The following is a 55262-nucleotide window of genomic DNA, read 5'->3' on the forward strand; positions in this document are numbered from 1 at the left end:
TATGTACTTCCGGTTGACCGAGTAGAGGATTTCTTTCCCCTGCCGGCGGGTTTTCACGATCCCCCCCTTTTTGAGCACGGACAGGTGATGGCTCACGGAGGGCTGTTTCATCGCAAAGTGGGCGCAGATCGCGGTCACGTTCATCTCCCGTTCCAGCAGGAGGTCGATCATCTTCATCCGGTGGAAATCCGCCAGCCCCTCAAAGAAGGCGCGCAACCGCCCTTCCATCGCGCCGCGTTCTTTGGTCATGCGCGGGAAGCCGGGGGTGTCAACCGTGGTACCACGTGCGGCCGGAGAAGCGGTCGGCATGTCTGGCGACCACGTCCTTATGGAACACCTTATAGCCCGCGATGATGGAGGCGATATCCGATTCGCGGTACATGATGTCCACGTAGACCTTCAGGTAGATATGGATCACCACCTGCGCGATCAACACATACATCACGAGATGGTGCAGCAGCCGGACGTTGTTCATGCCGCGGAAGGCCCATTCCATCGTATGGGGGAACCAGAGCATCCAGCTCCAGGTTATCGGGTTGGCCTGCTGGGAGTAGAGGGTGAAGCCGGTGGCGATTTCGAAGACGAAAAAACAGACCATCACGAAAACCGATACGCCGCCCAGCGGGTTCAGGTAGCGGTAATGGGCGTGATCCCCCACGCCGGTGGCGTAAAATTTCATGAGTTTGAGCGCCGCCATGACGTTCGACGGGGTGGGGATGAACTCCATGATGTCGTGCCGCGTGGTGGGGCTGATGGAATGGTAAAACCGCAGCAACATGGCGATGCAGAGGCCGGTGGCCGCGAAGAAGTGAACGAGGCGGACTTTCGCCATTACAAAGGTCTGCCACGCCTCCCCTTTGCCTGCCAGCAGCGCGGGGTCGCCGATGTACAGGCCGGTCACGACGAGAGTCGTGATCGAGGCGACGATCACCCAGTGCAGAAGGCATACGAAACCGGTTCGGACGTACACGAGATGGTAGTCGCTCTCTACCGCAACGGTCTCTTTTTCCGTCATAGAACCTCCCGATATTCTCTACTCAAATTATACCCCCAACCCGCCAATAAGAACAGCGCGCCGCCCCGCGGGTAGTGCATCAGTTTGAGATTGCCGCGGCCATCTTCGATGGCCTCGCAATGACAAATTGCTGTCATTGCGAGCGTTAGCGAAGCAATCTCGTGCTCCATTCAAACATTAATTTCAAACTGAACCACTACCGCCCCGCGCACGGGGTACTAGCGGCGTTTCACGTCGAGGCGATCGCGCAGGGCGTCCCCCACCAGCGTCACCGCCAGCGCCAGCAGCCCATCCAGCGGGTTGAGGGTTATTTTTTTAGGTGCTTTAGCGCGAAATTGAGTAACGCGTTATGGCCTTTTAGTTGTAGTTTCCCGCAGATATTGGCGCGATGGGTTTCTACGGTTCTTGGGCTGCAATGGAGGATCGAGGCGATCTCCTGGCTGGTCTTGTTTTCCGCCAGCAGGGCAAGAATCCCCTTTTCCGCCGCGGTTAACGGGGCGATGTTCCGTGTTTTTGCGGCGGTCATATTCTTCAGTATCCGCGCGGAAAGGATCGGGCTGATATAGGTATTTCCGTCCAGCACATACGCGAGGGCGTCCGCCAGTTCCCGCCCGGTGTTGTCTTTCAGCATATAGCCGCGGATGTCCAGCTTTATCGCGTCGTCGAGGTGTTTCTGGTCGTCGTGGGAGCTTAAAAGAACAACCTTCGTCTTCATTTTCCGCTTGCGCAGTTCGCGCGCCACGCAGATGCCCGTCAGTTCCGGCATGGAGATGTCCAGGAGGGCGATGTCGGGTTGCAGCGCCAGAATTTTTTCCAGCGCCTCCTTGCCGTTGGCGGCGTCGCCGACAATCCTGAACCGTTTTTTATCGATGATGCGGCGCAACCCCTCAAGGAATATGGGGTGATCGTCCGCCATGAAAAGCGTCGCGGTATCCGGGTTGGTCATAGTATCTCCCGCCTGGCGGACAATAAGCGGGTTATGCGCGGCACCAGGCCGTTCGCCGCCTCAGGCTTAAGGGCGGCAAGGAGGGAAATTCCGGCCATGATAGCGGCGGGGAACTTTCTTCTTTGAAAAAATAAAATTCGAAAACCCATCTTACCCGCTCCCCAAATAATCCAAATCCATTAAAAATGCGTCCGGTCAAAATCCATAAAATTTTATTTATGAATACGAATGAAGATAGTGCATAAAGAGCACCCTTGTCTATACCGCTGAAGGGTTAGATGGGGGGCGAGCGTACAGGCAAATGTTGTTACCACAATACGTTGTAGGAATAAAAATATTTTCCAGGCGCATTAAATTGAGGAAATTTTCGATGCAAAGTCATCGAAAATGCTCCGCAACTGCCTAGGTAGTATTGCTTATTAAAGTAAGTATATGTGCGTATTTACAGTTTTTCTCCGTTATTGGATTATGTCTCAAATTAAATGTGCATGGATATCAGTGATGGCGGATAGCGGAACTAATGTTCGCGGACTTTCTCGACTTGGCGGGTGTGTGTAGTGCGGCTGCCTGAATGTGGCAAGGCGTGCGAAATTTTAACAATTGGGTTGGAGGATATCAGGTGAAAAGCAGGTTATTGTATGCATTGTTTAGCGCGGTGGTTCTCTGTAGCGGTTACGCATACGCTGCGGAAGATTACGGGATACAGGCAGGCAACTCCGAACTTGCCGCTACGATACAATCGATCAGTTCGAAGTCTAGCGCAGCCGGAAGCCAGGAATCGACGATTACCATGGTTTATGCATCTTATGGCTATTTCTGGTCGAAGAACCTCCAAATAGGGGCCGGCCTTTTTATATCAGGACAAAAAGCGGGCAGTTCAGATTCCCAGAACACACAGATAAGCCCGTTCGCCAAGTATCACTTCTTTTTCGACAATCCCAAATATGTGCCATATGTCGGCGCATCCTTCCTGTCGGGCAGTGCGAAATCCGCGGGTAGCACGATGACTATTTCGGGTTATGAACTCCAAGGTGGTGTTGACGTGTTTATCGATCGAAACGTGGCCATTGCCTTCGAGTTGGGGGTTGGCAGCCAGAAGTATTCAACCTCCGGCGGGGGGAGCACTGACTACAGCTCAACGGCCATACGCATTCCGCTGAAAGTGTATTTTTAACCAAACAATTTCCTCGAATTAGTTTGGTTGTGAGGGGCGGGGGAGACCAAAAAAGTCTTCCCCGCCTTATCGGTTTAATGCGATAAACTAAATGAAATTGTTTTTAGCGTTGGGATTCCATCATGATTAATGAATATTTGCGCCGTTTCCCGGCCGCGGTGATGGGCGGGAGCAGGGCGGCGCTTCTTATCATAGCGGCGGCCATCATCTCCGTGCTTTTCGTTGCCGTGCCTGCCGGCGCGGTCAACCTTTCCGAACTGGAAGTATATAAGAGCGGCATCGAACCGAAGGGGCTCGTCTTTTCCCCGGACGGAGAGAGTCTCATCGTTTACGGAGCCAAGGGGAAGGTTACCGTATGGAATACGAGGACGAAGAAGGAGCGCTATTTCCAGACCAATGAAGGCGACATTAACGGTATCGCTGTAGACCCCGACCAGCGGCATTTAGCTGCCGCGTTAAGCTCCGGCAATGTGGTTGTATGGGATTTCGATACCGGCCAACAGGTAAATCTTCTCAAGCACAAAAAAAACGGGGTGTATGCGGTTGCGTATTCCCCCGTGGGGGATATTTTGGCATCGGGTGATTATGACGGCGTGATCTATCTGTGGAGCATCGGGAACGGCGCTTTGCTGTCCACCATAGAAGGACATAAGAAAAAGGTTCATACCTTATTGTTCAACCGCGGGGGTAATCAGGTTCTGTCCGGAAGCGAAGATAACACGATACGCATATGGGACGTGAACACGCGGAAGGAAAAGCGCGCCATTATGGAAACCGCCTCGCAGTACGGGGAACTCCGCACCATCACGTTTTCCCAGGACTACAGCCTGATTGCCCTTGGCCTCACGGTGGTGAAGCGCGATACCAGGAATCGAAGAACCGCGGCGGGCGCGCCGAGTTGGAGTTTCGTGGTGAAAGTGCGGGACGGCACCACCGGAGAGGAATTAGGCGACCTCGACAATCACCTGCAGGAGATAAACGCCATCGCCATCAGCGCCGATAACGGGTTGATGGCCTCTGTGAGCAATGACGAGACTGTTCGGTTGTGGGACGTGGCGCAAATGCGGCAGATTACCAACCTTCCGCTTGCCGAGAAGGGAAGGGCCGTTGCGTTCAGCCCGGAAACGGACCGCCTTGCCACCGCGAACATAAAAGGGGATGTAAAACTTTTCCAGATTAGCGGCCATAAAACGAAGGAAACAGCGGCAGCCGCGCCCGCCCACGGCATGATGGAGACCAAGACGGCTAAAAAGGAGCGGGTGGTCATGATGAAGCTGCGCGGCGGCATTGCCACCGAACAACTCACGGCATACAGGGCGGCATTGGTGGAGGGGCTTTCAGCCAACTATGAAGTATTGAGCGGTGACGATGTTGACAAGAAGACCATGGAAATATTTAAAAGGGAATCCGCTAAAGGCGGGGAGTGCAACACCTGTTACCAGGAATTGACGCGTGAATTCGGAGCCGGGCTTCTGGCAATCGGGACGCTGACGAAAAAAGATGATCAGACGCTTATCACCTTTCAACTGGTGAATGCCATCGAGGGCCGGGTGGCCGCTTCGGCATCGGAAACCTGCGAAAGTTGCAACGACTTTCAATTGATGAAGCGGTTGCGCCAAATCGGCCGGAAAGCGGGGCATTAGCATGAAACGCACTTTATTGACCGTGGGCATGATTTTAGCGGCCATGGGGCTTTTTTCAATGCTGGCCCCAGTTGCCGCCGCCGATAACTACCGGTGCGATTATATACCCCCGCGGGATCGTCCCGCATGGGTGGATAAAGGCTTTTACGAGCCGGGTTTGTATGCCGGTGTGGGGCAAGCTGCCCGCAAAGGGAGTATAGAGGAGCAGGTTGAGGCGGCAAAGGCAAGCGCCTACCGCGATCTATCACAAAAAATATCGGTGCAAATCAAGAGTACGTTGAAAGACCAGATGAAAAGTTCGTCCAAGAGTTTCATGGGCAGTTTCGAGCAGAATGTGGAATTAATCACGGAGACCAGCATAAAAGAAACACTGCAGGGACTTCAGGTGCGTGAGAAATGGCTTGACCAGCGAAATTGTGTGCTTTGGGTCTTGGCAACGGTGGAGGTAGAATCGGTTGAGCGCGTTAAAAAGGGAGAGCTGAATAAGAGCAAATACGGACTTTTGCAGACGTCCTACGAAAAGTTGGTGAAGGATGCGAACCTTCCCTTGCTTTCCTCGCTTGTGCAACTCAACGACCTTAATGTGCTTATGGGGGAGATAGATTTCGCCTATATTAGCAGCTCGGCGCAAACGAAGCAGAATTGGCGTGAGAAGCTGCAAAATGAAATCAATGTCCGGACGGCTTTGCGTGAACGGAACCGGGATAGTGTCATGTTGTATGTGAAGCTGAATGACGGGGTGACCCACTCGGAAAAGCAGGTCAATTTAGTGGTGTCGCATATCCAGAAAGGTTTAGGGAAAAGCGTACCCTTCTTCGATGGATGCGATGAAAGTCAGAATTGCCTGGCCCGGGCGAGGGAAAACGGTTTCAGAAAGATGGCCTATCTTGAATGGCATCAGCGTATCGGGCGGGATGCGTACGGGACACCGCACGGAACGCTTGCGCTTGATTATGTTTTGTACGATGTGCAGTCCGGCGCCATGGTGGGAAAGCCGCAACACGCCGAATCGAAGATAGTATCCTGGGAGGCGGAAACCTTGGAGTGGGATGTGGCCGCGAAAAAAATAGTTCAGGATAGGATGCTTGTTGTAGGCAATAATTAACGCGGGAAGTGCGCCGCTGATGCCATGCAAAGCATGGCATCAGCGGCTTTTATTCCTTCACGGCTTCTTTGTGTTTTTGTTTTTTTACCGGCCCGGCGGGGCCACGGGATTTTTTAGGATGCCATGGGCGGGAAAGAAAATGTGTTTGTCAAAACCTATGACCGTTAAACCAGGAACAGGAGAAATGAGATGAAACAGGTGAAGTTGTTATGTGTGGTGCTCGCCGGCATTCTTTTTAGCGCATGCGCCAGCGCGCCGCCCCCGCCGCCAAAGTCGTATTGTTCGGATGGGCGCGAATTGCCCCTTTGGATTGCGCAAGGGCCTATGGCGTTCCCCGCCGATCTGGGCAAGGTGTTTTATGGCACCGGAATGGCCAGCAACATTGGCAACCCCGCGTTGTTGCGCGAGGCGTCGGATAACCGCGCCATCAGCGAATTGGCAAAAACTTTTGAGGTCTATTCTTCTTCTCTCATGAACGATTATATGGCCCACACCTCCGCCGCCGAGAAGGCATCGGAAGAGCAGCATGTGGAAACCGTCAAAAAGACGGTGACGAAACAAACCCTGAATGGCGTGATGATAGCCGACCGGTGTCAGGATAGGCAGTCGGGTGTGTTTTATTCGCTGGCGCGGCTGGACATGGCCAACTTCAAGGATGCCATCGCCAAGAAAGCGGAGTTAACCGGAAAGATGAAGGAATATGTGCGCGCCAACGCCGAAAAGATGCTTGAAAAGCTGGAGAAGGAAGAGGCCAAGCGTTAAAAGCGGCTGTGGCGGGGAGAGGGGTATGAGGTGCGCAATCGCGGCTTTGTTCATGGCGGCCGCCCTGGCCGCCTGTGTTTCGCGGGGGCCGAAACCGGTTTTGGCTCCCGCCCCCAGCCTGGCCCCCGCCGAGGGGCGCAAACAGGGGGTGGATAAAGCGGGGGTGCCGAAATGGGTGACCGGCATCACCATCCATCCCGATAAAATCTGCGCGGTCGGCGCCTGCGATCCCTCCTTTTTGGCGAGCGCGGGAAAATCCTGCGCCGCCGACGATGCCCGCGCCGCATTGGCGAAATCGATTTCCGTGAACGTTGCCACCGTTACCGTGGAGGAAACCCGCAATGGCGTTGAAAGCCGCGATAAGGCGACGGTGGTAAACGGCATGAAAGGCTGGGAGAGCGATGTGGTGATGGACGAGTCGGTGATACAGGAATACTGGTATGATGTCGACGGGGTGGCCAGCCATATGAAAGGGGTTACCTATGCGTTGGCCTGCATTCCAAAGGAGAAACTGGCCAGGCAAGGCAAGAAATAAGTGACGTCGAACATTTAGGGGGTTGCATGCGACGAATGCTGTTGTGCGCGGTTCTGTTATTCGTGTTCCCGGTTTCGGCCTCGTTCGCCATGGAGCCGGCGGAGATATACAAAAAGGGCGCTCCTTCGGTGGTGCTGATTTTCGCAAAAGTCAAGGAAGGTTCCTTTAACGGCGGAACCGGTTTTTACATCGATAACGGCGTGGTGGTGACGAACGCCCATGTGATCGTGGACGGCGACAACCGCCCCCTTTCCGAAATCACCGTTTATCTGAAGCCGGAGCGGGTGACCGGCGATATGCAGGAAGACCTGAAAGAGCAGTGCTCGGCCTCCATCATCAAATATGACCGGCAGCTTGATATCGCCCTGTTGCGCGTTGCGCGTCCGCAAAATCCCGCCGCGCTGGATTTGGCCGATTCCGAAAAAGTGGATGTCGGCGACAAAGTGGTGGCGATAGGGCATCCCGAACAGGGTGGCTTGTGGACGCTGACCACCGGCACGGTGAGCACGCGCATCAAGAACCTTTCCAAAGTGGAAGGGAAGAACATGTTCCAAACGGACGCCAGCATCAACCACGGCAATTCCGGCGGGCCGCTGTTCGACTCGTCGGGGGCGGTGATAGGGATGAACACCAGCGCGGCCCGGACATCGAGCACCGGTTCCGCCATTACCGGCGTGAATTTTGCCATACAGTCGAACGTCATCCGGAAGTGGGTTGCGGGGAATTATGCCCCTGTCGCAAAACCGGCGGTAAAGGAAGAAGTGAAAGAAGCTCCGGCCGCGCAGAAGAAGGAAGCCCCAAAAATCGTTACCGAGAAAAAGCCGTTCAAGTGGGATGAACTGGAAGCGACGATTGCCGAGCTTCAGGATTTGATGGGCGAGATGCACGGCGCGGTACAAAAGAAATTCGGAAAATAAGGTGCGGAATGCCGCTGATGAAAGGGAGGGGCGGAAAATTTTTACTATCCGCCCCGGGCATCCCCTTTAAGGGGAAAAAAGCGGTCATTGTCTGTGTGGGGGTGGCGCTCGCATTCGTTGCGGCCCTTACCCCGCTTTCCGCCACTATTGACCGGGCGGCATACGATTTTCTGTTACGCAACACCCGGCCGACGGATGAAGCGCTCCCCCAGGTTGAGGTGATCGGAATCGATACCGAGACGCTCGACAACCTCAAGGTGCCGTTGGTGCTCTGGTACGGCTATTTTGCGAAGATCGTGGATGCGCTTGCGGCCGCCGGCGCGAAAGGGGTGGTGTTCGACCTTATCCCCGCGATCACCATAGAGCAGTTCGCCCCCCAGCCGGAGAAGGAGTTTCTGGTAGCGGTAAAGGCGGCGCGCGGCAAAGGCGTGCCGGTTTTTGTGGGATTCAAGGTGGGGGATGTGGGGGCGCAGATGCCGCATCCCAAGTTTCTCTTTACCGTTTCCGGCGTGGGGTATGTGAATCTCTTTCCCGATGATGATGGGAAGGTTCGGCGGCAGCGGCTTTACGTGATGGATGAAAACGGGAGCCATATTCCGAGCCTTGCTTTAGTGGCCTCGCTTGCCGAAGCGGGAAAACTGGAACAGGGGAAGGAATTTACCTGTGGCCGGTTGGGCGGCTGCGGCGCATCGTCAAACGGGGAGATGCTGATCGATTACCGGGTGGGCCACGGCAAGGCGCGGCTTCATTCGTTCGGCGAGGCTTTAGATGCCGCCGAACGGGGGGATGCCGCGTATTTCAAGGAGCGCTTTGCGGGGCGGGTGGCGTTCATCGGGCCGGCATCGGACAAATTCCCGGATAATCATCCCGTGCCGCTTAACCCCGCCACCGGCAAGCCGTCGTTCATGGCGGGCGTGTTGATACAGGCGCAGATCGTCCTCTCTTTCATGTCCGACCGCCACATCAAGGAGGTGCCGGCCACATCCCAAAAACTGTTGCTGGTCATGTTGGCCATCCTCACTGCGGTTATGAGTATAGTCCTGGCTCCGATGCTGACATTGGCGGGATCGGCGGCCCTCATGCTTTTGTATATGCTTGCCGCGGTTGCCGGTTTTTCCTCATATCTTGTCATCCCATTATCCCCCATGGTTTTCGGAATCATGGTGCCCGCGGTGGTTTGCGGCGGCTACCGGTATCTGGATGAGGCGAACCGCTTCAAGCTGTTGCGGCGCTATTTTGGGTCATATGTGAGCCACTCGGTGATGGAAGAGATTTTAAAAAATCCGGGGAAGATAAATTTTGAAGGGACGGAACTGACGCTCACCATCATGTTCACCGATATTCGCAACTTTACGACGTTGAGCGAAAAGCTGGATTCTAAAACCACGGTGGCGGGCCTTAACAAATACCTGGGGGCCATGACGGGGGCGATTACCGCATCGGGCGGCTATGTGAACCGCTATCTCGGAGACGGCATCCTTGCTTTGTATGGAGCGCCGAATGCGTTGCCGAATCAGGGAGCGCTGGAGGCGGTGCGCGGGGCGTTGGCGATGCGGGAGGAACTGGAGCGGCTGAATGCCGAGGGAAATCTTTTCCCCGGCGTGGAACATCTTAAAATCGGCATCGGATTGCATACGGGGACGGCGGTTGTCGGCAATGTCGGCTGTCATGAAAAAATGGATTATACGGTTATCGGCGACAGCGCCAATCTTGCTTCCCGCGTGGAAGGGCTTACCAAAAACTATGGGGTGGATATTCTGATAACGGAGAGCGTATTTGAACGGGTAACAAATGACGTTGAGGCGTCATTTGTTGATACGGTGCGCGTAAAAGGGCGCGAGGAAGAGGTTAAAGTCTATCAGGTGGTTTCATTGAAGACTCTAAAGGAGAAAGTATCATGAAGCGGTACGTTGTCGGATTTCTTATGATGTGTGCGCTGGCTGGCGCTGGTTATGCGCAGGATTTTGGAATCATCACCGATGCAAGCGGCAAGATAGCCGCCCAGCGGGCCGGTAAAAAGACGTTTCTGGAGATGGGCGCGTCCATCGCGCCCAAAGATAAGCTCCAGATTTCCAAGGGCGGCGCCGTGACCATCGTGGCGTATGCCACCTGCCAGGAATGGCTTGTTGCCGGGGCGGGCGAGGTTGCCGTGGAAAACGAAAAAATGGTGGCGGGCAAAGGCACATCCCTCAAGATGGGCAAGAAATTGCCGGTATGCTACAAGCCGGGTGAAATAAAAGGAGCCGGAAGCCATAGCATGGGCGGTATCGCTTTGTTCGCCAATGAATCAAAGGGGCCTGTTCCGCAAATGGCGGGTCCGCAGGAATTCGCATCGACATCCGGCGCCGCGGAAACCGATCCGGCGGTAAAATCGCTGAAAGACGAATATCGGCGTGGCAAGGCTTCCAACTCGACGGTGATTGCTTTAATGATGTATGAGCTGAATGGCAACCGGGTGGCCGCGGCCAAACCATATTATGACGATCTGAAAAAACGCGCGCCCCAATCGGCGGTCGTTAAGGAGATGGCTCCCCGTTTTGAGGGAGGGATGGATTGAAAATCCCCTCCAGCCGGGCGCGGCAATATGGCAATATGATGACGCACGTGGGAAAAAGTTTGACAAAATCGGGGGGAAATGGCAGAATCGCCCAATTACGTTAGCTATTATTTTGTTGGAGAAACCGTTAGGATCCCCTGCTTCCCCCAAAACCCCCTTTTAAGTGACCCTTATCCGCACTGGAAAAACCTATGGAACTGAATATCGCCGATCTCAAGAAAAAAACCGTACTGGATCTCAACGCCCTCGCCAAAGAACTGAATATTGAAGGCACCGGCGGCCTGCGCAAGCAGGAGCTGATTTTTAAAATTCTCGAAGGCCAGACCAAGACCCAGGTGGCCCAGGGTAAAGAGGGGATGATTGTCGGGGAAGGGGTGCTGGAAATTCTGCCGGACGGCTTCGGCTTTTTGCGCGCCCCCACCAGCAACTATCTCCCCGGCCCGGACGACATGTACGTTTCCCCCTCGCAGATCCGCAAGTTCGATCTGCGCACCGGCGATACCGTTACCGGCGAAATCCGCCCCCCGAAGGAAGGGGAGCGCTACTTCGCGCTGCTGAAAGTGGAAAGCATCAACGGCGAACCGCCGAACCTGGAAAAGATACGCCCGCTGTTCGATAACCTCACGCCGCTCTACCCGGAGCGCCGCCTGAGGCTGGAAGCGGACGACGGCAACCTCTCGATGCGGGTGATGGATCTGCTGACGCCCGTCGGCATGGGCCAGCGCTCCGTCATCGTGGCCCCGCCCCGCACCGGCAAAACCATGCTGATGCAGGCGATGGCCAACTCGATAGCCAAAAACCACCCCGATGTGGCGCTGATCGTGCTCCTCATCGACGAACGTCCCGAAGAAGTTACCGACATGGAGCGCTCGGTGAAAGGGGAGGTTATCGCCTCCACCTTCGACGAACCGGCCCAGCGCCATGTGCAGGTGGCCGAAATGGTCATCGAAAAAGCCAAGCGGCTGGTGGAGCACGGACGCGACGTGGTGATCCTGCTTGATTCGATCACCCGCCTTGCCCGCGCATACAACACCGTGGTGCCCCCGTCCGGCAAGGTGCTCTCCGGCGGCGTGGACAGCCACGCGCTCCAGCGGCCCAAGCGCTTTTTCGGCGCGGCGCGCAATATCGAGGAGGGGGGGAGCCTCACCATCATCGCCACCGCCCTCATCGAAACCGGCAGCCGGATGGATGACGTGATTTTCGAGGAATTCAAGGGAACCGGCAACATGGAAATACACCTTGACCGGAAATTGGCCGACCGCCGTGTTTTCCCGGCCATCGACATCACCCGCTCCGGCACCCGCAAGGAAGAGCTGCTCTTCACGCCGGAGGAATTGGGGCGCGTTTGGCTGTTGCGCAAGGTTCTCCAACCGATGGATCCGGTGGAGGCGATGGAGCTTTTGTTGGATAAAATGCGGCAGACCAAGACGAACGCGAAGTTCCTTGCGGCCATGAACGCTTAATAGTACAATTACACGCTTTAGAGTGAGGAGAAATACATGAAACAGGGAATTCACCCGGAATACGGCCCGGCCAAGATCATCTGCGGTTGCGGATCCGTGCTGGAAACCAACGCCACGGCGAAGACGATCCACCTGGACATCTGTTCGGTCTGCCACCCGTTTTACACCGGCACCCAGAAGCTGGTGGATACCGCGGGGCGCGTGGAAAAGTTCCGCCGCCGCGTTGCCAAAGCGGAACAGAAATAACGGCGATGGCGATCATCCGTCCCGTTTGCCATGCGGCAAACGGGACGGCGCGCGCCGCCGCCCCCGCCACCCATTAGCCCATTCCCGCCATGTTTGAAAAACTCAAGGAAGTCGAAAAACGTTTCGAGCAGTTAAGCGGTCTTCTTTGCCAGCCCGCCACCATCGCCAATCAGGAACTGTTCCGCAAGCTGGGCAAGGAGCAGGCCGATCTGGTGGAGATGGTCGCCGCGTACCGCGAGTACGTGAAGGCGGAAACGTCATTCAAGGAAAACGAGAAACTGGCCGCCGAGGGGGATGCCGAACTGGCGGCGATGGCGCGTGACGAAAACCGCCAGATCAAGGAGCGGATGGCGGCCCTGGAAACGCGCCTCAAAGAGCTTATCGTCCCCAAAGACCCCGCCGACCAAAAGAACCTCATCATGGAAATACGCGCCGGCACCGGCGGCGACGAGGCGGGCCTCTTCGCCGCGGAGCTTTTCAATATGTATACCCGCTTCGCCCAAAAGCGGGGGTTCAAGGTGGAAACCATGAGCGTGAGCGCCAACGACGCGGGCGGCGTGAAAGAAGTTATCGCCACCATCGAGGGGAAGGGGGCCTACGGCCTGTTCCGCTACGAATCGGGGGTGCATCGCGTGCAGCGCGTGCCGAAAACCGAAACGCAGGGGCGCATCCACACCTCCACCGTCACCGTGGCGGTGCTGCCCGAGGCGGAGGAAAAAGAGGTGCAGATAAATCCCGCGGAACTCCGCATCGACGTGTTCCGCAGCGGCGGCCCCGGCGGCCAGAGCGTGAACACCACCGACAGCGCGGTGCGTATCACCCATCTTCCCACCGGCATGGTGGTCTCGATGCAGGATGAAAAATCCCAGATCAAGAACCGCCAGAAGGCCATGCGCGTGCTCCTCTCCCGCCTGCAGGACTTTTATCAGGAGCAGGACCGCCAAAAGCAGAGCGCCCAGCGCCGCTCGCAAATCGGCAGCGGCGACCGCAGCGAAAAAATACGCACCTACAATTTTCCCCAGGGACGCGTGACCGACCACCGCATCAACGAGAACTTTTTCAACATACAGGGAATCATGATGGGGGATATGGACGATATGGCCGACACCTGCCGCAAAGCTTTTCACGCCGCGTTGCTGTCCAACGCCGCGCCGGGAACCGCCGATGATCCAGCTCATTAACGAATTCACCACCCTGCTGACGGAGGGAAAAAGGGCGCTCACCGCCGCCCGTTGCCGCACGCCGGAGCTGGACGCGGGATTGCTGCTGGCCGATTTGCTGGGGATCGAGCGTGCCAGGATGCTGCTTGATCCGCCCGCCACGCTTCCCACCGGCACCGCCGATATTTTCCGCCGCCGTATCGCCCGCCGCGCCGCCGGCGAGCCGGTCCATTACATCACCGGCAAAAAAGAGTTTTACAATCATACGTTCAGGGTGGGACCGGCCGTGCTGATTCCCCGCCCCGAAACCGAGGAGATGGTGGAGGCGGTGCTGAGGCTTTTTCCGCGCGGCGCGGCGCTTGCCGTCGCCGACGTCGGCGCCGGCAGCGGCTGCATCGCCATTTCGCTTGGGTTGGAGCGCCCCGAATGGCGCGTTACGGCCATCGACCTTTCGGCGGACGCGCTGGACATCGCGCGGGAAAACGCCGCCCGGCTGGAAGCGGCCAATATATCGTTCGTTCAATCGGATATTTTCACGGCCGTTCCCGGCCCGTTCGACATCATAGTATCCAACCCGCCGTATATCGATTATGGCGTGAAAGAAACATTGCAGGTGGAAGTGCGCAAGTTTGAGCCGCCGCTGGCGCTCTTTGCCGCCGAGCGGGGGCTTGCGGTCATCCGCGAACTGGTTGCCCAGAGCGCCGGACACCTTAAGCCCGGCGGTTCCTTCTTCTGCGAGATAGGCTACGATCAGAAGGCGGCGGTGGAAAAATTCTTCGAAGACGGCCCATGGACCGATGTCGTTTTTATCAAGGATATTTCGGGGCACGACCGTATCGTGCGCGCGGAGCGGCGTTAGCCTGGTGTTGAAAAACCGTATATGCATGTCATTCTGAGGAGCGAAGCGACGAAGAATCTCTTTCCGGAAAGGGATTCTTCGCTATGCTCAGAATGACAAGAGTGGCGGATTAGTAAGCGAAAGAAGGGGAAGAATGGACAAGATTGTTATCGAAGGGGGCCGCCGCCTTGAAGGGGATGTGACCATCGCCGGCGCGAAGAACGCGTCGTTGCCGGCCTTTGCCGCCACGCTGCTTTGTCCCGGTTCGTTCACCTTCACCAACGTGCCGGATCTCAAGGATATCGATACCATCATCGCCTTGCTCATGGATTTAGGGGCCGCCATCACCCGTCCGGAAAAAGGGGTGGTCGTTGTTGATACCGGCGGCCTGAAAAGCTATGAAGCGTCCTACGACCTCGTGCGCACCATGCGCGCATCCTGCCTGGTGATGGGGCCGCTGCTGGCCCGGATGGGCAAGGCCCGCGTGAGCCAGCCGGGCGGCTGCGCCATAGGCGAGCGCCCCATCAACCTCCATCTTAAGGGATTCGGGGCGATGGGGGCGCACACTACGCTGGATGAGGGGTATGTCAACATCAGCGCCCCCGGCGGGTTGCATGGGGCGAAAATCTATTTCGATATCGTTACCGTCACCGGCACAGCCAACGTGATGATGGCGGCGCTGGCCGCCGAGGGAACCACCATCCTGGAAAACTGCGCCAAAGAACCGGAAGTGGTTTTCCTGGCCGATCTGCTCGTCCGCATGGGGGCGGATATCAAGGGGGCCGGCACCGGCCGGATAGCCGTCACCGGCAAGCGTCCGCTCAAGGCGGTGGAGACCGCCATCATTCCAGACCGGATAGAAACCGGCACGTTCATCGCGGCGGCCGCCATCACCGGCGGCTCGCTCCGCATCAACCGGTGCAACCCGCCGGACTTCGAAGCGGTAACGCACAAGTTCGTTGAAATGGGATGCAAAATCACCGAAGGGAACGGCTGGATAGAAGTGACAGGCCCGAAACGCCCCGCCCCGGTGGACATCGAAACCGCGCCGCACCCCAGCTTTCCCACCGATATGCAGGCACAGGCGATGGCGGTGCTGACCGTCGCGGATGGCACCAGCGTGATACACGAATCGGTTTTTGAGAACCGCTACATGCATGTGGCGGAGTTGCGCCGCCTGGGGGCCGACATCCGTCTGAAGGGGGCCAACGCTTTCGTGCATGGAGTGCCATCGCTCTCCGGCGCCATTGTGATGGCTACCGATCTGCGCGCCAGCGCCTCGCTCATCGTCGCCGGCCTCGCCGCGAATGGGAAGACCGCCGTCCGGCGCGTCTACCACCTCGACCGCGGCTACGAGAGGATAGAAGAGAAGCTGAAAAAAGTCGGCGCCCGCATCTCCCGCCAGCCGGATAAATAACAGCGATTCTTACGGTCAGCGGATCAGGTTCTTGATGGTGATGATGTCATTGATGCCGGATTTAAGCGCTTCGACGCAGTCGGGGGCGAAGTGCTTATTAATGCCTTGCTCGATGATCTCCATGGCGTATTCGTGCGACATGTCTTCCTTGTACACGCGCCGCGAAGTCAGCGCGTCGTAGACGTCCGCCACCGCGACGATGCGGGCCGAAAGCGGTATCTGTTCCGCCGCCACCCGGTGGGGATAGCCGCTGCCATCCCATTTTTCGTGGTGGAAACCGGCGATCTCGGAGGCCATCTTCAGGTAATCCGGCCCCTTCAGGATCATTTCCCCCACCGATGAATGCGTTTTCATGATGTCGAACTCTTCGCTGGTCAGCTTGCCCCGCTTGAGGAGGATGCTGTCGGCTATCGCCACCTTGCCGATGTCGTGCAGCGGCGCGGCGGCGTAGAGTTCGTTGATGAACCGCTCATCAATGGTCTCCGCGTATCTTCCCGCTTTGGCGAGTTCCTGCGCGATGATGCGGCAGTACTTTTGCATCCGCAGCAGGTGCTCGCCGGTTTCGGGGTCGCGTTTTTCCGCCAGTTCCGAGAGCTTCACCATCATGGTGAGTTGGGTTTGTTTGAGGTCGTTGAGCAGCCGCGCGTTTTCGATGGCGGTGGTGGCCTGGTACGCCAGCGATTTCAGGAGTTCCGTGTCCTGCTCGGTGAAGGGCTGGCCGTCCGTCTTGTTGAAGACCGCGATGACCGCCACGATGCCGTGCTTGCTTTCGATGGGGTAGGTAATGAGGTTCCGCACCGTAAAAGGGGGGGTGAAGCCCAGTTCCGCCGCGGCGGGGTTAAAGCTGTTTTCGATTATCGGTTTGGCGCTTGCGAAGGTTTGGGCCAAAATGCTTTCCGGCGTTATGATGGTGGCGCCCGGCATGCCGCCGCGCGGGAATCCCGCCATGCCGGCGAACGAGACCCGCTTCGTCCCCCCCATCACCGCCACGATCGATTGGCCCGCTTCCAGCAGGCTGCGGCTGTAATCGGCGATGGAGCCGAATATCGATTGCATGTCGAGCGTGCTGTTGATGCGCACGCTGATGCGGTTCACCTGTTCGATCAGCGCCGATTGCCGCTGCAGGTCGGTGAACGTCGCCATCAGCTCGCTGAGCATGGTGTCCATCTCGCGCGTGGCGCGGTGCGTGGTCTCCATCTGGTCGAAATGTTTCATGGCGATGGAGGCCAGCGACGATATGGTGGAGATCGCGTGCTGGTCGACGGAAGTGAACGACCCTTCCCGCGGGTCGGTGGCGAAGATGAAGCCGGCCAGTTCCGGCTCGTTGTCCGGTTTGCGGAACAGCAGCGGCACCACCATGAACGCCCCTTTGATGACGAGGTTGGCCCCGCCGTTCCGCGCGGTGATGGTTTCCGTCACCGTTTGGAACAGCATGGAACTGCGCTGCGCGCGCGCCACCCGCTCGAAGACCGTGCCGCGGATGGCATAGGTGTGTTCCGCGTCCGGCACATCGTTGCCCTGTTCGCGCAACGCCGCCAGCCGCATCACCCCGTTTTCGGCCGTTACGGAGAACAGGCCGCACCGCCCCGCTTTTACCAGCAATTCCAGCGCCGACAGCAACAGGCGGTATGACTCTTTCCGGTCATTCGTCTGCAGCACCTGTTCGGCGAGGTTGCGGTAGGCGTTCAACTTGTCGTAATTCGCCAACAGCTCATGGGTCAGATTCATAACCTCCACGAAGTCATCCAGCTTTGCGTTTATGAGGCGTTCGGCTTCGGCCATCGCCTTTTGGTCGCCATCTTTGTGGTAGATGTTAAGCCTGACGCCGTTTTCCGCTCCCTGGCCGGCCAAGGAGGAAAGGAGCGGGTATTTGTGCGCATCCCCGTCTCCGGTATTGGAGAAAATCGTGCCTTCCCGGTCGCTTTCGATTTCCACCGATACCCCCAGCATCCTCGACACGTCGTTGAGGTACTCAATGACCAACGGGTCGGATTGCAGCTTTTTATAGGCGGTAAACATTCGATTATTCTACCCTTTTTGGTGAATACCGTGTGCGGGAACTTTTTCAGCGGGCGGTGAATTGCTTGAATGCGCGGGGGTTGGCTCCTCCCGCCAGCGGCGCGGCGTTTACTGGTATAATCGGCAAAACAGCTATCAGTCTCCGTTTTCAATGGGAACCAAATGGGCAAAAACCAGAATCTGTTCGGCGATGCCGGGGAAGAACCGCCGCCTCCGCCCGCCGTCGTTGCCGGGGCCGTGCCGTTGGCGGAGCGTATGCGCCCCGGCGATTTCGACGGATTCATCGGGCAGGCGCATGTGGTGGGGAAGGGGAAGCCGCTGCGGCGGCTCATCGAGGAAGACCGTTTCGGGCCGCTGCTTCTCTGGGGGCCTCCCGGCACCGGCAAAACCACGCTCGCGCGCATCGCCAGCAAGGTAAGCGGCAGGCTCTTCGTATCGCTCAGCGCGGTGGAGAGCGGCGTGAAGGAACTCAAGGAGGCGGTGGCCGCCGCCCGCTACAACGCCGCCAACGGCAAGAAGACAACGCTTTTCATCGACGAGATTCACCGCTACAACAAAACGCAGCAGGATCAACTTCTGCCGCATGTTGAAAGCGGCCTCATCACCCTCATCGGGGCGACCACCGAGAACCCCGCATTTGGGGTGATACCGTCTTTGCGGTCGCGCTGCACCATCGTGGAGTTGCGGCCGCTGACGCCGGATGAAGTGGCGCAAATAGTGACGCGGGCGCTGGCGGCCGAAGAGGCGCTGCAAGGGATCGGTGTGGGGGATGACGTGGTGGCCCAGATAGCGCGGCTGGGGGGCGGCGACGCGCGGCAGGCGTTGAACATCCTGGAGGCGTGCGCCAAGTCCGCCGAGGGGGGAGTGATTACCGCCGCGCTGGTGGCGGAAGTGAGCCAGCGCGCATTGCTGCGGTACGACAAGATGGGGGACGCACATTTCGACCATGCCAGCGCGTTCCAAAAATCGTTGCGCGGGTCGGATCCGGACGCCGCCATTTACTGGATGGCCCGGATGATAGAGGCGGGGGAGGATCCCCGCTTCATCGCGCGGCGGCTCATCGTCACCGCCGCCGAGGATGTGGGGAACGCCGACCCGACGGCGTTGATATTGGCCGTGGCGGCGGCGGAAGCGGTGGAGAAGATCGGCCTGCCGGAAGGGCGCATCCCGCTTGCGCAGGCGGCGCTTTATGTTGCCTGCGCGCCGAAATCGAACAGTACCGTTATTGCCATAGACGCCGCATCGGCGCATCTGGCCGCGCACGGCACCGCGCCGCAGGTGCCGCGGCACCTGCGCGATACGCATTACAGCGACGCGAAGAAGTGGGGCTACGGCAAAGGCTACCAGTATCCGCACGAACACCCGCACCACTGGGTGGCGCAAAGCTACCTGCCGGAAGGAATGGAAGATGTCCGCTTTTACACTCCCTCGCCGCACGGGCGCGAGGCGGCCTTCGAGGAACGCCTGAAAGAGATCAAGAAGAAGGAAGGGAAGCCCACATGAAGGAGATACGCGCCGAGGTTGTCATCGCGTCCACGCCGCAACGGGTGTGGCAGGTTTTTTCCGATTTCGCCGCGTACCCCATATGGAATGTTTTTCTGGTGCGCGTGACGGGGGAGGCGAAGCGGGGGGAGGAACTGGAAATTCGCGTGCAACTGCCCGGCACGAAGGCCACGCCGTACCGCGCTGCCGTTTTGAAGGCCGATGCGGAAAAAGAACTCCGCTGGAAATGGAAAGGTTTTTTAAAGGGGGAACACGTTTTTACGCTTGAGCCGATGGGGGACAACATGACCCGCTTCACGCAGAAGGTGGAGTTCGGCTTTTTGTCCGGCGCGCTCGCCGATAAAGATCTGACTGCTAAAACGGAAGAGATGTTCGGCCACATGCACCGCGCCCTAAAGGCCCGCTGCGAAGAATCGGCGGATTAGCCGCGCGGCGTTTCCCGCAACAGCGCTTCGGCCCTGTCTTTGAGGGCTGGGAGGCTTTCTTTTATCACCTTCCACTCTATTTTGGCCGCGGAGTGTTTTTGTGTGCGACAGGAGTGTCGCACCTACCGGGGAGGGGAAGGGCATCGGAGCCGTGTGGCGAAGGTTACGAGAGATGGCCCCAGATGGTGAGGCCGATGAAGCCGAGCACCGCCGCCACCCCCAGCGCCAGCGCGATCTTCCGTTTGACGTATTGGCGGGCCGGATTGGGGTCGATGATCGGTATGGCGAACAGCAAACCGACCGCCACCCCTTGCAGGCCGACGCCGATGACTTTCGGCGCCCACGCCCCGATGAACATCAGCTTCTCGGCGATCTTCAGTTCCTGATACGCGGCCAGGAAGTACCATTCCGGCTTGAGGTGCTCCGGCGTGGTGAACGGGTCGGCCATTTCGTCCAGCGACGGCGGGAAGATTGTGGCGAGCGTGATGAGGATCAGGAACACCGCGATGCAGATGATGGCCTGCTCCACGACGTGGCCGGGAAAAAACCAATGCATTTTCCCTTCGGCGACGAGCCGTTTTTTCTCCTCCATCGGGAGGTGTTTGATTTCGACTTCTTTTTTCATGTTACATCGGCCCCGAAATTCCCTGCCGCCGTATCTGCATGAAGTGGGCGATCAAAAGGGCGAAGGCGGCGGCGGGCAACGCCATCACATGCAGCGTGAAAAACCGGCTGAGCGTGACCTGCGAAACGTCCGGCCCGCCCAGCATGAGGCTCTTGGTCAACGGCCCGACCACCGGCATGGCGCCCGGCGCCTCGGTGGCGATGACGGTGGCCCAGTAGGAAAGCTGCGTCCACGGCAGCAGGTAGCCGGTGAACGAAAAACCCATCGTGAGCAGGAAGAGCGCCACGCCGGTGACCCAGTTCATTTCGCGCGGGGCTTTGTAGATGCCGCCGAAGTAAATTTTGCCCATGTGGATCATCACGGTCAGCACCATCAGGTTGGATCCCCAGGAGTGGAGGCCCCGCACCGCCCAGCCGAACGGAATGTCGTTGGTGATGGCGACCACGCTATGGTGGGCGCTTTGGGTATCCGGCACATAATAGACCATCAGCAGCAGGCCGGTCATGATCTGCATCAGGAAGATGAAGAAGGTGATGCCGCCGAAGCAGGAAAAAATCCCCAGATGCGTCGGGGCCAGCTTGGTGAAGACCTCTTCGTCCAGTATCTCTTTTATTTCAAAGCGCCGTTCCAGCATTTCAAAGCCCTTAAGCAGCAGCCGGTTGCGCAACGTGATAGGCCCCAGCTTCAACTCGTCCATTTTTAGGCCTCTTCCACGATGATGTTGCCGGCTTCTATACGCGCGTTGTAGGCGGTGAGCGGCTTGGGGGCCGGGCCGCCCAGCACGCGGCCGCTCTGATCGAATTTCGCGCCGTGACAGGGGCAGAGCATTTGTTTGATGTCTTCGTGGTATTTCACGATGCATCCCAGGTGGGTACAGACGGCGCTGAGCGCCACAAGCTCGGTTTCGGTTTTACGGATCAGCAGGGCCGGCTTGCGCTTGAACGTGAAAAACCGCGCCTCCCCCACATGTATCTCTTTGAGTGCCACGGAATAGGTCTCTTTTTTGCCTCCCCCGTTTTTGGATTCCGGCAGCAGGTAGCGCGCAAGCGGATAGAAGACGCCCGCCGCCGCGGCAAGGGCCGATCCGATCACCGCCGATCCGACGAACGCCCGGCGCGAAACCGGCGCTTCCCGCCAGCTTTTATCCGCTTCTTCCATACGGCGGGCCTAGCGCCCGAAGCTCCTCTCCGTGCGCGTCATCTCGACCCGCATTTCAGTGTTTTGCAGCAGCGCCGGCTGATACACATAGTCAACCCACGCGGTGACGGAAATCTCGCTGGGGGTTGCGCCGTAAAAGACGACCTGTTCTTTTCTTCTTTCGCCGGCGGCGATCCGGTTATCCTTGGCGATCACCGCCCCCAGCCCCCGCATAATGTCGCTGTCGCGGGTCAGTTCCCGTCCTTTTTTGTCGAAAATGATTTTTTCGTATACCACGCTCTTCTTCTGCGAGCGGTTGTCGGCCCCCGTAACTTGCACAAAGAGCACCAGCTTGCGGGTGGGGATGCCGGTGGGAAGGGAGTGCCCCGCCCCCGAATTTTCTATTTCAAGGTCCACCACGGTGCGGTCGTTAAACCGCTCCACATTGCCGATGTTCAACACCACGCCCTTGCGGAGCTGCACGATGGAGTGCCCCCCCGCCAACGAGTGGCTGAACACGCTTATGCGCTCCCCTTTCTGGTTTGTCGAGTTTTCCAGCGGCATATGGCACTGCTGGCAAACGGTGCCCTTGGCGGCCTGGGGGCTGTTTTTCCATTCGGACCAAGTGGCCATGATCTTCACGCCGTTGGCCTCGTATTCGTGACAGGCGGCGCAGAGGTCGGCGCTGCGGTGCAGATCGCTCTTCACGCTGGTGTGATACGCGGTCTTCCCGCTACCGCCGCGCGGCCCGGCCAGCATGGCGCCTACTTTGACGTCAAAGCGTTTCTTGCCGTTGGGATGCGTGGCGGTGATGCTGTGGCAGAAGTGGCAGGTGATCCCCTCGCGCGTTACCGCCTGTTTGAGACCTGTGTCGCCGTTGATGGCCGTGACCGGCGCATGGCATTCCAGGCAGATTTGTTTGGCCCCGCCGTCGCTGTCCAAAAACGCCTGCATATAGGCCGCTTGGAAAACCGGGTCGGTCACCGCCTGCGCGTGCATCGAATCCTTCCATTTGCCCAGCACTTCTTTGTGGCAGGATCCGCATTCCTCGGCGCCGGACACCACCCCGGCCTTGAGGGGCGGGGGATCGCCCGCCGCGGCCGACGGCATGACCGGCAACAGCAGCGCGCATAGCGCCGCAAAAATGGCTTTGTAATATTTTGAACTCACTTCATAATTAAAGAACAGCATGCACGACATGTCAAACCTAATAAAAAAACGTTTAATACGGCCATGAAGAAAAAAGACTATTACAAAATCCTCGGGGTGGAAAAAAACGCCCCGGCCAGCGGGATAAAAGCCGAATACCGCAAATTGGCCAAGCAGTGGCATCCGGACAAAAATCCGGGGGACAAGGCGGCCGAGGAGCGGTTCAAGGAAATCAGCGAGGCCTACGCCGTGCTGAGCGACCCCGAAAAGCGGAAGCAGTACGACATGGTTGGCAGCGAGAAATTCCACCAACAGTTCTCGCAGGAGGATATTTTCAGGGGGGGCAATCTCAACGACATTCTGCGTGAAATGGGGCTCGGGGATTTTTCCTCAGCCTTTGGCGGACGCGGCGGAGGTTTCCGCATCAACTTCGGCGAAACCGGTTTCGGGGGGTCCGGGGGCGGTTTCGCCCAAAATCTCGACGCCGAGGCGGAGCTCGCCATCACGTTTGAAGAGGCCGCCAAGGGGGTTCAGAAAGAGCTTACCATCCAGACCGGCCCGAAGCGGGAAACGGTGAAGGTTAAAATTCCCGCCGGTATCCGCGCCGGCGAGCGCCTGCGGCTGACCGGCAAAGGGACACAGGCGCGGGGGCGGCGCGGCGACCTCTACATTACCGTCTCCGTTGCCCCGCATCCCCTTTTCCGCCGCGAGGGGGATGACATCATAGTCCGCGCCGAGATTGACATCTCCACCGCCCTGCTGGGGGGATCGGCCGAGGTGAACACGCTGGATGGCATCCGGTCCGTCAAAGTGCCGGCCGGCATCCAGTTGGCGCAGAAAATCAGGGTGCGCGGCCAAGGTATCCGGCGGGCGGGCGCCGCCGCGGGCGATCTTTACGTGGAGATCGCCCTCCGTGTGCCGGCCCATCTCACCGATGAACAGAAACGGCTGGCCGGGGAATTGCGCCACGCCGGCCTATGATGGAGAAATGTTATGAAACAGGTATCCGTACTGCTCCTGCTTTTGGGATTCTGCCTCCCGGTTTTGCCGGCGCGGGCGGAGGTGATTTCCATCGACACCGCCATCACCGCCTTCGAAAAGCAGATTATGCGGGACGAAGGGATTGTCTCCCGGCCCGCCAATATCACCGCCACCAAGCTGGCCCGCCAGCAGATCAGGGATGGACTGCGCGAACTTGAGTTCGTCATCACCCACTTTGAACGCCACTTCGCCGCCATTGATCCCCAGATGATCAAGGACATGAACCGCATTTTCAAGGCGGAGGAGGCGGAGGCCGCGAATGAACGGTTTTCCCATCGCCATCTCGACAGCACCCGCAACATGGTGGCGGCGAATCTCCCCGTGAAAAAGGCGATCCTCAAGCGCGCGCGGGATATGGTGTACGGGCGCTAGTCCGCCGGAACGCCGCAATCAGCGGTTGGTGCGGCGGAATGGCGGCGTCACCACCAAACGGCCGGCATTCCGTTGTCCACCCACTCGAACGCCTCCATTTTTTCCGGATCCGCTTCGTTAAGCACATCGGCGATCGTTTCGCTGAATTCGGCTTCGCCGTCAATGAGGTCCTCGTTGCGCCACTGATCCCAGTCGCGCACCGCCGAGGGGTTGCCGTCCGTCCGCGCGTCGGGATAGCCGCTCTGTCCCATCTTCCAGAGGCTGGCGAAGAGGAGCGCTTTGCCGCCGAACATGTCGACCATGTGCCGGAATATTTCGGGGCGCAGATGCTCAACCGCCCCTTTCAGGGCTTCGTCGTAGACGGCGTCTTCCTCATCTTTTTCCATTTCCAGTTGGGCGGTGAAGCTGCCGCCGGCGATATGGGTCACCAACGTTGGAATCATTCCCACGGCATCGGCCCAATCCGCCAAGGGGGGGTATTCCCCTTCTTTCCATGCGATATAGCAAAACTCTTGGCAAATGACCGCCAGGGTTATGAGCCGCAGCAGCGTCCGGTGCTTTTCCTCCGGCGTGGCGTAATCGGCCAGCCCGCGCCGTTCCAGCGATTTCCAGACGATGCGCGCCCAGTTGCGGTCGCTGTGGTCGTCGTAGATGTTGAAGAGCGTATCTCCCGATATCTTTTTGATGTCGTCCCAAGTGAAGGTCTTTTTTTGCGTGGTCATGGAGTCTCCGTCAAACGGCGCGGCCGTTCCGGCGGGTTTCCGCGCCGCATTTGCTGAAGATGCAGCCGCAATAATCCTGCCGCCGGAAACCAAGCTGGTTGCTGATCCGCACCGATGCCTTGGCGCCTTCCTGTTTTTTCCAGTCCGCCGCGTCGAACAGCAGGTCATTGTGCATGGCGGCGGCTTTGTTGCCAAGCCGGTTGATCATCTTCACATCCTTGCGCGACGATGTGGAGAGCACCGCCCCGAAGCGGCCGATGCCAAGCGCGGCGGCCAGCCGGGCCGTGGCGTCAAGCCGCCCGTCAATGCAGAATTCGCACCGTCGCCCCTTTTCCGGTTCGTCTTGCCATGGGGCGGCTCCAGCCAGCCACTCCTCCGGGCGGTAATCGTCCACGATGAGCGGCAGCGCTTCAAGCGCCGCCAGCCGCCGCACTTCGCCCAGGCGGTTTTGGTATTCCCCTTCCGGGTGGATGTTCGGATTGTAAAAGTAGAGCGTCACTTCATATTGTTCCCGAAGCGTCCGCAGGGGATGCGGCGAACAGGGGGCGCAACAGACGTGCAGCAGGTATTTTTCTTTGGCATCCATCCGGGGAATTATAAACGAGGAGACGGCCCAAGAAAAGGCGGTTTTCCCGCTTTATTCCGTGAATAAAGCGGGTTATGCGGCCTGTCCGGCGGAGTCTTTATCCCCGCCGCTTTTCTCATTGATCGCGGCGGAGCCATCTTTCTTGTTCGTGAGGGCATCCAAAAACGCCTGCTGATAGTCCAGCATCGTCTTTTGCGCCGAGGCCATCATGCTTTGGAGATAGGACGAAAAAGCATCGTCGAACTTTTTCACCGCTTCATCGCGGAACTTCTGGAAATCGATGCCGTCTCCGTTGGGCGGCGGGGGCGGTGGTGTGCCTGACGCGCCGGGCTGTATCTGTCCCGGCGCGGCGCCCGCGGTATCGGGGCCGCCCGCGATGGCCCCCTGCACCATATGGATGAAATCGCTCACCGAGCTTTTCAGCATCTGTTTTGCGCCGTCGAACGCCGCGCCGTCCACGCCCGTGGTTTTTGCCAGCTCGTTGAAGAGGTTATCGGCGCTTTGGGTGAAATTTTGCAAATCCTTTTCATTGAGCGAGGAGAGTTTGCTGGCGGCCCCCACAAATTGGTTCAGCATGTCGGCCCCCAGCGATCCCATTTTTTGCGCCGTGGCGTCCAACTGGGTGATGAATGACATGTCGAAATGGTAATCGGCCTGGAACCGTTTTTCCACGCTGGTCCGCAGTTCCTGATAGCCGTTGGCCGATTGGCGCGACACGGTGCCGCTGTAGCTTTCGGCCAGCGCGAAGTGCAAGTCCATCTGCAAGCGGCCCGCCAGCAAACCCCCCGCTTGGGATGGGCTGGCCGGCGCGGCCGCGGGGGCCGGAGTGAATGCGTTTTGCGCATCCCCGGCCCCGTTAGCAGCGGAACTTGAGGTATCGAGAACCGCCGGGGCTGGCTGGCGTTGAGCCGCCAATCCCGCAATGCCGTCAATTTTCATTAAAAACTCTCTCCAGTTGAATGTATCGGAAGGGGAAAATATTTCCTTGAGAGTTTTTATGCCGGGAGGCGGGCCGGGTTATAATACGCCGATGATACGCGGCATTTTGACAACGCTTGTGGCAATAACTCTTTCAGTTACATTGGTTTATGCTTCGCCCAAGACCGTTGAGACATTCACGTCCACCGGCGAGGGGGATGTTGAGATTGTAAGGTCCGACTATATCGATGCGCGGATCAGCGCGAAAAACATGGCCACCCAGCAAGCCTTGTGGAAGGTTATCGGGCAGCTTCTCTCCGCCCAGGAGATGTCGGAGCGCTTCGACCATATCCAGTCCGCCATCGCTGCCAAGTCGGCGGATTTTGTGCAGAAATACAAATTCGCCGAAGAAACAATTTCGCCGGACAACAAGACCTACCATGTCGCGCTGGAAGTGGTCTTTTTCGCCGACCAGGTGCGCGGCGCGCTGGAGAACCTCGGCACCGCCGTGGCGCAGCGCAAGCGGGTGGTGATCGTGATCGACGAGCGGGCGATGGATGGGGCCTCCGACACGAATTTCCTGATGACCGGCAGCATGACGGAAGACCGTTTGCGGCAGGCGGCGGGGGACGCCGGCTACAAGGGGATGGCCCGCGCCGAAGTGCGCGCGCTGGGGAATGACCCGCAGGCGGTCAAGGCGGTGGAGGGGGATGCCGATGCCGTGCGCTGGATGGCCACGCAGCTTAAGGCCGATTATGTAATTACCGGAACCGCGCGGGCCACCGCCGGCACCGGCATGTTGGGCACCATACGGCTGAACGTCTACGCCGCCGACGGCAGCCCGGTCTGGTCCAAGGAGATCACCGAAAGCGCGCCCGGCGGCGGCGGTCCCGAACGGTTCAGGGTAATCCGCCTTTGCGCCGACAAAGCCGCCGTGATGGTCTCGGAACTCCTCGCCACCCGCAAATAAAATGCGCTAAAGCGTATCCCGCCAACGGAGGGGGGGAGTATCAGTCTTCGTGATTGGAGCGGAGGGCGGCGATTTCGGCGGCGAGGTTTTCCACCCGGAGGCGGAGGAGGAAGAGGGCCGCGAACAGCGCGCCGAAGGCGAGCAGGCAGACGCGCAGCGTGTTCAGCATTTCGGGCGGCATGCCGGGCTCGGCCATCGACTTGATAACCACGGGGTGCATGATGCTGCCCCACATTTTTATGGCGAAGTGGACGACCGGCACGTCGAGGAACCCGACGATGCCGAAGACCGCCGCGTAGCGCGCGCGGGTCATCTGGTTATCTATCGTGCTCCGCAGGATAAGGTAGCCGGCGTAGATGATGAGCAGTATCAGCGCGGTGGTAAGCCGCGGCTCCCATATCCACCACGCGCCCCAGCGCTGCTTGCCCCATATCATGCCGGTGATGAGCATGAGGCCGCAGAAGAGCACGCCCAGTTCCGCGCCCACCTTCGCCACCCGGTCGAAGAGCATCTCCTTTTTCCAAAGGAAAAGGAAGCTGCCCGCGAAGGTGACGAAGAAGCCGAGGTAGGCCATGATGGCGGTCGGCACGTGGAAATAGACGATGCGGTAGACGGCGGTCTCCCCCATCGCTTCCGGCGACCAGACGAGGGCGAGGTACGCCCCCGCGATGATGAGCGCCGCCGCCGCGCCAATGCCGCCATACCGCACCAGGGCGGTATCAGTCAGCTTTAGCGCTTTTTCTAAGAGCTTCAAGTTCTTCGCCCAGTCTGGCGGTCTTCCGGTCGATCAGGAAGACATAGCCGAACAGCGCCAGCCAGATGATTCCGTAAGCGGCAAATAGGTAGTTCATAGTTCGTCCATGATATATTCAAAAACCAGCGCCGACACAACAAAAAATATCACGTCATAGGCGGCCAGCAGTTTCAGGCGGCCCATATAGGTCTCCGGATCGCCGTCCGTCAGCAGCGCGGCGGTGGCGCTGGCGGCGAAAATCAACAGCGGCACCAGCAACGGCAGCAGCAACACCGGCAGCAGGATTTCCCGCGCTTTCAGGTTCACCGACATGGCGGCGATCAGCGTGCCGAGCGTCATGAAGCCGATGTCCCCCAAAAGGAAGACCGTGGTTTGCAGCGTGAAGTGCTCCATCACGTTGAGGTTGTACAGCACGATGAAGACCGGGATGGTCATTATCTGGATGACGGCGAGGAAGAAGAGGTTTCCCAAAAATTTGGCGATGAAGATGGCGGTGCGGTCGACGGGTGAGAGGCCCAGCCCCTGGATGCAGTCGTTCTCCTTTTCGATGAGGAACGAGCGGCCCAGGCCGAGCGTGCCGGCGAAGAGGAAGGCTATCCAGAGGATGCCGGACGCCAGCTCCGGCGTGTTTTGCGGGTTGATCTTGAAGGCGAAGTTGAAGATGACGATCACCAGCAGGGCGAACATGAAGGTGTGGCCGAGGAACTCGCGCGAGCGGAATTCCGTTTTCATATCCTTGAGCAGGATGGCGTGGGCGGTGCGCAGTATCTCGTTCATGCGCCCACCTTTTCAAGATAGATTTTCAGGAACGTGTCCGCACTCATGCCGTTCACCGGCTCGTCATGAACCTTGCGCCCCCCCTTGAGTATCATGGCGCGGGTGGCGGCGGCGATGCCCAGTGGGATGTCGTGCGTTATCATCAGCACCGTTTTTTTGCGGCGGTGCAGGCCGGAGAGGAGCTTTTGGAACATCACGGCGCTGTGGTGATCCAGCCCGGTGAACGGCTCGTCGAGGAAGATGAAGGCGGGGTCGGCCACCAGCGCGCGGGCGATGGAAAGGCGCTGTATCATGCCGCGGCTGAAATTGCGGACGAGGTCGTTTTTCCGGGTATCCAGTTCCACGCTTTCCAGCAGTTCCGCCGCGCGCGCCTCCCTGTTTTCCATGCCGTACATCTCGGCGTAAAAAACGAGGTTCTCGAACGCGGTGAGGTTGTCGTAGAGGTAGCTCTTGTGGCTGATGACGCCGATCCGCTTGCGCACTTCGGGGTGGTGCGCGTCCGACTCGCCCACGGTGGCGCCGCCGGAGGTGGGGCGGGTGATGCCGCAGAGAATTTTCAGCAGCGTGGTTTTCCCCGCGCCGTTGGGGCCGAAAATGGTTAAAAAGTCCCCTTCGTTGACGGCGAGGTCCACGCCGCGCAGCGCGACGAAGTCGCCATATTTTTTCCCCACCTTCCGGCAGAGTATTTGTTGTTCCGTCATCGGCTTATTATCCCTTATCCTTTTGCCGGATGGAGAGGATTTCGCGCAGGAAAAAAAGGGCTTCGTTGGCGGCCCGTTCCCGTATTGTTTCGCGCGATCCGGCCAAATTCAGGCGGCGCACCTTCACCCAGCCCTTGGCGGCTATCGCCACATAGACGAGGCCTATCGGTTTTTCTTTCGTGCCGCCGTCCGGCCCGGCGACGCCGGTGACGGCAAGGACGTAATCGGCCCCCAGCCGGTTGCGTACCCCTTCGGCCATCGCCTCGGCGCATTCGGAACTCACCGCGCCATGTTCTTTGATGATTGCGGCGGGAACGCCGAGCATTTTTTCCTTCACCCGATTTGCGTAGCTGATAATCCCGCCAATGAAATAATCGCTGCTGCCGGGAGTGGCGGTGATTTTTTTTCCGATGCCGCCGCCGGTGCAGCTCTCCGCCACGGCGAGCGTTTTTTTCCATTTGCGCAGAAGTTTTCCAACGGCGCTTTCGATGGTCTCGCCGTCCATGCCCCATACGTTGCCCTTGATGGCGGGGTAGATCAGTGCCACGGCCTCTTTCAGCAGGGCTTGCGCGTTGGCGGGGGTATTGCCCCGCGCCAGCAGGCGGATATCCACCCCGCCGTTGCCCGGCAAAAAGGCGATGTCGGCCACTTTCCGGGCTTCTTTCAATTCTTTCATTTGCGCCATCAGTCCCACTTCCCCCACGCCCGCCGTATGGAAGGTTTTTTCGGCGATGTGCGCACCGCCGTGGGGGATGAATTTTGCCGCTTCGTGTTCCAGCATGTAAAGCGTTTCGTGCGGAACGCCCGGCAGGGCCAGCACCCTTTTTTGAAAGAACAGGCCGGGGGCCGCCCCCATCATGTTGCGCACCGCGACGGCGGCGGCGGGGATGTCGGCATAGTCCCGGTTGATTTTGGGCATCGGCTTTCCCATGCGCGTGAAAAACGATTGCACCTGGCGCAGCACGGCGGGGTTGAATTTCACGCCGCACTTGAAGAGGCGGCGGAGCGCTTCCTTGGTGAGGTCGTCGTGCGTGGGGCCGAGGCCGCCGGTCACCACCACGATGTCGGCGCGGCGCATGGCGGCGCGGACGGATGCGATGATGGCGGGGAGGGCGTCCCCCGCGGATGATTTACCGGCGATGCGGTAGCCGCGCCGGAGGAGGAAGCGGGCGATGGCGGCGGCGTTGGTATCCACCACGAGGCCGGTCATGAGTTCGTCGCCAACCGTCACGATGGCGGCGGTTTTGATGTTGCGGGGAGCCTGTTTCATCGGCCGGGAACGCGGGGGCGGGAGCTCAGCGCTCCTGAACGTACGAAATCCGGTCGCCCGCCTTCACTTCCGATTTGGAATTGATGACCACGGCGGTGGCTGTTTCTTCCTTTACCAGGATCACCATCACCCGTCCGATGTCTTTCAGGATGCCGTGGGTTTCTTCGGCGTTGTCGGCGCGGGACTCGAGTATCTGGAACAGGTCGGATTCCTTGACCCCCTGCTTGCGCCCCACGTTGAGGTAGACAACGTCGTTTTCGCTGATGCCCCCCTTGCCGTAACGCACGTGCATGATTTTTCCGTCGATGGTTTTTTCCTCCAGCGGGCGGTCGGGATCCATCTTGGGGGGCAGCACTTCGTAACGCGGCACCAGCGCGTCGCCGGCGAAAATCATGTTAAACGCCTTGTCCACCCGGGCCAAGGCCGTTCCTTCCTTCACCTCTTTTATGGAGATGAGGCCGGTCATGACCACGAGGTAGCCGGCGTCATCGCCGGTATCGGGATCCACCACCGTTTCGGAACGGTGATAGACATAGAACTGATCGCCTTTCTTCACGGCGGCCTTGCTCCCCTTGTTGATGTAAATATTGTCGCCGGGGGAGGCGGTCCGTTTGCCGGTCTGCTGGAAATCGATGACCGCGCCGAAGGGATGATCGTAGGCCGTGAGGTAGCCGGAAGTAAGCAGCATATCCGTGGTGACGACGGGGCGTTCTTTTTCATAGAAAAGGCCGCGCGGTATGTCGCGTTTCTGCACTTCCCCCGCGAGCGGCGGTTGTGTTTTTACGGGTTCGATCTCGGCGCCGGCGGTTTCCGCGCGGGCGGCGCCGGCCAGTATGGCGGTTAACGCCAGCGAGATTAACAGGTTGTGACGCATGGAACAATTATACACCGCATGATGGGGGATTTTGCAAACCGTTTTCCGGCGGCGGCGGATTGGGGTATAATCGGTTCGATGCGGAAAATCAGGGTATTCGAACTGGCCAAGGCCAAAGACCTTTCCATTAACCAAACCGTGGAACTGCTGGCCCGGAAAGGGGTCGCCAATGCCACCGCCATTACCTTTGTGGATGCCGACGCGTTGGGCGATCTGCCGGATGCCCCCGCGCGGGAAAGCGCGGCCAGTCCCGCTCCGCCGGAGGCCGCGGCGGCGGCGGAAGAGGCGCGCAACGCATCGGCGGCGCTGGCCCAGCGCCTGCTGCGGCGGGAGCAGGGACTCGATCCGGCCGCCGGCCGCCGCGATGGAAGCGGGGGGAACATGACCGCGCTGCTGGCGGTGGTGTTGAGCATCGTCACGCTGACGCTGACCGCGTTTGTTTTTATGAATGAACGCGACGACCGGGCCGAACTGCGGCAGACCGTGGCCGATGTCGCCGCCATCAAGGCCTCTTCGGCTAAAGTGGAGGAAATCGTCGTTAACAACCGGGCGCAGATCATGGAAATGCGCGACCAGATATCCGGCATGGAAAAGCGGATATACGAATTCAAGCGGAGCTCGCTGCTGGCCCAGATCAAAAGCCAGGGGGTGGTGTTGCGGGCCTTATCGGAGAATCTGAAGGAGCCGCTGAAAGGGAAAGCTTTGTCGCTGTCCACCAACCTTTCCCAATTTTGATCCCCCGGTGGCGGTTGTCATCCTGAGCACAGCGAAGGATCTCTTTCCCTTTCTTTCCCCGGAAAGGGGTTCTTCGCCTGCGGCTCAGAATGACAAAACTTCGCTCCTCAGAATGACAACATGCGCGATCATTTTCAAAAGATCGCCGGTTTCAGATTATGCACGGCACCGCCGTGAACAATCCGGGCAAAAGCTGTTACAATACCGTTTCTTTTAAAACGTAGTTTCGAACCGTTCAACTAGAGGATTGTCATGGGATTCAATTGCGGAATTATCGGGCTGCCCAACGTGGGGAAGTCGACCTTGTTTAACGCCATCACTTCGGCCGGCGCGGCCGCCAGCAACTTCGCCTTCTGCACCGTCGATCCCAACGTGGGGCGCGTCGACGTGCCCGACGGGCGGATAGAAAAGCTGAGTGAATTCGTCAAGCCGGAGCGGGTGGTTTACACGCAGATGGAGTTCGTCGATATCGCCGGCCTCGTGGAGGGAGCCAGCAAGGGGGAAGGGCTGGGGAACCGCTTCCTGAGCCACATCCGCAACGTGGACGCCATCGCCCATGTGGTGCGCTGTTTCTCATCGGCGGACATCATGCATGTGATCGGCGCGGTGGACCCGATACGCGACATCGAGGTGATCGAAAGCGAACTGATGCTGGCCGACCTGGAGGGGGTGGAGAAGAAAATCCTCTCCCTGCGCAAGACCGCCAAGGCGGGGAAGAAAGAAGACGCCGAACTGCTGGCGAAGCTGGAGCCGATAGCCGATGGCCTGCAACGGGGGATCATGGCGTCGGAGACCGGCGGATTCGCGGTGCAAACCGAGATGCCGCTGCTCACCGCCAAGCCGCTCATGTTCGTGGCGAATATCGGCGACCCGTCCGAAGAGGACGGCCCGCTGGTGCAAAAGGTGCGCGAATACGCGCACAAGCGCGGGGCCGGATTCCTCACCATCTGCGCGCAGGTGGAGGCGGAGATAGCCGAACTTGCCCCGGCCGAGCGCGCCGCCTACCGCGCCGAACTGGGGCTGAAATCCAGCAGCCTCGATAACATGATCCGCGAAGGGTACAAGCTGCTCAACCTCATCACCTATTTCACCGCCGGGGTGAAAGAGGTGCGCGCCTGGACGGTGCATCAGGGGGCGAAGGCCCCGGAGGCCGCCGGGGTGATACACACCGATTTCATCAAGCACTTCATCCGCGCCGAAGTGATCGCGTACGACGATTACGTGGCCTGCGGCGGCGAGGCGGGGGCGAAGGAAAAAGGGAAGATGCGCGTGGAAGGAAAAGAATACGTGGTGCATGACGGCGACGTGATCTACTTCCGCGTCAGCGCCTGACGCCGAATACCCGCACAATCAGCGGCAGGTGCGAATTCATTCGCACATTGGCGCGGACGCGCCAACCCGCTTGTGCTCCGCGCAAGTGTACAGGCTAAAGTTCGTACCCGCCTGAAGAAACATTTTCAAAGCTCTTTTTATCCCTGCTTAACGGCGGCAATCGCCGTGCGGGTTTCCGTCTGATATAATGGCATCCTGTAATGCGGTAAAATTGGAGGCCGATAATGGGAAGAGACGATATTTTAGCCGTTTTGCGCGATTTTAAAAATAATTTCGCCGGGAAATACGGCATTGTCGAGCTTGGCGTTTTCGGCTCGGTGGCCCGCGATGAAGCCAGGGATGACAGCGATCTGGACATCTGTATAAAAACAAAAACCCCCGATGCCTATGCGATGGTGCATATCAAAGAGGAAATTGAAAAGCGGGTGCATAAACATGTCGATATTGTCCGGGTCAGGGAGAAAATGAACCCCTATCTCAAAGAGCGGATAGAAAAAGAAGGGGTTTATGTTTGACAGGGGCCTGATCCTGGCCATTCTCATGCAGATAAACGAGGCTCTGGAGAAAATTCAAGCCCGCACCGTTCATGTAAATGCCGCAAGCGATTTTACCGAAAAAGCTTTAAAAATAAAATAATTGTTTTTGAGGGAAGACGAGAACGGGGCCGGGTCTTGATTTAAAGTATTTGGCGGCCCCTTCCAAAATATCCCTGAAACAAAGACGTTGGTATCGATAACCGCTTTCATTTCGCGGAGCGGCGTGACTTTCTTATGGCGGCTTTAATGGCTGATTCTTTCAACCCGGCCTTTTTGGCGCGGGAAGCCGCTTCCTGAATCAGCGCATCGAACCGACCTAAAGAGGGTTGTGTGATGGTTTTATAGTAGCTGCGCACGACGCCTTGCTTGTCGAACGTGACTTGCAGTATCTTCACTTTCGCGCCCGCCATGTCGGGCAGTTTCCCCTAAAAAGGATTAACGCCCCCGGTGGCCTGTCCGCCAATGCGATGGCAAACTCAAACCGCCGGGGGCATTAATTCCGGCCGGCTATTCCGCCAAGGTGAACTGCGCCCTGCGGTTTAATCTCCATGCTTCGCGGTTATGGCCGGGATCCACCGGACGCTCTTCGCCGTAGCTGATGGTGCCAAGTTGTTTTTCATCAACCCCCAGGGAGACCCAATACTTCTTGACCGCGTTGGCGCGGCGGTCACCGAGCGCTATGTTGTATTCCACCGATCCACGTTCGTCGCAGTGGCCTTCAATGACGATCCGTGCGCCGCTGCTTTTCAAAATTTCGGCCTCCTTGGTAAGCCCATCCCGGTATTCGGGAAGGATGTCGTATTTATCGAAATTGAAGTGGACGATCTCGAACGTTGAAAGGTCGATTCCCTTATGCGTCTCGACAGGCAATGGTTCGGGCGTTTTTGCGGCAGGGGCGGCGGGAGCCGGCATGGCTTCCTCGGCGGCACTGGTCTTAGCTGTCTCTTCGGCCGAAATGACCGGAGCGGGGGGAGGGGCTTTTTCTTCCGGGGCGGCCGCTGGGGGCGGGGGGGCCTCCTTAGGAGCCTCTTGGGATTTTTGCTCCACGCTCTTGGCCGGTTCCGGGCCTTCAGCGGTTTTCGCTTTGCTGGCACAGGCCGACACCAACGCCACCATGCCAATCGCCAACAAAATTGTAATAAACCGGGATTTTTTCATGGACGCCTCCTAAAGATGATGTAATACAAATATTATCATATTACTCCCTCTTCCTTATTTTGCGTGCAATATTTTTCGCCGATGGTCAACCTTAGGTGAGCCTGTACCTATGAACTCCCTAAAAAAGGCACATGGAGATTTCATGCCGATGCTATTAGGCAAGCCCTGCGGTTGCGGGAGTTAAAGAAAGCCGCCGGGATTAAGAAGAACCGCCCGGCGGCGTCCGGATTTATGTGCCGGTTATTTCTTTTTTGTCTTGGAGCTTTTCGGTTTCATCGCGCTCTTGGGTCCGCATTTGGATTTGCAGGCCATTAGTTAAATCACCGCCTTCCCCTTTTTCGTTTCAGTTTAAACAACAGTGCGCCACACGGGGCAACCTTTGGGTATATTAAACCCAATTGCGCCGGATGAAAATGCGGTTTTTACGGATCAAGGCAAAATTGTGGCGGAGTTTTAAATCAGGGAACAAAGAAAGAGATCGATTCGCTTCGCTCACGATGACAAGAAGGGGGAAGAGGAAGGTCAAATTCAAGCGCCGGTGTTAGAATCATGAAAATATGAAGGACGAATCAAGATGAAACCTGGCGACTCTCCGGGCGGCATCGCATCCATCGCCATTTCCCCGGTGATGGCCGCGCTGGGGGCCGCGCTTCTTTTCGGCGGGAGCACCCCTTTCGCCAAGCAGGTGCTGGCCGATACGCCGCCGGTTCTTATGGCCGGACTGCTCTTCCTTGGCAGCGGCGGCGGCTTGTTGGCGGTAATGCTCATCCGCGACCGGGGGTGGCGCAACTTCCGCCTGCCGGTGAAACACTGGTTCTGGTATCTCCTCTCCATCGGCTTTGGCGGCGTGCTCGCGCCCGTGCTGCTGATGGAGGGGCTCACGCGCACGGGGGCCGCGGCGGCTTCGCTGATGCTGAACATCGAGGCGGTGTTCACGGTGCTGCTGGCGTGGTTCGCGTTCAGGGAAAACGCGGGGCGGCGCGTGATGCTGGGCATGGCGCTGATTGTGGCGGGAGGGCTTGCCCTCGCGTGGCCATCCGGCGGTATCGGGTGGGAAGGGATGGCCGGAACGCTCGCCATCGCCGCCGCCTGCCTCTGCTGGGCCATAGACAACAACCTGACCAGAAAAGTTTCCGAAGCCGATGCGCTGTTTGTGGCGTGCGGCAAAGGGTTGGCGGCGGGGACGATTAACACCGCGCTGGCCGTGACGGCCGGGGCGGCGATCCCCGGCTTACGCGTGATTGGTTCCGCGATGTTGATCGGCCTTTTCGGCTACGGCATCAGCCTTGCCTTGTTCGTTGTGGCGTTGCGCGGGCTGGGTACGGCGCGGACGGGAGCGTATTTCGCAACCGCTCCGTTCATCGGCGCGGCCCTGTCGATAGCGGCGTTCGGCGATACGGTATCCGGCGGGTTCTGGATCGCGTCGGCGCTCATGGGCGCGGGGGTGTGGCTTCACCTCACCGAGCTGCATGAACACGAGCATTCGCACGCGCCGCTGGAACACACGCACCGCCACCGGCACGACGGACACCACTCCCATCCGCACGATTTTGCCTGGGACGGCACAGAGCCGCACACGCACCCGCACGCCCACGGGGAGATCACCCACGCGCATCCCCATTTCCCGGACATCCATCACCGCCATCCGCATTGAAACACCGCCGACGGCTTGGATGCGGCGGGAAGCCGCGTTATAATAGATATGATGAAGTATTTTATTGCCGTTCTCTGCGCCGCGCTGCTCTATGGCGGCGCCGCCGCCGCGCAGGAGGTGCCGGCGGGGACAAATACCACGCCCGGCTTCCTGATTTTTCCTTCGTGGTACGAGGTGGTGGAGATCATCAATCAGGGCAAAGCCAAAGAGGCCGCCCCCGCAACCGTTCTCCCGCCCGCCTCCGCGGCCGCATCCACCCCCGCGCTGCCCCAGGGAAAGCTGCGTCCGTATCTCGGCGTTAACAACATATCGCCGGAGGCCTATCTTATTCCCGGCAACCTGCTGGATGTAAGCGGCGGGCTTTCCTACTACGTATCCCGCACCGGCAAGGCCGGCAGCGTGGGGATGATTTTCGCCGTGAAAGACCGGGTATCGAACCGGCTGATGGGCTATTCGTTCGAGCCGGCGAACCTGACGACGTACATCAGTCTCAGCATCAATTATTGATGTTGAGCCACGCGGCGAACGCCGCCCCTTCGCGCACCGCCGCGCGCAGCGTCAGCAGGTGAAACCGCCGCCGCTGTTTTTCCGGCATCCGCGCCGCGTCTTTTTGCGTGGTGAGCAGCAGCCCGCCGGTAACGGCCTCCAGTTCGGCATCGGTGAAGCGGTGATGATCGGCGAAGATGTGGTGGCGCGCAACGTCCGCTCCAAAAGCTTTGACGGTTTTTTCAAACTGTTCCGGCTTGGCTATGCCGCTGACCAGCGTCACCGCCGCGCCGCCGAGGATTATATCCGCCGCCAGCGTTTCGCCGGACGGGGCGACGACGGATTCGGCGGCGATGGCGCATTCGAATACCGGCGTATCCGGCCGTAGCAGAGGGGCAAGGCGCAGCCGGATGCCGGCCACCGTATCTTTATCCGCCATGTTGGCGCGGGTTATCAGCACGGCGTCCGCGCGCCGCGCCGAGGAAAGCGGCTCGCGCAGACGTCCGGCCGGCAGCAGCTTTTCGCCGCCAAAGGGGTCGAGCGCGTCCACCAGCAATATGTTTTTGCCGCGCGCCGCCGCAAGGTGCGAAAAGGCGTCGTCGAGGATCGCCGTCTTCGCGCCGAAGAGGCCGCGCGCGGCGCGGATGCCCTCCACCCGGCGCGGCGCGCAGATCACCGGCACGGCGGGCAGCGCGGCGGCGCAGACCAGCGCTTCGTCCGCCGCGTCGGGATAGGGGGCGACGTTCCCTTTGCCGTCGTTTACCACCTGCACCGGCTCGGCGCTGGCGCGGCCATACCCGCGGCTGACGATGGCCGGTTTTTCCAGCATCGACGCCAGCATGATGGCCACCGGCGTTTTGCCGGTGCCGCCCACGGTGAGGTTGCCGATGCCGACGACGCGCACCCCCTCCACTTTTTCCGAGGTGAGCAGCCCCGCGCCGTACAGCGCAAGGCGCGCCCGCACCCCCGCGCCGTAGAGCCACGACAGCGGCGTGAAAAGCGCGCCCGCCAGCCCGCGGTCCGTCGGCTCGATGCGGCTCATTCCTCCTCCATACCGAGGTATTGGCGCACGGCGGGGGAGACGTAAATGTTTTCCAAATCCTCGTCTTTCAGCGTGTCGGCCATTATCGCCGCCTGCGTTCGCGGCGAAAGCCGCTTGTCCAGTATCAGCATGCGCCGCCCCTCCACTTCGCACAGGCCGCTGCGGATGTTGTGCTCGTCGTCCGCGAGATTGCGGAGCTCTATCTCGATGCCGCAGTGCGCCAGGGTTTCTTCCAGCGCGGCGCGGAGCGTATCGGCGTCCATGCCTTACGATTCTACCCCGGATTATTCATAGGTGGCACGGCCAATCCTGCCGTGCGCGGCGGGGGGCGTTGGTACCACAGGTTTTAACCTGTGGCTGCCGCGCAAGCGGCAGAAACGCCACGGCCTGAAAGGCCGCGCAACAGGTTGAAACCTGTTGTACCAATTCCAATGCGGGATGCGTTACTTCTTCAATGCGCGGTAGCGGGTGAACACTTCGTCTTTGGTGAAGACCGACTCCACTTTCAGCCCCTCGGCTTCCAGCCGTTCGCGCCCCCCCTCCTGCCGGTCGACGAGGGCGATGACGGCGAGGATGCTGAGGCCGAATTCGCGCGCGCTCTTGATGGCCTCCAGCGCGGAACCGCCGGTGGTGATGACGTCTTCAAGGATCAGCACCTGATCCCCTCTTTGCAAATCCCCTTCGATGGGGCTTTTGGTGCCGTGTTCTTTCACCTGCTTGCGGACGACGAACGCCTTCATCGGCAGGCCGCGGCGGAAGCTTTCGCCCGCGGTGGCCACGGCTATCGGGTCGGCCCCCAGCGTGAGGCCGCCCACCGCGTCGGGCGCGTATTTTTCGGCCAGCGCGAAGAAGGCCTTGCCCACGAGGTCTATCCCCTCAGGATCGTAGGTGGTTTTTTTGCAGTTGACGTAAAAACTGCTCATCTTGCCGCTGGCCAGCTTGAACGTCGGCTCCTGCGAATAGAGGAACGATTTTTCGGTGAGGAGCGTCAGCAGGCGGTCGCGCGGATCGGTCATGGTCAGCCCTTTATCGGATTAGCTTTTAAGGATGCTTCCATCGCGTTCACCAGTTCGGTGATGCGCGCGGTTTTCATTTTCAGCGATGCGCGGTTCACCACCAGCCGCGCGGTGACCGGCATGATGGTTTCCACTTCCACCAGGCCGTTGGCCCGCAGCGTGTCGCCGGTGGATACCAGGTCGACGATCCGCTCGGCCAGGCCGACCAGCGGCGCGATCTCGATGCTGCCGTAGAGCTTTATCATTTCCACGTGGATGCCCTTGTTCTGGAAATGGCGTTGCGCGATGTTCACGAATTTCGTCGCCACGCGGATGGTGGTCCAGCGGCTGGGGTCGTCGTTCTCCTTGAGCGATTTCGGCTCGGCCACCACGAGGCGGCAGAAGCCGAAACCGAGGTCGAGCATTTCGTAAATCGGCTTGTCCTGCTCTTCCAGTTGGTCCTTGCCGCTGACGCCGATGTCGGCCGCGCCGTTTTCCACGTAGACCGGGATGTCTGTGTCGCGCACGGTGATGGCGCGCGCGTTGGAGTTGGGGTCTTCAAAGATGAGGCGGCGGTCGTCGTTCAGCGCGGCGGTGAAATCGACGCCGACGCGCTTGAACAGTTCGATGGTCGGCTTCATGTTCCGCCCGCGCGGAATGGCGACGGTGATTTTTTGCTCTGTCATATAGACGGCACGATACCACTTGCGCCACATAGAGGGCAAATAGTGGCTCTACAAATTCAGCAATCCTAAAAGTTCCTCTTTTCCGATTACCTTGACGTTGTGTTTATGGGCGTCGTCGAGCTTGGAGCCGGGATCAGAACCGGCGACGAGGTAGTCGGTTTTTTTCGAGACGCTGCCGGATACCTTGCCCCCTGCGCGCTGGATAAGCTCTTTCGCCTCGTTGCGGCTCATCCCTTCCAGCGTGCCGGTGATGACGAACGTTTTGCCCGCCAGCGTTTGCGCGGCGGGTGTCCCACGCGAGCCTTCCATGCTGACGCCGTATTTTTTCAGTTTTTCGATCAGCTTGATATTTTCGTTATCCTTGAAAAACAGGATAAGGCTTTGCGCTATCTCCGGCCCTATCTCGTGGATGGATGTGAGCTTTTCTTCGTCCGCCGCCATCAGCGTGTCCACATCGGCGAACGCGCGGGCCATCAAAAAGGCGGCGCGTTCCCCCACATGGCGGATGCCGAGGCCGACCAGCAGTTTTTCCAGTCCGCGCCTCTTCGCCGCCTCTATCGATCTGCGGAGGTTCTCGGCGCTCTTTTCCCCCATCTTTTCTATCTCGGCCACCGCCGCGTAATCGAGGTTGAAGATGTCGGCGAGGTCTTTCAGCATCCCTTTTTGCACCATCGCCTCGATGCGGCTGGGGCCGAGGCCGTCTATATCCATGCTGTCGCGCCGGGCGAAGTGGATGATTGCCTCAAGCTGCTGCGCCGGGCAGCGGCGGTTGAGGCAACGCACCGCCGCCTCTCCCTCCGCGCGCGCCACCTCACCGCCGCAGGCGGGACACTTCTTCGGCATGGCCCACGGCTTGCTCCCCGCCGGGCGTTTTTCCGGCAGCACCTTCATCACCTGCGGGATGATGTCGCCCGCTTTTTGGATGATGACGCTGTCCCCCACGCGCACGTCTTTTTGCTTAACGTTGTCCTCGTTGTGCAGCGTGGCGCGGCTGATGGTGCTGCCCGCCAAAAAGACCGGGGTCAGGTCGGCCACCGGCGTCAGCGTGCCGGTGCGCCCCACCTGCACCACGATGTTTTGCACCACCGTTTCGGCCTGCTCGGCGGCGTACTTGTAGGCGATGGCCCACCGGGGGAATTTGCTGGTGGCCCCCAGCTCGCGCTGGTTGGGGAAACTGTTCACCTTCACCACCAGCCCGTCGGTATCGAAGGGGAGTTTCTTTCGTTTCTCCTCCCACGCCGCGATCTCTTCCAGTACGCCATCGATGGATTGCTGTTTTTTATAAGCATCGTTCACTGGGAAGCCGAGAGCTTTAAGTTTTTCCATCATCTCAAATTGGCTATGCAGAACCTTGTCGCGTATCGCGTTGCCGCTTTTGTCGAAAATGTAGAGCGCGTAGCAGAAGAAGCGGAGCTTGCGGCCTTTGGTGACGTTCGCGTCCAGCAGCCGCACGCTTCCGGCGGCGGCGTTGCGCGGGTTGGCGAACGGCTCTTCCCCCGCCCCCTGCCGTTCTTCGTTCAATTTAAGGAAGTCGGCGCGCCGCAGGTATATCTCGCCGCGCACCTCGCAGCGCACCCACGCGGCGGGGGTTTTGATGGCGTGCGGGATTTCCGCGATGGTCTTGACGTTGGCCGTTACGTCTTCGCCGGTTTTGCCGTCGCCGCGGGTGACGCCCAGCTTCAGCTTTCCTCCTTCATATATGAGGTTGACCCCAAGGCCGTCTATTTTCAACTCGGTCAGGTATTCGGCGTGGTCGCGGGCAAGCCCCTTCTTCACCCGCTTGTCGAATTCGCGCAGATCTTCGGGATTGTAGCTGTTGTCGAGCGAGAGCATCGGCGGGTTGTGGCTGTACGCGGCGAAGCCTTCCCGCACGCCGCCGCCCACTTTTTGCGTGGGGCTGTCCGCCGTGCGGAAGAGGGGGTATTCGTCCTCCAGCCGCCGGAGTTCGGCCATCAGCTTGTCGAACTCTTCGTCGGAGATTTCGGGGCGGTCTTCGAGGTAGTACTTTTCGCTGTGGATGTTGATGAGCTTTTTCAGCTCGTCGATGCGTTTGCCCGGATCGGTCTTCCCCATCCGGCTATTTTAGGGAATTGGCGGAAAAAGCACCACGTCTAAACGCACTGGTCATTCTGAGGAGTGAAGTTTTGTCATTCTGAGCCGCAGACGAAGAACCCCTTTCCGGGGAAAGAAGGGAAAGTGATCCTTCGCCTTTGGCTCAGGATGACAACGCGGGCTATTTTTCGAGGCGGATGAGCTTGACGAACGGCAGGATGCGCTTGATGTCCGCCGGCGAAAGCTCCACGCCGCGGTTGTAGAGATCCAGCGTCTGCTCGTCCAGCACATGGTAGTGGCCGTTCCAGCAGTGATAGGTGAGTATCGGGGTGCCGAGGCTGTCGATCAGCCGGTTGAACCAGACCGGACCGCCGCACACATGGCAGTGGCCGAATATCTTGGCGTAGTCCGGGGCCAAGTCGGTTTTGGGATCGATGCCGTTATTCTTTTTGCCCATATTCATTTTGTCCTGTTGGAGGCCATTGTAACACCGGCGGGGCGGTTTTCATCCAAAATATCGTTGGTAAAAAGGCAAAAGGGGGTAAAATTGGCTTGCTGGAAACAGCGCAACCGGAAACGTGGGAGAACTTTTATGGAAACGTACGATCTCGTCATCGTTGGTGGCGGGCCTGGGGGGCTTTCGGCCGCCGTGTATGCCATGCGCGCCCGGATGAAGACGCTGCTGCTGGAGCGTGCCGGCCTGGGGGGCCAGATAGCCACCACCGACATCATTGAAAATTACCTCGGCTTCCCCTCGCTGTCGGGGCCGGCGCTGGTGGCGGAATTTGAAAAGCACGCCAAGGCGGTGGAAACGCCGGTGAAGTATGCGATGGCGCACAAGATAGTGAAAGAGGAAAACCTCTTCATCATCGATCTGGGTGATGAAAAGATCGCCGCCAAGTCCGTGATTCTGAGCTCCGGCGCCGAGCCGAAGAAGGCGGGGGTTCCCGGCGAGGCGGAGTTTCTGGGGCGCGGCGTTTCCAACTGCGGCACCTGCGACGGCCCCTTCTACCGCAATCAGGACATCGCCATCGTCGGCGGCGGCGACACCGCCACGAAGGAGGCGATCTACCTCAGCAAGATCGCCCGGAAAGTTTACCTGGTGCATCGGCGCGGCGAACTGCGCGCCGAAAAGGTGCTGCAGGAACGGGCATTGGCGCGCCCCAATGTGGAGTTCCTCTGGTTTCACCGTCCGCTGGAGATACTGGGGGACAAGTCGGGGGTCACCGGCCTCGCCGTGGAAAGCATTGAAACGAAAGAAAAGAAGACGCTCGGCCTGATGGGGGTTTTCGTGTTCGTCGGCGTGGTTCCCAACACCGGCTTCGTCGATTGCGCGAAGGACGCCTCCGGGTTCATCACGGTGAACGAAAAACTGGAATCCAGCATCCCCGGCCTGTTCGCGGTGGGGGATTGCCGCGTGACGCCGCTGCGGCAGGTGGCCGTGGCGGTGGGGGATGGCGCGATAGCCGCCACCATGGCCGAGGAACACGTTTCGGCAATGGAAGGACGCCTCTACGCCGGCAAAGCGGCGAAGGGGTAGACGCCGTTGACATCCGCAGGCATGAATGCCCCCATAAAACCCGGTACGGCCCAAAAGCTCTTTCTGGAGTATAACCGCCGCCGCCGCCAGATGGCGGTTCAGGCCGCGCCCAAAAACGCGCCGATAGCGCTCAACTATGTGCCGTTGCTGCTGCACTATAACCACGCCTCCATGCCGTGCCGTCTGGAAGCGCCGGGCGGCGCGGGCGGGATCGACGTTTTCGAGCTGACCGATGACATGCGCCAGTCGGCCGCCGTGATGATTTCCGATTGGCGCGCCGTGGAAAAAGACCTCAACTTCTGGAGGCCCAAAAAAATCCTCATCGAATCGCTGATGCTCATGGGGAGCGTGGGCACCGCCGCGCAAAACGCCGCCTCGGACTACGACTACTGGGTGGTGGTGGACGAAAAGCGGCTTACCCCCGAGGAGATGGACTGGCTTCAGCGCAAGCTGGCCGCGGTGGAGACATGGGCGGCGGAAAAGCACGGGCTGGAGCTGCACTTCTTCATCACCGACATCGACCGGGTGCGCGCCAACAATTTCGGCAGCGTGGACCATGAAAGCGCCGGCAGCTCGCAGGCGCGCCTCCTCAAGGAAGAGTTTTACCGCACCTGCATCCATGTGGCGGGCAAGTACCCCGCGTGGTGGCTGACGCCCCCCGGCGCGGACGACGCCGGGTACGTCAAGGCGTTGCAGGGGCTGCAAGGATCGTTCGACGTGGATCCGCGCAAATACGTCGACTTGGGGAACGTGTCGGTGATCCCCGGCGGCGAGATGTTCGGCGCGGCGCTCTGGCAGATCAACAAGGCGCTTGCCTCGCCGTTCAAGTCGGTGTTGAAAATCGCGCTGCTGGAAACGCTCATCGACCCCGAAGGAACCGCCACGCTGCTGTGCGACGAGCTCAAGCGCAATGTGCTGGCCCAAAACGCGGCGGTGGAGGAACAGGACCCCTACCTGCTCATGATGGACCACCTCCTGATGTTTTACGGGCGGAAAAAACGCCACGAGGTGGTGGATATCCTGCGCAAATGTCTCTACAACAAGGTGAAGGTGAAGGTGAACGCCCAGCTCAGGAAGAAACCGAACCTGGCCTTCAAGGAAGAGGCGATGGTCCGGTACGCCGAACGATGGGGATGGGACGACGCCCGCACCGGGCTGTTGAACAACTACGAAGAGTGGAACTTCGACCAGATGGTGAAGCTGGGAACCGAACTGCACGGCTTCCTCCTCGAAACCTACAAGCGGGTGACCGACGAGCTGAAGGGGCGCGAAGACGTGAAGGCCGGCATCACGGACGAAGACCTGACGGTGCTGGGGCGCAAGATATTTTCGTTTTACAAGCGCAAGCCGGGAAAGATCGACCCGGTGAAAAAGGCGTCCGACGACGCGTTGCGGCAGGAATCGATCACCTTCATGCCGCAGGTGCAGATGGGTAAAAAGCCGGCGTGGACGGTCTACCGCGGCAACGTCTCCACCGATGTGGCCCGCCGCGCCAATGTTGAACATACCGCCGTCCGCAAAAGCGCTTCGCTGGCCGAACTGGTCTGCTGGCTGGCCATGAACCAGATCATCGACGGCGGCACGTTCCTGCACCTGATCCCGAATCCGCTGCCGGTGCATCTCAAGACGATTCAGGAGCTGTTGAAGGGGATCATCGAATTCATGCCGCCGCGCGGCGTTCCGCCGCTGGACAACAGCGCGTTGCTGAAATCGGAGCAGATCACGGGAATGATGGTGATCGCCAATTTCGTGTCGCAGCCGTGGACGAAGGAGATGGAAGAGACGGTGCTTCTGTACCGCAACAGCCACGGCGAAACCTTTTGCGAGGCGTTGGACGCCAAAGCGGGGGCGGAGCGCCTGACCGCGCTCGTCCGGAACATGGTTCCCGGCGCGTCCGCCAACATCAGCCACTACTTCCGGGTCTTCACTCCGCGCACCGAGCATTCCGCCAAGATCGAAAAAGCCCTCCGCCTGATTTTCACATCCCGCGCGGGATAAGGCGGATCCGGATGGATCGGCCCATCTCCGTGATTATCCCGGCCCGCGGCGAGGGGGAACACCTGGCGCATCTCGCGCGGGCGCTGCAATCGGCTCCGGGGGTGGAGGTGATCGCCGCCGTTCCCAATGGCGACGAGGCGACCGCCGCCACCGCCGCGCGCGGCGGGGCGCGGGTGATCCGGGGGGCGGCGGGGCGCGGCGCGCAGCTTATCGCCGGCGCGGCCGGCGCCACGGGGGAGATACTTCTTTTTTGCCATGCCGACACCATGCTTCCCCCCGGCTGGGACGCGGCGGTGCGCGCCGCGCTTGCGGCGCCCGGGGTGGCTGGCGGCGCTTTCCGGCTGCGAATCGGCGCGCCGGGAGCCGCCTACCGCGTGATCGAAAAAATGGCGAACCTCCGGGCGCGCTGGGTCCGGTTGCCGTACGGCGACCAGGCGCTTTTCACCACGCGCGCGGCGTATGACGCGGCGGGCGGTTTCGCGCCGCTGCCGCTGATGGAAGACGTCGATTTCATCCGGCGGCTGGGGCGGCGCGGGCGGTTGGCGTTGCTGGCGGAGGAAGCGGTCACTTCGGCCCGGCGGTGGGAGCGCGAAGGGCCGCTCCGCGCCACCGTGCGGAACTGGACGCTGATGGCGCTCTACCTGCTCGGCGTTTCGCCGGTCACTTTGGCGGGTTTTTACCGGCGATAAAGGTTTTCCGCGCCAGGGATTTCAGGGCGTCGGCGATTTCCGGCCGGTTCCAATTGGTCGGCCCCACCAGGTGGTGCAGGATGATGCCGTCCGGACTCACCAAAAAGGTTTCCGGCACGCCGGTGATGTGGAACGGCCCGGCGGCCTGTTGCTCCACGTCCAGCAGGATCGGGAAGGTCAGCCCCAGCTCTTTTACAAAGGGGGCCACGGCTTTCATGCCGTCCTTGTCGATGCTGATGGCGATCATCTCGAAGTTTTCCCCCTTCATCTGTTCATAGAGCTTCTGCATGCCCGGCATTTCCTCGCGGCAGGGGGCGCACCATGTGGCCCACAAGTTGATGAAGAGGACTTTTCCCTTGAAGGAGGCGAGGCTTACTTTTTTTCCATCCATCGCGGTGAAGGTAAGGTTCGGCAGCGGTTTCCCGTCCATCGGGCTTACGGCGGGTTTCTCCGCCTGTTGCGGCTGGCTGGCGCGCATTTCGGCCAGCGTTTTCAGCGGCGCGCGGTTGAGTTCGTTCACCTTCATCACGATGACGGCCGCGATGCAGACGGTACACAGCGCGGCGAAGGGGAAGAACGCCGCCGTGCGTTGATCCTTGAAGTCAGTGACCATCCTGGCCTTGCTCCTTATAATATTTGTCTTGCTCCAGATAGTATTTGTCTATCGCCGCCTGAATTTCGGCGGGGGATTTTCCTTCCTTGGTCATTTGGCTTGCCATCTCGGCTTCCTGCATGCAGCTGCCGCAATTGGCGGCATGGTCGTCCGTATAGCAGGTGAGCAGCGTTTTGTGCAGGAACATCGGGTTCTCCTTGCACTTGCAGTAGCAGTACAGCTGATCGAGCACGCCGGGTATCTCGGCGGCGATCCGGTAGGCTTCGGCCGCGCGCCCCTGATACTTGGAGGGGGGCTGCAACGGGCGCGTTTCGATCATGACGTGTTCGCCCGCCGGGGATGTTGCCGCCGCGGGTATCGCGGGCGCGGCGGGGGTCTCTTTTTTACCGCCCGAAAAGGCCAAATAGCCGGCCATCGCGAAAAAGGCGGCGACGGCGGTGATGAATAACAGGCTGTTCTTGTTCATGGCTTGTTCCTTCGCCCCAGTCATCCTGAGCCGTGGGCGAAGGATCTCATTCCGGAAAGAGATTCTTCGCTACGCTCAGAATGACATGCATTATTAGTTGTTCAACGCTTTGTTAAGTTTTCAGTTTAGCAGGAAATGCCCGCAAAAGGGTAGGGCAAAGCTCCGTTTTCGCCGCCGTGCAAGCCGAAATGGTGGCGTTGACCGCCCGCAGGCATTACAATTGGCGCATGGGAAAAGCAAACATACTGATAGTGGACGACGAGGCGAACATTCTCGATTCGCTCCGCGGCATCCTGACCGACGAGGGGTATGACGTCAGCACCGCCGAGGACGGCGACGGCGCGCTTAAGATGCTGCAGGAACAGAAGTGCGATCTGGGGCTGCTGGACATCTGGCTGCCGGGCCGCCGCGACGGGTTGCAGACGCTGCGCGAGATACGCCGCCGCAACATCGGCGCGGCGGTGGTGATGATCTCCGGCCACGGCAGCATCGATACCGCGGTGCGCGCCACCAAGCTGGGGGCGTACGATTTCATCGAAAAGCCGCTTTCGCTTTCCGCCCTTCTGGAGAAGATAGAAGGGGCGTTGCGCCACGCGCGCGCCCGCGCCGGGGAAGAAACCGGCATGGCCGACACGTTTGAATACATCGCCGGCTGTCCCGCCATGCTGGAGGTGCGGCGGCAAACCGCCGCCGCGGCCCTCAGCGCCGCCCCGGCGCTCATCGTGGGCGAGACGGGGAGCGGCAAGGAATACACCGCCCGTTATATCCACGCGCAAAGCGCGCGGCGCGGCGAGCCGTTTGTGAAGGTTTCCTGCCGCCTGCTCACCGCCGCGTCGTTCGACCGGCTTTTCGGCCCGGCCCATGAAGACCCGGCCGCCCCCGGTTCGCATTTCGCCGGTATCAGCGGCACCGTGTTCCTGGAAAATCCCCACCTGCTCGACGCCGGTTTGCAGGGGCGGCTTGCCGTCCTTGCGGCCGCGGGGGCCGCGCGGGGCGTCGGCTTCATCGCCGCCATCACCCGCAGGCCGGACGGCGACGCGCCCAAAATGGCCGATGCGCCGCGGGCGCTTTTCGCCGGCGCGGTTATTTCGTTGCCGCCGCTGCGCCAGCGCGGGGAGGATATCGCGGCGTTCATCGCGCATTTTATGCACGACGCCTCGGAGGACTTCGGCAAGGCCGGCATCCGCCTTTCCAAAAACGGCATGGCCCGGATGCTGGCGTACCCGTGGCCCGGCAACGTGAAAGAGCTGCGCACCGTGGTGGAAAACATGGTGATGGCCGCCGCCGGCGATCTGCTGGAGCCGGAAGACATTCCGTTTCCCTCCGACGCCCCCCTCCCCGCCGCGGTGGATGGCGGCAAAGGGCGTCCCACGCAGAAGACGCTGGGCAAAAGCGTGGCGCTGTGCGGCATGGGGCTGCACTCCGGCATCAAGACCGGCGTCATTATTTCGCCGTTGCCGCCCGGCAGCGGCATCATTTTCGGCGACATCTCCACCGGGCGGCAGGTGCGCGCCAACATCGATTTCGTGGAATCGACCGAATACGCCACCACCCTCAAGTTCGGCAACGTGGCGGTGCGCACCATCGAGCACCTCATGGCCACGCTCCACATATACGGCGTCACCAACGCGCTGCTGAAGGTGGGCGACGAGGTGCCGATAATGGACGGCTCGGCCACGGAGCTGTGCGACCTCGTGGAAAGCGCCGGCATCGTGGATCAAAAGGAGCCGGTGGAACCGATCATGGTGAAGGAAACGATCCTCATCGGCGAACACGACCCCGATAAAAAATTCATCCTGGTGGAGCCCGCGGACAAGCTGACGGTGGAATACCGCCTCAACTATCCGCTGCCCATCGGACGTCAAACGGCGCGGTACGACGGCGGCGGCATCGCCAGCTTCAAGGCGGAGATCGCGCCGGCCCGCACCTTCGGCTTTGTGGATGTCATGAAGAAACTGTCCGGCAAGAAGGGTTTCGCCGAGGGGGGGCGGTTCAACAACTTCATCCTGCTGGATCACGAAAAAGTGATCAACACCACCCTGCGGTTCGAGAACGAGTTCTCGCGCCACAAGGTGCTCGACCTGCTGGGGGACATCTTTTTGGCGGGACGGCCGATACTGGCGAAGATCACCGCCAATATGACCGGCCACACCGAAAACATAGCGATGGTGCGGAAACTCCGGGCGTTGGCGGGGCAGGGGGGCTGACCGGTGCTTTCGCATACATACGCCGTCTGGGCGTCGGGCCGGGGGAGCAATTTCAAGGCGATGCTCGACGCCCGCCGCGACGGGCGCCTGCCGTACAAACCGGCGCTGCTGCTCACCGATAACGCCGCGGCCCCCGCGCTGGATCACGCCCGCGCGGCGGGGGTGGAAACGCTCTTCATCGATCCCAAGGTTTACAAGGGGCGCAAGCTGTTCGGTGAAAAGGCGATAGCGGAACTTGCCGCGCGCGGCATCGATACCATCGTGCTGGCCGGTTTCATGCGGATCGTCGACGGCGGGGTGGTGCGCGCTTTTCCCAACCGGATCATCAACATCCATCCGGCGCTGTTGCCGCTCTTTCCGGGACTCGACGCGCAGCAACAGGCCATCGCGGCGGGCGTGAAGGAATCCGGCTGCACCGTCCACTTCGTCGATGAAGGGGTGGATACCGGCCCCATCATCATGCAGGCGAAGGTGCCGGTGCTTCCCGCCGACACCGCCGACACGCTCTCGGCCCGGATACTGGTGGAAGAGCACCGCATCTACCCCCTCGCGGTGCGGGCGTTGATGGAAGACCGCATCGCGCTGGCGGATGGCCGGGGGATCATTTTGGATTCCCCCCATCCGTAGGTTTTTATGAAACTGTACATGGCAAGCGCCTGCTTGGCGGGTGCCGCCTGCCGCTATAACGGTGAAGCAAAAACCGACGAAACCGTCCGCGCGATGTTCGAGCACGGGGAAGTGGCGCCGTTTTGCCCCGAACTGTTGGGCGGGATGGAAATCCCCCGCCCGGCGATGGTGTTGAGCGGCGGCGACGGAGGCGCGGTGCTGGACGGCACGGCGCGCGTGCTGACGCGGGATGGCGGCGTGGACCGCACCGGCGCTATGCTGGAAGGGGCGCGGCGTGGCCTCGCCATCGCCCTTGCGGTGCGCCCCGAAAAAATATTTTTAAAGGCGCGCAGCCCGTCGTGCGGATGCGGGGCGGGGGACGCGGAAGGAGTGGCCGCCGCCCTGTTGCGGCGCGGGGGATTTATGCTGGAATCGATTGAGTGATTCCCTTGATTTCAAATAATGCCTTATATCCATCCCGGTATGGTTTTCACCCATTGGGCGATTTGGCGTGCGGTTTGGTACCGCAGGTTTTAACCTGCGGTTGCCCCGAAGGGGCAAGCCTTCCGTGCTTGACGCTATCGCGTCAACAACAGGTTGAAACCTGTTGTACCGATTTTTCCGGCCACTCCATGTTTTACGGCTGCGCGATATGATCCCCCTTTACGACAATAATCCCACCCGCCGCTTTCCCGTCGTCACCGTCCTGCTCATTGCCGCCAATGTGGCGGTTTTCCTCTATATTGCGTTTTCCGCCGCGCCGTTCCAGCAATTCGTCGTCCGCTATGGCGCGGTGCCGGCGTTCATCGTGCAGTCCGGCGCGCCCGCGCACGGCCCGTTGCCGCCGGGTGCGACGGTCTTCACCGCGATGTTCATGCACGCCGGATTTTTCCACCTGGCGGGCAACATGCTTTTCCTCTGGATTTTCGGCAACAACGTGGAGGACATCCAGGGGCGCGGCGTGTTTGTGCTGTTCTACCTCCTGTGCGGCGTGGCGGCGGCGGTCACGCACATCTATTCCGATCCGTTTTCCGCGGTGCCGATGGTGGGGGCCAGCGGCGCGGTATCGGGGGTGCTGGCCGCCTACCTCCTCGCCTTTCCCCGCGCGCGCGTGTACACTCTTTTCTGGTTTATCATTTTTGTGCGGGTTATTCCGGTGCCCGCCGTGCTCTTCATCGGCTTTTGGTTTTTGATGCAGATGCTCAACGCGGGAAGCGGCGGATCGGTGGCCTGGGGCGCGCATATCGGCGGCTTTGTGGCCGGCCTTGTCCTTGCCCCCGTTTTCAGAAGGAGATACTGATGCGCCGATTGTTATTGTTGGCGGCGGTGATTGCCGTGGCGCTGTGCGGCGAGGCGCGGGCGCAGGACGCCGTATCGGCGGCGGACGCGGCGCTCATCGACAAGGTGGAGGCCCGTTTCGCCGAAGTGGCGGCCTTGCGGGCCGGATTCGAGCAGAAGATTTTCGACGCCGCCACCGGCCAGACGCTCGCCTCGCGCGGCACGGTGTTGCTGAAAAAACCGCTCCGGATGCTGTGGGAATACAAGGAGCCGGAAGCCCAAACCATCATCGCGGACGGCAAGAAACTCTACTTCCACGTACCGGCCGACCGGCAGGTGACCGTCCAGCCGCTGGCAAATGTGCTCAACAGCCGGAGTCCGGCCCTCTTTTTGGTCGGGGGGGGGCGGCTGCGGGAAATTTTTCGGATAACGGTTGTGCCGCGCCCCAATGATAGTAAAATACCCGGTGCCTCGCTTTTGCTGGAGCCGAAGGAGAAGTCGCTGACCGTCACCCGGATCACCGTCCGGGTCAGCGCGGAAGACTATACGATAACCTCCTTCACGCTCCACGATTGGACGGGGAACCGGAGCGAAGTGGCGTTCACCGATATGACGGTGAACGGCCCCGTCGCGGACAAGGCTTTTTCCTTCACGCCCCCGAAAGGGACGGAAGTGATCGAAGTCCCGAAATACTGACAGCAATGGAGAAAAGCCGCTAATGGTAATGTCGATGGTGTCTTATGTTTTTTCGGCCCTCGTGGTGCTGGGGGTTCTTATCATCGTTCACGAGTTGGGCCATTTCCTGATGGCCCGCTGGATGGGGGTGGGGGTGGAGAAGTTCTCCATCGGCTTCGGCCCGGAGATATGGAGCAGGCAATCGGGCGAGACCCTCTACCGCCTCGCCGCCGCGCCGTTCGGCGGCTATGTGAAGATGACCGGCGACGAGGAAGGCGAGCCGGAGGAGGGCGCGCCGCCCGTCGACCCGGCGAAGGCGTTCAACAAAAAGCCGGTCTGGCGGCGGCTGCTGATCGTTTCGGCCGGCCCGGTGTTCAACCTGATATTCGCCGCGCTGATTTTCGCCGTGGTCTACATGGCCGGCATCAATGTGCCGGATACCGTGATCAAGAGCGTGATGAGCGATTCCGCCGCGCATGCCGCGGGCCTGATGGCGGACGACCGGATAGTAAGCATCGACGGGGTCAAGATTGAAAACTGGAGCCAATTGGCCGATACCATCGCCGCCTCGCCCGGCAAGGAGCTGGCCGTCGCCGTCGACCGCCCCGGCAAGGGGGAGATGGTGATCCACGTCATCCCGGTGCCGGACAAAGCCAAGACCATCTTCGGCGAGGAGGTGTCGGTGGGGCGCGTGGGTATTGTGCCGACCGAGATATTCAAGCGCTACAACCCCTTCGAGGCCGTGCGGATGGGAACGATGAAAATGGTGGAGGTCTCGAAGCTCACCCTCATGGTGATCGTGAAGATATTCCAGAAGGTGGTGCCGGCCGATACCATCGGCGGCCCGCTGATGATCTTCAAGATAGCGGGCGATCAGGCGCGGGCCGGCATCATGCCGCTGATAATGTTCATGGGGGTGCTCTCGGTGAATCTGGGGATACTCAACTTCCTGCCGATACCGGTGCTGGACGGCGGACACATCGTGTTTTTTATCATCGAGGCGATAAAGGGGAGTCCCGTATCGCTGCGCGGGCGGGAGATTTCCCAGCAGGTGGGCATCTTCCTGCTGATATCGCTGATGGCCTTCGCGTTCTATAACGACATCAGCCGCTTCATCGCCCACATGGCCAAGTAAGCCGCTTTCTTTTAAGGGCGGGGTACATGCCCTCCAGCATGTACCTCCTAATTTCCCGCGCCTTCTATATTTTCGTGATCTTTACCTTCCACAGGTCGGGACCCTGCTGTTGATATTCCCAGGCGATCTGCCCCGGTTTTTCGTGCGTAAACTGGTAATACAGCGGCTTCGGGTCATGGTCGTTCACCAGTATGAAAGACTCCCCTTTTTTCAGGCCGTCGAACGTCTTGAAGATAAGCGGGTGCCGTTCCCTCGGCGCGATTTCCGTCACATTCAGCTCGTTCATAATCACGTCTCCTTAACAATGCAATGGGGGGAGGGAACGGGAACCGTTGCGCTCCCCCCATGCCAATTTAGCGCGGAAGGATATTATCCCCCTTGCCCATTTTGGGATCCGCTTCGGGCGAATTGGTCATGATGGTTATTGCGCCGTGGTGGGCGGCTTTCATGGTGTGGTCGACGTAGGCATGGTGCGTGGTGCGGTCGGCCGGGGAATAAATGTCAAAGGTGTCCGCCTCCGACACCGCCACGTTGTAGGTCTGCATCCCGTAGATCACGTTTTTCGGGTTGCCGTTGGGGTACACGCGCGCCCATATGTTGCCGATCGGGTGGAAGGCCACCGGCTCGTTGACATTGGCGTTGACAAAAAATATGCGGACCAGCTCGCCCGGCTTCGATTCCAGGGTCTTTGCGGAGCCGACGCCGTGGAGCGGGTCATAATGGAATATTTTGCCGTTGATAAGCGAGTTGGTGCTTCCGATGTTTTCCACGATGGCCATGGCGTCGCCGGATTTCGGGAAGTATTGCGACTGAACCAACACGTATTCGCGGTCGGGCTTCGGGTAGTTTTTTGTATACCCCTCTTTGGGATCCACGATGATTATCCCGAACATGCCCTTGGCGATGTGCTGGGCCATGTTGTCCGCGCCGCAGTGGTACATGAAGACGCCCGGATACTGGGCGACGAACTTGTAGTCTTTCTTTGAGCCGGGTTTCACCGCCTCGAATTCGCTCAGCACATCGACTATCGCCGCATGGAAGTCCATGGAGTGGCTGTTGCCGTTGCCTTGGTCGTTAATAAGGGTGAAGTCGACCGTATCCCCTTCGGTCACCCGCACCACCGGGCCGGGCATTGTCCCCCCAAAAGTCCAAGCGGGGAATTTTGTTCCTTTGTTGTCGATCTCGACGTCATGTTCGATGGCGTGAATATCCACCTTCACGGTTTTCGCCATGGCCGGATTGGCGGCGATAAAAACGGCCGTAATGAGAAGGAGCAGGATTTTATTCGTGGTTGTCATCACAGTTCTTTGCATGGTACCTCCTAAATTGTTTGTCGATTATGTTTCACGCCGCTTTGTATGGCAGTAGTAAGGTCAAGAAATATGCCGAAACGGCAATGTGTTGATTTTCCACGCAGACGCGCGGCATGTGCCGGTGTTTCGTGCCTGTGTGAAACATCGGCGGTGTTTCATGAAACGTTCAGTGAAACCATTTGTTTCGCGGTGAACGGGGAAGCGCGGAGTGGGGCGGATATGAAAGGGGTAATCGGGGATGGTGTTACCGAATGCCGAGCGCCTTGAGCTTTCTCCAGAAAGTTGTCCGGCTCATGCCGAGCGATCTGGCGGTCAATGACACCTTGTGCCGGTTTATTTCCAATGCGCTTAGTATGCGTTCCCGTTCGGTGAGGCCGCCGATGGGGGCGGCGCGTTCCTCTTCCCCGCCGTCCGGGTGCGGCGGATCGAAAATCGTGGCAACGGA

The 55262-nt window shown here is 59.6% G+C and carries 62 protein-coding genes (1 of these 62 running past the window's edge); 32 read left to right on the plus strand and 30 right to left on the minus strand.

The features are described 5' to 3' along the window. The 3 genes from HZA03_10670 to HZA03_10680 all read right to left on the minus strand — a co-directional run. On the minus strand, positions 1 to 249 hold a 249-nt coding region (locus tag HZA03_10670; protein MBI5638421.1), incomplete at its 3' end, for a winged helix-turn-helix transcriptional regulator. A 19-nt stretch (positions 250 to 268) separates the two neighbouring features. Beyond that, positions 269 to 1015 (minus strand): Ni/Fe-hydrogenase, b-type cytochrome subunit, encoded by a 747-nt coding sequence (gene cybH, locus HZA03_10675; GenBank protein MBI5638422.1) that lies wholly within the window; start codon positions 1013 to 1015, stop codon positions 269 to 271. 307 nt (positions 1016 to 1322) lie between these two features. Further along, positions 1323 to 1961, minus strand: coding sequence for a response regulator transcription factor (locus HZA03_10680; protein ID MBI5638423.1), 639 nt, complete (start codon positions 1959 to 1961; stop codon positions 1323 to 1325). A 619-nt stretch (positions 1962 to 2580) separates the two neighbouring features. Between HZA03_10680 and HZA03_10685 the strand changes: the two genes are divergently transcribed. The 13 genes from HZA03_10685 to murA all read left to right on the plus strand — a co-directional run bounded on the left by HZA03_10685 (position 2581) and on the right by murA (position 15778). Next, positions 2581 to 3135: a hypothetical protein gene (locus HZA03_10685; GenBank protein MBI5638424.1), complete on the plus strand. Its 555-nt coding sequence runs from the start codon at positions 2581 to 2583 to the stop codon at positions 3133 to 3135. Between the two features lie 122 nt (positions 3136 to 3257). After that, positions 3258 to 4778 (plus strand): WD40 repeat domain-containing protein, encoded by a 1521-nt coding sequence (locus tag HZA03_10690; GenBank protein ID MBI5638425.1) that lies wholly within the window; start codon positions 3258 to 3260, stop codon positions 4776 to 4778. Between the two features lies 1 nt (position 4779). Next, positions 4780 to 5883 carry an LPP20 family lipoprotein gene (locus HZA03_10695; GenBank protein ID MBI5638426.1) on the plus strand — a complete coding sequence of 368 codons (1104 nt, stop codon included), beginning with the start codon at positions 4780 to 4782 and terminating at the stop codon, positions 5881 to 5883. Positions 5884 to 6207: 324 nt separating this feature from the next. Next, entirely contained in the window at positions 6208 to 6645 is a 438-nt protein-coding gene (locus HZA03_10700; protein ID MBI5638427.1) for a hypothetical protein, read from the plus strand. 25 nt (positions 6646 to 6670) lie between these two features. After that, a complete protein-coding gene (locus tag HZA03_10705; protein MBI5638428.1) occupies positions 6671 to 7180 on the plus strand; it encodes a hypothetical protein in 510 nt (169 codons plus the stop codon). Positions 7181 to 7206: 26 nt separating this feature from the next. Further along, positions 7207 to 8097, plus strand: coding sequence for a trypsin-like peptidase domain-containing protein (locus tag HZA03_10710; protein MBI5638429.1), 891 nt, complete (start codon positions 7207 to 7209; stop codon positions 8095 to 8097). An 8-nt stretch (positions 8098 to 8105) separates the two neighbouring features. After that, positions 8106 to 9998 carry an adenylate/guanylate cyclase domain-containing protein gene (locus HZA03_10715; GenBank protein ID MBI5638430.1) on the plus strand — a complete coding sequence of 631 codons (1893 nt, stop codon included), beginning with the start codon at positions 8106 to 8108 and terminating at the stop codon, positions 9996 to 9998. Next, a complete protein-coding gene (locus HZA03_10720; protein MBI5638431.1) occupies positions 9995 to 10654 on the plus strand; it encodes a hypothetical protein in 660 nt (219 codons plus the stop codon). The genes HZA03_10715 and HZA03_10720 overlap by 4 nt, the downstream gene beginning before the upstream one ends. A 197-nt stretch (positions 10655 to 10851) precedes the next feature. Continuing rightward, on the plus strand, positions 10852 to 12117 hold the full coding sequence (rho, locus tag HZA03_10725) for a transcription termination factor Rho (protein ID MBI5638432.1): 1266 nt from the start codon (positions 10852 to 10854) through the stop codon (positions 12115 to 12117). A 36-nt stretch (positions 12118 to 12153) separates the two neighbouring features. Next, positions 12154 to 12363, plus strand: coding sequence for a 50S ribosomal protein L31 (gene rpmE, locus HZA03_10730; GenBank protein MBI5638433.1), 210 nt, complete (start codon positions 12154 to 12156; stop codon positions 12361 to 12363). A gap of 89 nt (positions 12364 to 12452) precedes the next feature. After that, positions 12453 to 13544 (plus strand): peptide chain release factor 1, encoded by a 1092-nt coding sequence (gene prfA, locus HZA03_10735; GenBank protein ID MBI5638434.1) that lies wholly within the window; start codon positions 12453 to 12455, stop codon positions 13542 to 13544. Then, positions 13528 to 14382, plus strand: a complete 855-nt coding sequence (gene prmC, locus HZA03_10740) for a peptide chain release factor N(5)-glutamine methyltransferase (GenBank protein ID MBI5638435.1) — start codon at positions 13528 to 13530, stop codon at positions 14380 to 14382. The genes prfA and prmC overlap by 17 nt, the downstream gene beginning before the upstream one ends. 133 nt (positions 14383 to 14515) lie before the next feature. Next, positions 14516 to 15778, plus strand: a complete 1263-nt coding sequence (gene murA / locus HZA03_10745; GenBank protein MBI5638436.1) for a UDP-N-acetylglucosamine 1-carboxyvinyltransferase — start codon at positions 14516 to 14518, stop codon at positions 15776 to 15778. 15 nt (positions 15779 to 15793) lie between these two features. Here murA and HZA03_10750 read toward each other — a convergent pair whose 3' ends face one another. Continuing rightward, positions 15794 to 17797, minus strand: a complete 2004-nt coding sequence (locus HZA03_10750) for an HD domain-containing protein (GenBank protein ID MBI5638437.1) — start codon at positions 17795 to 17797, stop codon at positions 15794 to 15796. Between the two features lie 162 nt (positions 17798 to 17959). Between HZA03_10750 and HZA03_10755 the strand changes: the two genes are divergently transcribed. Next, positions 17960 to 19300 carry a replication-associated recombination protein A gene (locus tag HZA03_10755; GenBank protein ID MBI5638438.1) on the plus strand — a complete coding sequence of 447 codons (1341 nt, stop codon included), beginning with the start codon at positions 17960 to 17962 and terminating at the stop codon, positions 19298 to 19300. After that, the gene (locus tag HZA03_10760) at positions 19297 to 19725 is read left to right on the plus strand and encodes an SRPBCC domain-containing protein (GenBank protein MBI5638439.1); all 429 of its coding nucleotides are present in this window, start codon (positions 19297 to 19299) and stop codon (positions 19723 to 19725) included. Before HZA03_10755 ends, HZA03_10760 begins: the two co-directional genes overlap by 4 nt. A gap of 163 nt (positions 19726 to 19888) precedes the next feature. Here HZA03_10760 and HZA03_10765 read toward each other — a convergent pair whose 3' ends face one another. From HZA03_10765 to HZA03_10780, 4 genes are read right to left on the minus strand one after another with little or no spacing between them, the layout of a single operon-like run. Then, positions 19889 to 20350, minus strand: a complete 462-nt coding sequence (locus HZA03_10765) for a hypothetical protein (protein ID MBI5638440.1) — start codon at positions 20348 to 20350, stop codon at positions 19889 to 19891. A gap of 1 nt (position 20351) precedes the next feature. After that, positions 20352 to 21047 carry a cytochrome b N-terminal domain-containing protein gene (locus HZA03_10770; protein ID MBI5638441.1) on the minus strand — a complete coding sequence of 232 codons (696 nt, stop codon included), beginning with the start codon at positions 21045 to 21047 and terminating at the stop codon, positions 20352 to 20354. Positions 21048 to 21049: 2 nt separating this feature from the next. Beyond that, positions 21050 to 21508, minus strand: a complete 459-nt coding sequence (locus tag HZA03_10775; GenBank protein MBI5638442.1) for a ubiquinol-cytochrome c reductase iron-sulfur subunit — start codon at positions 21506 to 21508, stop codon at positions 21050 to 21052. Between the two features lie 9 nt (positions 21509 to 21517). After that, positions 21518 to 22657, minus strand: a complete 1140-nt coding sequence (locus HZA03_10780; protein ID MBI5638443.1) for a hypothetical protein — start codon at positions 22655 to 22657, stop codon at positions 21518 to 21520. 63 nt (positions 22658 to 22720) lie between these two features. Here HZA03_10780 and HZA03_10785 point away from each other — a divergent pair, with 63 nt between their 5' ends. Further along, positions 22721 to 23617 carry a J domain-containing protein gene (locus tag HZA03_10785; protein MBI5638444.1) on the plus strand — a complete coding sequence of 299 codons (897 nt, stop codon included), beginning with the start codon at positions 22721 to 22723 and terminating at the stop codon, positions 23615 to 23617. Between the two features lie 12 nt (positions 23618 to 23629). After that, positions 23630 to 24049, plus strand: a complete 420-nt coding sequence (locus HZA03_10790; protein MBI5638445.1) for a hypothetical protein — start codon at positions 23630 to 23632, stop codon at positions 24047 to 24049. Between the two features lie 47 nt (positions 24050 to 24096). Here HZA03_10790 and HZA03_10795 read toward each other — a convergent pair whose 3' ends face one another. The 3 genes from HZA03_10795 to HZA03_10805 form a co-directional block, all read right to left on the minus strand. After that, the gene (locus tag HZA03_10795) at positions 24097 to 24771 is read right to left on the minus strand and encodes a hypothetical protein (GenBank protein MBI5638446.1); all 675 of its coding nucleotides are present in this window, start codon (positions 24769 to 24771) and stop codon (positions 24097 to 24099) included. Positions 24772 to 24781: 10 nt separating this feature from the next. Further along, positions 24782 to 25357, minus strand: a complete 576-nt coding sequence (locus HZA03_10800; GenBank protein MBI5638447.1) for an epoxyqueuosine reductase QueH — start codon at positions 25355 to 25357, stop codon at positions 24782 to 24784. A gap of 72 nt (positions 25358 to 25429) precedes the next feature. Then, positions 25430 to 26296 carry a hypothetical protein gene (locus HZA03_10805; GenBank protein ID MBI5638448.1) on the minus strand — a complete coding sequence of 289 codons (867 nt, stop codon included), beginning with the start codon at positions 26294 to 26296 and terminating at the stop codon, positions 25430 to 25432. A 91-nt stretch (positions 26297 to 26387) separates the two neighbouring features. Here HZA03_10805 and HZA03_10810 point away from each other — a divergent pair, with 91 nt between their 5' ends. Beyond that, entirely contained in the window at positions 26388 to 27245 is an 858-nt protein-coding gene (locus HZA03_10810; protein MBI5638449.1) for a DUF2066 domain-containing protein, read from the plus strand. 40 nt (positions 27246 to 27285) lie between these two features. On the opposite strand, the gene ccsA is transcribed toward HZA03_10810, so the two are convergent. Genes ccsA through HZA03_10840 form a run of 6 tightly spaced genes read right to left on the minus strand, consistent with a single transcriptional unit; the run spans position 27286 to position 31621 of the window. Then, positions 27286 to 27999: a cytochrome c biogenesis protein CcsA gene (gene ccsA / locus HZA03_10815; protein MBI5638450.1), complete on the minus strand. Its 714-nt coding sequence runs from the start codon at positions 27997 to 27999 to the stop codon at positions 27286 to 27288. Continuing rightward, positions 27965 to 28096 (minus strand): CcmD family protein, encoded by a 132-nt coding sequence (locus HZA03_10820; GenBank protein ID MBI5638451.1) that lies wholly within the window; start codon positions 28094 to 28096, stop codon positions 27965 to 27967. Before HZA03_10820 ends, ccsA begins: the two co-directional genes overlap by 35 nt. Beyond that, positions 28093 to 28776 carry a heme exporter protein CcmB gene (locus HZA03_10825; protein MBI5638452.1) on the minus strand — a complete coding sequence of 228 codons (684 nt, stop codon included), beginning with the start codon at positions 28774 to 28776 and terminating at the stop codon, positions 28093 to 28095. The genes HZA03_10820 and HZA03_10825 overlap by 4 nt, the downstream gene beginning before the upstream one ends. Then, positions 28773 to 29477 carry an ABC transporter ATP-binding protein gene (locus tag HZA03_10830; GenBank protein MBI5638453.1) on the minus strand — a complete coding sequence of 235 codons (705 nt, stop codon included), beginning with the start codon at positions 29475 to 29477 and terminating at the stop codon, positions 28773 to 28775. The genes HZA03_10825 and HZA03_10830 overlap by 4 nt, the downstream gene beginning before the upstream one ends. Before the next feature lie 7 nt (positions 29478 to 29484). Further along, on the minus strand, positions 29485 to 30747 hold the full coding sequence (locus HZA03_10835; protein MBI5638454.1) for a CinA family nicotinamide mononucleotide deamidase-related protein: 1263 nt from the start codon (positions 30745 to 30747) through the stop codon (positions 29485 to 29487). 25 nt (positions 30748 to 30772) lie between these two features. Continuing rightward, positions 30773 to 31621 carry a hypothetical protein gene (locus HZA03_10840; protein MBI5638455.1) on the minus strand — a complete coding sequence of 283 codons (849 nt, stop codon included), beginning with the start codon at positions 31619 to 31621 and terminating at the stop codon, positions 30773 to 30775. Between the two features lie 78 nt (positions 31622 to 31699). Between HZA03_10840 and HZA03_10845 the strand changes: the two genes are divergently transcribed. The 3 genes from HZA03_10845 to HZA03_10855 all read left to right on the plus strand — a co-directional run bounded on the left by HZA03_10845 (position 31700) and on the right by HZA03_10855 (position 34203). Further along, the gene (locus HZA03_10845) at positions 31700 to 32356 is read left to right on the plus strand and encodes a hypothetical protein (protein MBI5638456.1); all 657 of its coding nucleotides are present in this window, start codon (positions 31700 to 31702) and stop codon (positions 32354 to 32356) included. Between the two features lie 252 nt (positions 32357 to 32608). Next, a complete protein-coding gene (gene ychF / locus HZA03_10850; protein ID MBI5638457.1) occupies positions 32609 to 33688 on the plus strand; it encodes a redox-regulated ATPase YchF in 1080 nt (359 codons plus the stop codon). Positions 33689 to 33909: 221 nt separating this feature from the next. After that, a complete protein-coding gene (locus HZA03_10855) occupies positions 33910 to 34203 on the plus strand; it encodes a nucleotidyltransferase domain-containing protein (protein ID MBI5638458.1) in 294 nt (97 codons plus the stop codon). Positions 34204 to 34430: 227 nt separating this feature from the next. On the opposite strand, the gene HZA03_10860 is transcribed toward HZA03_10855, so the two are convergent. Further along, positions 34431 to 34634, minus strand: coding sequence for a hypothetical protein (locus HZA03_10860; protein MBI5638459.1), 204 nt, complete (start codon positions 34632 to 34634; stop codon positions 34431 to 34433). A 97-nt stretch (positions 34635 to 34731) separates the two neighbouring features. Then, the gene (locus HZA03_10865; GenBank protein MBI5638460.1) at positions 34732 to 35382 is read right to left on the minus strand and encodes an OmpA family protein; all 651 of its coding nucleotides are present in this window, start codon (positions 35380 to 35382) and stop codon (positions 34732 to 34734) included. Positions 35383 to 36010: 628 nt separating this feature from the next. Here HZA03_10865 and HZA03_10870 point away from each other — a divergent pair. After that, entirely contained in the window at positions 36011 to 37036 is a 1026-nt protein-coding gene (locus HZA03_10870; protein MBI5638461.1) for an EamA family transporter, read from the plus strand. 48 nt (positions 37037 to 37084) lie between these two features. Beyond that, positions 37085 to 37543 (plus strand): hypothetical protein, encoded by a 459-nt coding sequence (locus HZA03_10875; protein ID MBI5638462.1) that lies wholly within the window; start codon positions 37085 to 37087, stop codon positions 37541 to 37543. Here HZA03_10875 and lpxK read toward each other — a convergent pair. From lpxK to HZA03_10905, 6 genes are all read right to left on the minus strand, one after another. Continuing rightward, on the minus strand, positions 37533 to 38564 hold the full coding sequence (gene lpxK, locus HZA03_10880) for a tetraacyldisaccharide 4'-kinase (protein ID MBI5638463.1): 1032 nt from the start codon (positions 38562 to 38564) through the stop codon (positions 37533 to 37535). The genes HZA03_10875 and lpxK overlap by 11 nt on opposite strands. Continuing rightward, entirely contained in the window at positions 38561 to 38827 is a 267-nt protein-coding gene (locus HZA03_10885) for a hypothetical protein (GenBank protein MBI5638464.1), read from the minus strand. The genes lpxK and HZA03_10885 overlap by 4 nt, the downstream gene beginning before the upstream one ends. Positions 38828 to 39007: 180 nt before the next feature. Then, on the minus strand, positions 39008 to 39580 hold the full coding sequence (gene pyrE / locus HZA03_10890) for an orotate phosphoribosyltransferase (protein MBI5638465.1): 573 nt from the start codon (positions 39578 to 39580) through the stop codon (positions 39008 to 39010). A 2-nt stretch (positions 39581 to 39582) separates the two neighbouring features. Continuing rightward, positions 39583 to 40245 carry an ATP phosphoribosyltransferase gene (locus HZA03_10895; protein MBI5638466.1) on the minus strand — a complete coding sequence of 221 codons (663 nt, stop codon included), beginning with the start codon at positions 40243 to 40245 and terminating at the stop codon, positions 39583 to 39585. Between the two features lie 48 nt (positions 40246 to 40293). Beyond that, entirely contained in the window at positions 40294 to 42318 is a 2025-nt protein-coding gene (gene ligA / locus HZA03_10900; GenBank protein MBI5638467.1) for an NAD-dependent DNA ligase LigA, read from the minus strand. Between the two features lie 160 nt (positions 42319 to 42478). After that, positions 42479 to 42754 carry a hypothetical protein gene (locus HZA03_10905; GenBank protein ID MBI5638468.1) on the minus strand — a complete coding sequence of 92 codons (276 nt, stop codon included), beginning with the start codon at positions 42752 to 42754 and terminating at the stop codon, positions 42479 to 42481. A 135-nt stretch (positions 42755 to 42889) separates the two neighbouring features. Between HZA03_10905 and HZA03_10910 the strand changes: the two genes are divergently transcribed. From HZA03_10910 to HZA03_10920, 3 genes are read left to right on the plus strand one after another with little or no spacing between them, the layout of a single operon-like run. Next, the gene (locus HZA03_10910) at positions 42890 to 43837 is read left to right on the plus strand and encodes an FAD-dependent oxidoreductase (GenBank protein MBI5638469.1); all 948 of its coding nucleotides are present in this window, start codon (positions 42890 to 42892) and stop codon (positions 43835 to 43837) included. Between the two features lie 6 nt (positions 43838 to 43843). Beyond that, positions 43844 to 45835, plus strand: a complete 1992-nt coding sequence (locus HZA03_10915) for a class I adenylate cyclase (protein MBI5638470.1) — start codon at positions 43844 to 43846, stop codon at positions 45833 to 45835. An 11-nt stretch (positions 45836 to 45846) separates the two neighbouring features. Continuing rightward, entirely contained in the window at positions 45847 to 46524 is a 678-nt protein-coding gene (locus HZA03_10920) for a TIGR04283 family arsenosugar biosynthesis glycosyltransferase (protein ID MBI5638471.1), read from the plus strand. On the opposite strand, the gene HZA03_10925 is transcribed toward HZA03_10920, so the two are convergent. Together HZA03_10925 and HZA03_10930 are read right to left on the minus strand one after the other, a co-directional pair. Beyond that, a complete protein-coding gene (locus tag HZA03_10925; protein MBI5638472.1) occupies positions 46496 to 47137 on the minus strand; it encodes a TlpA family protein disulfide reductase in 642 nt (213 codons plus the stop codon). The genes HZA03_10920 and HZA03_10925 overlap by 29 nt on opposite strands. Then, on the minus strand, positions 47127 to 47603 hold the full coding sequence (locus HZA03_10930; protein ID MBI5638473.1) for a hypothetical protein: 477 nt from the start codon (positions 47601 to 47603) through the stop codon (positions 47127 to 47129). Before HZA03_10930 ends, HZA03_10925 begins: the two co-directional genes overlap by 11 nt. Before the next feature lie 227 nt (positions 47604 to 47830). Between HZA03_10930 and lpxC the strand changes: the two genes are divergently transcribed. From lpxC to rseP, 6 genes are all read left to right on the plus strand, one after another. Further along, a complete protein-coding gene (gene lpxC / locus HZA03_10935) occupies positions 47831 to 49810 on the plus strand; it encodes a UDP-3-O-[3-hydroxymyristoyl] N-acetylglucosamine deacetylase (protein MBI5638474.1) in 1980 nt (659 codons plus the stop codon). A gap of 60 nt (positions 49811 to 49870) precedes the next feature. Further along, positions 49871 to 50437 (plus strand): phosphoribosylglycinamide formyltransferase, encoded by a 567-nt coding sequence (locus HZA03_10940; GenBank protein MBI5638475.1) that lies wholly within the window; start codon positions 49871 to 49873, stop codon positions 50435 to 50437. A 6-nt stretch (positions 50438 to 50443) separates the two neighbouring features. Further along, positions 50444 to 50860, plus strand: a complete 417-nt coding sequence (locus HZA03_10945) for a DUF523 domain-containing protein (GenBank protein ID MBI5638476.1) — start codon at positions 50444 to 50446, stop codon at positions 50858 to 50860. 208 nt (positions 50861 to 51068) lie between these two features. Continuing rightward, complete coding sequence (locus HZA03_10950) at positions 51069 to 51716, plus strand: rhomboid family intramembrane serine protease (GenBank protein MBI5638477.1); 648 nt, start codon at positions 51069 to 51071, stop codon at positions 51714 to 51716. After that, on the plus strand, positions 51716 to 52390 hold the full coding sequence (lolA, locus tag HZA03_10955) for an outer membrane lipoprotein chaperone LolA (protein MBI5638478.1): 675 nt from the start codon (positions 51716 to 51718) through the stop codon (positions 52388 to 52390). The genes HZA03_10950 and lolA overlap by 1 nt, the downstream gene beginning before the upstream one ends. A 28-nt stretch (positions 52391 to 52418) precedes the next feature. Beyond that, positions 52419 to 53504, plus strand: coding sequence for an RIP metalloprotease RseP (gene rseP, locus HZA03_10960; protein ID MBI5638479.1), 1086 nt, complete (start codon positions 52419 to 52421; stop codon positions 53502 to 53504). Positions 53505 to 53568: 64 nt separating this feature from the next. Here the strand turns inward: rseP and HZA03_10965 are convergent, their stop codons facing one another. The 3 genes from HZA03_10965 to HZA03_10975 all read right to left on the minus strand — a co-directional run. Then, the gene (locus tag HZA03_10965; GenBank protein MBI5638480.1) at positions 53569 to 53790 is read right to left on the minus strand and encodes a DUF2249 domain-containing protein; all 222 of its coding nucleotides are present in this window, start codon (positions 53788 to 53790) and stop codon (positions 53569 to 53571) included. Between the two features lie 67 nt (positions 53791 to 53857). Further along, positions 53858 to 54802: a multicopper oxidase domain-containing protein gene (locus HZA03_10970; GenBank protein MBI5638481.1), complete on the minus strand. Its 945-nt coding sequence runs from the start codon at positions 54800 to 54802 to the stop codon at positions 53858 to 53860. A gap of 259 nt (positions 54803 to 55061) precedes the next feature. Continuing rightward, positions 55062 to 55262: the final stretch of a sigma 54-interacting transcriptional regulator gene (locus tag HZA03_10975; GenBank protein ID MBI5638482.1), read on the minus strand. 1206 nt of this gene lie beyond the right edge of the window; only the last 201 of its 1407 coding nucleotides appear in the window; the start codon falls outside the window, past its right edge; it ends in the stop codon at positions 55062 to 55064.

The organism is Nitrospinota bacterium, assembly GCA_016217735.1.
Classification (GTDB): domain Bacteria; phylum Nitrospinota_A; class UBA7883; order JACRGQ01; family JACRGQ01; genus JACRGQ01.

Bases quoted from the DNA above. Each gene is read 5' to 3' on its own strand.
- cybH (MBI5638422.1), bottom strand. From the start codon at position 1,015: ATGACGGAAAAAGAGACCGTTGCGGTAGAGAGCGACTACCATCTCGTG.
- HZA03_10680 (MBI5638423.1), bottom strand. From the start codon at position 1,961: ATGACCAACCCGGATACCGCGACGCTTTTCATGGCGGACGATCACCCC.
- HZA03_10690 (MBI5638425.1), top strand. From the start codon at position 3,258: ATGATTAATGAATATTTGCGCCGTTTCCCGGCCGCGGTGATGGGCGGG.
- HZA03_10695 (MBI5638426.1), top strand. From the start codon at position 4,780: ATGAAACGCACTTTATTGACCGTGGGCATGATTTTAGCGGCCATGGGG.
- HZA03_10700 (MBI5638427.1), top strand. From the start codon at position 6,208: ATGGCGTTCCCCGCCGATCTGGGCAAGGTGTTTTATGGCACCGGAATG.
- HZA03_10705 (MBI5638428.1), top strand. From the start codon at position 6,671: ATGAGGTGCGCAATCGCGGCTTTGTTCATGGCGGCCGCCCTGGCCGCC.
- HZA03_10710 (MBI5638429.1), top strand. From the start codon at position 7,207: ATGCGACGAATGCTGTTGTGCGCGGTTCTGTTATTCGTGTTCCCGGTT.
- HZA03_10715 (MBI5638430.1), top strand. From the start codon at position 8,106: ATGCCGCTGATGAAAGGGAGGGGCGGAAAATTTTTACTATCCGCCCCG.
- HZA03_10720 (MBI5638431.1), top strand. From the start codon at position 9,995: ATGAAGCGGTACGTTGTCGGATTTCTTATGATGTGTGCGCTGGCTGGC.
- rpmE (MBI5638433.1), top strand. From the start codon at position 12,154: ATGAAACAGGGAATTCACCCGGAATACGGCCCGGCCAAGATCATCTGC.
- prfA (MBI5638434.1), top strand. From the start codon at position 12,453: ATGTTTGAAAAACTCAAGGAAGTCGAAAAACGTTTCGAGCAGTTAAGC.
- prmC (MBI5638435.1), top strand. From the start codon at position 13,528: ATGATCCAGCTCATTAACGAATTCACCACCCTGCTGACGGAGGGAAAA.
- murA (MBI5638436.1), top strand. From the start codon at position 14,516: ATGGACAAGATTGTTATCGAAGGGGGCCGCCGCCTTGAAGGGGATGTG.
- HZA03_10750 (MBI5638437.1), bottom strand. From the start codon at position 17,797: ATGTTTACCGCCTATAAAAAGCTGCAATCCGACCCGTTGGTCATTGAG.
- HZA03_10755 (MBI5638438.1), top strand. From the start codon at position 17,960: ATGGGCAAAAACCAGAATCTGTTCGGCGATGCCGGGGAAGAACCGCCG.
- HZA03_10760 (MBI5638439.1), top strand. From the start codon at position 19,297: ATGAAGGAGATACGCGCCGAGGTTGTCATCGCGTCCACGCCGCAACGG.
- HZA03_10765 (MBI5638440.1), bottom strand. From the start codon at position 20,350: ATGAAAAAAGAAGTCGAAATCAAACACCTCCCGATGGAGGAGAAAAAA.
- HZA03_10770 (MBI5638441.1), bottom strand. From the start codon at position 21,047: ATGGACGAGTTGAAGCTGGGGCCTATCACGTTGCGCAACCGGCTGCTG.
- HZA03_10775 (MBI5638442.1), bottom strand. From the start codon at position 21,508: ATGGAAGAAGCGGATAAAAGCTGGCGGGAAGCGCCGGTTTCGCGCCGG.
- HZA03_10785 (MBI5638444.1), top strand. From the start codon at position 22,721: ATGAAGAAAAAAGACTATTACAAAATCCTCGGGGTGGAAAAAAACGCC.
- HZA03_10790 (MBI5638445.1), top strand. From the start codon at position 23,630: ATGAAACAGGTATCCGTACTGCTCCTGCTTTTGGGATTCTGCCTCCCG.
- HZA03_10795 (MBI5638446.1), bottom strand. From the start codon at position 24,771: ATGACCACGCAAAAAAAGACCTTCACTTGGGACGACATCAAAAAGATA.
- HZA03_10800 (MBI5638447.1), bottom strand. From the start codon at position 25,357: ATGGATGCCAAAGAAAAATACCTGCTGCACGTCTGTTGCGCCCCCTGT.
- HZA03_10805 (MBI5638448.1), bottom strand. From the start codon at position 26,296: ATGAAAATTGACGGCATTGCGGGATTGGCGGCTCAACGCCAGCCAGCC.
- HZA03_10810 (MBI5638449.1), top strand. From the start codon at position 26,388: ATGATACGCGGCATTTTGACAACGCTTGTGGCAATAACTCTTTCAGTT.
- HZA03_10820 (MBI5638451.1), bottom strand. From the start codon at position 28,096: ATGAACTACCTATTTGCCGCTTACGGAATCATCTGGCTGGCGCTGTTC.
- HZA03_10825 (MBI5638452.1), bottom strand. From the start codon at position 28,776: ATGAACGAGATACTGCGCACCGCCCACGCCATCCTGCTCAAGGATATG.
- HZA03_10830 (MBI5638453.1), bottom strand. From the start codon at position 29,477: ATGACGGAACAACAAATACTCTGCCGGAAGGTGGGGAAAAAATATGGC.
- HZA03_10835 (MBI5638454.1), bottom strand. From the start codon at position 30,747: ATGAAACAGGCTCCCCGCAACATCAAAACCGCCGCCATCGTGACGGTT.
- HZA03_10840 (MBI5638455.1), bottom strand. From the start codon at position 31,621: ATGCGTCACAACCTGTTAATCTCGCTGGCGTTAACCGCCATACTGGCC.
- HZA03_10845 (MBI5638456.1), top strand. From the start codon at position 31,700: ATGCGGAAAATCAGGGTATTCGAACTGGCCAAGGCCAAAGACCTTTCC.
- ychF (MBI5638457.1), top strand. From the start codon at position 32,609: ATGGGATTCAATTGCGGAATTATCGGGCTGCCCAACGTGGGGAAGTCG.
- HZA03_10860 (MBI5638459.1), bottom strand. From the start codon at position 34,634: ATGGCGGGCGCGAAAGTGAAGATACTGCAAGTCACGTTCGACAAGCAA.
- HZA03_10865 (MBI5638460.1), bottom strand. From the start codon at position 35,382: ATGAAAAAATCCCGGTTTATTACAATTTTGTTGGCGATTGGCATGGTG.
- HZA03_10870 (MBI5638461.1), top strand. From the start codon at position 36,011: ATGGCCGCGCTGGGGGCCGCGCTTCTTTTCGGCGGGAGCACCCCTTTC.
- HZA03_10875 (MBI5638462.1), top strand. From the start codon at position 37,085: ATGATGAAGTATTTTATTGCCGTTCTCTGCGCCGCGCTGCTCTATGGC.
- lpxK (MBI5638463.1), bottom strand. From the start codon at position 38,564: ATGAGCCGCATCGAGCCGACGGACCGCGGGCTGGCGGGCGCGCTTTTC.
- HZA03_10885 (MBI5638464.1), bottom strand. From the start codon at position 38,827: ATGGACGCCGATACGCTCCGCGCCGCGCTGGAAGAAACCCTGGCGCAC.
- pyrE (MBI5638465.1), bottom strand. From the start codon at position 39,580: ATGACCGATCCGCGCGACCGCCTGCTGACGCTCCTCACCGAAAAATCG.
- HZA03_10895 (MBI5638466.1), bottom strand. From the start codon at position 40,245: ATGACAGAGCAAAAAATCACCGTCGCCATTCCGCGCGGGCGGAACATG.
- ligA (MBI5638467.1), bottom strand. From the start codon at position 42,318: ATGGGGAAGACCGATCCGGGCAAACGCATCGACGAGCTGAAAAAGCTC.
- HZA03_10905 (MBI5638468.1), bottom strand. From the start codon at position 42,754: ATGGGCAAAAAGAATAACGGCATCGATCCCAAAACCGACTTGGCCCCG.
- HZA03_10910 (MBI5638469.1), top strand. From the start codon at position 42,890: ATGGAAACGTACGATCTCGTCATCGTTGGTGGCGGGCCTGGGGGGCTT.
- HZA03_10920 (MBI5638471.1), top strand. From the start codon at position 45,847: ATGGATCGGCCCATCTCCGTGATTATCCCGGCCCGCGGCGAGGGGGAA.
- HZA03_10925 (MBI5638472.1), bottom strand. From the start codon at position 47,137: ATGGTCACTGACTTCAAGGATCAACGCACGGCGGCGTTCTTCCCCTTC.
- HZA03_10930 (MBI5638473.1), bottom strand. From the start codon at position 47,603: ATGAACAAGAACAGCCTGTTATTCATCACCGCCGTCGCCGCCTTTTTC.
- lpxC (MBI5638474.1), top strand. From the start codon at position 47,831: ATGGGAAAAGCAAACATACTGATAGTGGACGACGAGGCGAACATTCTC.
- HZA03_10940 (MBI5638475.1), top strand. From the start codon at position 49,871: ATGCTCGACGCCCGCCGCGACGGGCGCCTGCCGTACAAACCGGCGCTG.
- HZA03_10945 (MBI5638476.1), top strand. From the start codon at position 50,444: ATGAAACTGTACATGGCAAGCGCCTGCTTGGCGGGTGCCGCCTGCCGC.
- HZA03_10950 (MBI5638477.1), top strand. From the start codon at position 51,069: ATGATCCCCCTTTACGACAATAATCCCACCCGCCGCTTTCCCGTCGTC.
- lolA (MBI5638478.1), top strand. From the start codon at position 51,716: ATGCGCCGATTGTTATTGTTGGCGGCGGTGATTGCCGTGGCGCTGTGC.
- rseP (MBI5638479.1), top strand. From the start codon at position 52,419: ATGTCGATGGTGTCTTATGTTTTTTCGGCCCTCGTGGTGCTGGGGGTT.
- HZA03_10965 (MBI5638480.1), bottom strand. From the start codon at position 53,790: ATGAACGAGCTGAATGTGACGGAAATCGCGCCGAGGGAACGGCACCCG.
- HZA03_10970 (MBI5638481.1), bottom strand. From the start codon at position 54,802: ATGACAACCACGAATAAAATCCTGCTCCTTCTCATTACGGCCGTTTTT.